The following is a 57,671-nucleotide window of genomic DNA, read 5'->3' as shown; positions in this document are numbered from 1 at the left end:
GGCATCCCGATGACGCCCTGGAAAGACTGGACGAGTACAGGCACGACAATCAGGCTGGATAACCCAAGATTCGTCAATGTCTCATTCGTGATCAGTAGCGCCACGACTCCGCCGGATACCGGCCCGACGCCACTTGCTGCGGTTTCAAAATCAAACACCAATGTAACGAGGCTCAATATCAGCACCAGGGCCCCGACCAGCCCTGAGAGGGCAATCACTACAGCGCGCCATTGCTTTTTCAAGATTGAAAAGCGCATCAGTGTGCCCATATGTACAATAAGTGGTCCGATGAGTATCGCACCTAAAGCCGGCAAAGTCGATAATTCCAATATGTTTTCTGGAAATACACCGATCCACGTCAAAATCAAAAATCCCAGCATCGCCGTCATCAACATCGGTATACGTGCCCGCGTCAAGACGGAGATCACTTCTCCTAAAGCAATTAAAGCAAACAACATGACAGTCGCAACTATCGGTTCTTCCATCATGACCTCTCACCCCTTACTCCTCTTTGAAAGTAGTATACGGGGTAACTTGGATAAATTAAACCCTGTTTTCAGAAAAAACAGCTAATTCTGACAATGAATACGTTTTCATAAATAAAGAGAGGGGGTCCCCTCCCAAAAGATCTACTCAAACGCTTCACGGGCGATGCCAAGCGACCGGAGCATGGCAGTTTTCTTATAATGATGGTCCTCGAACTTCTCCAGAATATCGGAGACGACCTCGACCCCTTCGACGATATAGTCGCCCTTATTCAGCATGATGCACTCGGCGCGCGAACCGGCGACCACATCCGACATTTCGGAACGGGTCGGGATCCCGGTCTTGACGAGGGATTCCACTACTTGGGTCGCCCATATGACGGGCACATGTGCCGCTTCGCAGATCCACAGGAGCTCCTCCTGGACCTCACTCAGCCGCTCGTAGCCGATTTCAACCGCAAGGTCCCCCGCGCGAGCATGACGCCGAACGGCCGGGCCCCTGCCGCTTTCTGTATGATCTCAGGCAGATTCCGTATGCCTTCCAGGGTCTCGATCTTCGCGACTGATGGCAGTTTGCAGCGCTCGCCTTCAAGTCTTGAATCCAAGGCTTCTTCTATCATTTCGATGTCTCTGGCGTCCTTGATGAATGAAAAGGCGACGGCATCTGCATGTTGAGCAGCGAAATCAAGATCTGTCTCATCCTTCTTCGTCAGGACCGGCAGCTTGAAATCAAGATCCGGCAGATTGATGCCTTTCTCCGTCTTGACTTTGACACCGCCTTCTTTGACCGTCCGCTCCACTTCACAGATGACCCCGTCATCCAGAATATCGGTTGCCACTGCCTCAATGTGCCCGTCATCGATCTTTATCTTCTGGCCCTGTTCGATTTTACTGATGGCTTCGGGGACGGAAGTATTGAGCGCAATCTCTATACTTTTAGGCAGCGTCATGGCAGTCTTGTCCGATAACAGGAAACGTTCGCCTTCCTTCAGTTTCGGATTTCGTTTTGAAGTCAGCAGATGCCTGGTGCGTATTTTTGGTCCGCCGATATCCATCAGGATGCGGCATTGTCTGCCGGTCTCCTCCTTGGCACGCTTGATATGTTCAATCATGCCGAGCCACACATCTTCTTCGTCGTGTGCACAGTTGATGCGCGCCATATCCATACCGGCTTCAACCAGGCTCAGTACAAGCCCATAATCATCTCCCGCCTGGGAGGGCATCGTCACAAGTATGCGGGTGTCCCGTTCCCCGCCTTCTCCGAACAGCTGAGCGGTATTTTCCTTCAGTGCCTGGTTGCGCTCCAAAAATGAGGACGACGTCCGGTAGTCGATGTCCCCGACATCTTGACCGGCAATGAATCCGAGTGTCCGTACGACCGCATTCAGCGTGCCCATCACATCCGCCTCCAACCTCCCCAGGGAAGAGACGCCCCATGGTATGAGGGAATGCTGGAGCGTGCGCCTGTCATGTTTCCTGAACGCCATATAATAGGCAAGGTTACGGGCACTCATCTCATATTCCGGCCGCATCGCTGCTGTACGCCATCTATCAAAAAGGGCCTCCCCTTCTTTTTTAACCTGTGTGCGGATCGCCATCACTTCTTCCAATAATGATTGTGCCTTGCTCCTGTCCATCCTCATCACCTCTCCATTATTGATCCATCGTTACCTGTATACCCATCAACGGATATAAAAATGCTTCCCCGGCAGATTCCGGAGGAAGCATTAAATACCACGTTTAAAAAACAGATGCAGGAGTTCAAAGAAGCCGATATGAAAAATGACCCATAACAAAAACCCGATATGTCCCTCCAAATTGATGGACTGGACTGCCGCCTGCGGCAATATGAAGTAGAGCACTACTGTAGAAGCCCAGGCTGTCACCATGGCCGGCATGTAGAGGGACGGCCGGTATATATGGAAACCTTTCAGAACGGTCGCGAGAACGATGGAGACAACGAGATGAATTGCGATCTCCACTAACAGATGCAGTTCACCATCATATACGAAATCAATGTTCAACAACAGTGTCATCAATTCTATCTCCGCACTGTACTCGACATAGGCGCATACAAGAAAAAGCAGAACGCCTGACGCGATGCCTGCAACCAAACCTGAAACAATAATTTTCTTCATGGTCAATGTCCTCTAATTTATAAAATTAAATCAATTCGACATCTCCATTGTAGCACAGCACACCTACGATTTTAAGACTGGCAATTGAAGCCGAACCGATATATGATGAATGTCGAGATAAAGGAGGGTTTTCTTGAAAAATCTATCATTTGAAGAAGAAGCGCACCACCTCACCTTCATCACCAGCTTCCTGAAGGTATTCCATGCCGACCTGAAAAGGAGACAGGATACGGTGTCACAAGGCATACTCGACACACGCCAGGACATCAACGAGAATATATCCAACGTTGTTGATTTCGCTGACGGCAACGTCATGGAATTCGTCCAGATGCTGCCTGAAATCAGAAGGACCGAGATGAACTTCAACTATATCCATACAATGCTTGAACGCACCAGACGGATGCTGCCGAAACCGTACTTCGGAAAAATCGTCGTCGATGGGGAGCCGCTCTACATCGGCACGGGCACCATCAAGGACCGCGATGACGACATATTGATATATGACTGGCGCACGCCTGTTGCAGGCCTGTTCTATGAAAATACGACCGGGGAACTCGACTATATCATCCCAGACGGAAGCCGGATCGATGCGACTGTCACGGAACGCCGCCAGTTCATCATAGAAGATGGTACGCTGGTCAACATGTTCGACAGCGATATGTATATTGGAGATGAAATACTGCAGCAGATGATCACTGATTCCTCGCAGTCCAAACTGAAGAATATCGTCTCCACCATCCAGCAGGAGCAAAATGATGTCATCCGCCTGCCGCTATCGCAGGACACCCTCGTCTATGGTCCCCCGGGAAGCGGCAAGACTTCCCTTGCGATGCAGCGGATCGCCTTTTTGCTCTATCAGCACAAGGACAAGCTCGACCCCGGCAACATCCTTCTCGTATCACCCAATGAAGTGTTCAATGATTACCTCTCCGATGTGTTGCCTGAACTGGGTGAGAATCATGTGAAGAACATGACGTTCTATCGCCTCATCAGCCGTTTCCCGTATTTTGGCGGCCGCCGTTTCGAGACGGTCTACGAGAACATCAGACGGTTAAGGGAGACCGATCAGGGTCATGACATCTATGCCTATAAAACTCCCTCCACTACTTTGAATCGCTGCACCGCTTCATGAACCGTCTTCATGAGACAGGCATGGAATTCCGTGAACTGAAGGGCGAAGACGGCATCTTCTTCACAAAAGAGCAGCTGCATCACCTTTTCTATAACGAGTTGGGGCATCATCCGATCAGCCGCCGCCTGTCGCTGATCCGTGAACGGCTTTTGAACCTCTACACGGAAAGAGTGGCAAGCCTGACGAACGAGCGGTTTGAGACATTGCTTTCTGACAACCAGTACATCGGTGAGCGCCACGAACTTAAGAACGAGGCACATCAACATGCCAAAGCCCAGCTTAAAACTGTGCATCGCCAAATTTCACTCTACCGCTTCGTCCACTTCGAGAAGCTGTACGTCAACTCCATCGAAGAAAAGGCATTCCGCAATCCGACGATCCAATCGATCAAGGAAAACCATTTCAAATATGAAGATATCGCACCACTGCTCTATATGTTCATCCGGTTGCTCGGCCGCGCCGATAAAAAGATTCAACATGTTCTCGTCGATGAAGTGCAGGATTATTCCAACATCCAGTACTATGTCCTTCGCCATTTCTATAGGAATGCCACATTCACGAGCCTCGGCGACCCGAACCAGCAGATCCATCCCGGACGAAAAGATGCACTCATCGCCAAGAATCACGCTAAAAAGACACTTGAACGGTCATATCGTTCGACCAATCAGATCAATGCCTTCTTGAACACTCTAATACCGGATGCCATTCAATCGGCCTCAATCGACGGCGATCCCGTCCACCATGTTGAGACGACGGATGAACTCGCAAGTGTTCGCAGCATCCTGCAGTCGGGATCACATCCTCAAGTCGCCATCATCACCCCTTCCAGGGAATCGGCGGATGCATGGTTCGAACAGTTGAAGGATGATTTCCCGGACCTTAAAAACCTCGGGGAGACGGATACCCTCTATAACCAGTCGTTCATCATCCTACCCTACTATCTATCAAAGGGATTCGAGTATAATACGGTGATTCTGACGGATGCTTCAAGCTATAAAGATTCAGTGCACATCCTCTATGTCCTCGCGTCACGGGCGACACGGCACTTATATCTGATGAATTCCGACTAACACAATAAGAATTTAGTAATTCCTACTTTACAAGTAGGAATTAATTGTTTATGATGATACTATTCATATCGAAAGGGGTTCCCTCAATTGAATCTATTATTGGTCATCATAAACCTTGTTGTATTCCTATCACTGATCGGCGCTTTGGTCATACTGAAGCAAAGAAAAGTGAAATTCTCCTATCGCGTGATGCTCGGCCTGTTGGTCGGCCTCGTATTCGGTGCTGCGCTGCAGCTCATCTATGGCACTGAGAATATAGTCATCACCCATACGATGGACTGGGTCGCGATTGTCGGCAGCGGGTTCGTCAGACTGCTCCAGATGATCGTCATGCCACTTGTATTCATCTCCATACTTGGTGCATTCGCCAAAATGGATATGAAGGAGAAATTCCTTAAATCAGGCGTCAAAATCATTGCGATACTGCTCGGTACAACAGCAATAGCTGCCACCATCGGCGTCTCTGCTGCGCTCATCTTCGATTTGGACGCATCCAACTTCAACCTTGGCGAAGAAGAGAATAACCGCTCCATCGCACTCGAATCGACTGCGTCCGAAATTGAAGGGCAGACGTTGCCAGAACAACTGTTGTCCCTGCTGCCTGCCAATCCTTTCCTTGATTTCACAGGAGAACGGGCGACTTCCACTATCGCAGTCGTGTTTTTTGCCGTATTCATGGGCGTCAGCCTCATCCGCCTTATGGACCGGGATCAGGAAAACGGTGAGAAGATACGCAGCGGCATCATCGCAGTCAATGGATGGGTCATGCAGCTCGTGAAAATCATCATCGCCTTGACGCCTTATGGTGTATTGGCATTGATGACCTCCACCGTCGCCACTTCAGACTTCGGCGCAATATACGATCTGGGAGTGTTCGTCGTCGCTTCCTATGCGGCACTCATTACAATGTACCTGGTCCACCTTGGCCTGATCGCCTTGACGGGACTCAACCCTGTACAATATTTGAAGAAGACGCTCGAAACTCTGATCTTCGCCTTCACTTCACGTTCAAGTGCAGGCACCTTGCCGCTTAATATACAGACCCAGCGGACACGCCTCGGCGTCCCGGCAAGCGTTGCGAACTTCTCCGGCAGCTTCGGCCTATCCATTGGGCAGAACGGCTGTGCCGGGGTATATCCGGCAATGCTTGGCATCATGATTGCACCGGCAGCTGGGGTTGAAATCAACGCGCAGTTCATCGTGACACTGATCGCCGTTACGGTAATCGCCTCACTCGGCATCGCTGGTGTCGGCGGCGGTGCGACATTTGCCGCCATCATTGTATTGTCGACGATGAACCTGCCGATCGCCCTCGCTGCGGTTCTGATTTCCATCGAGCCACTCATCGACATGGGTAGGACAGCACTCAACGTCAGCGGTTCCATGACAGCCGGCACCATCACCGCTCAGACTAACGGCTCATTGGATAAAGATGTCTTTGATGATCCGCACCTCGATGAATTGACTGCGGAGACTTAAGAAGCAACAGTCATCACGATGCTTCAACATCTAAAATAAGTCCGTAACTCCAAACAAATCCCCCCGACCGTGCCGGTCGGGGGGATTTGTGTTGCTTAAGGCTTTCGTGCAAGCCCTGATCAGTCTCGAGATCTGATCTTATATATACGCCATGATCAGCTCAAATGTATTCTTTATGGCATTCGTATGTGTACGTTCCATGCCATGACTACTTGAGACACCCGGTCCGATCAGTGCAGCTTTGATGTTTGCACCGGCGCGTAGGGCTGCAGATGCGTCACTGCCGTACATCGGATAAATATCAACGGCATAATTGAGCGCCTTATTTTCCGCATGATTAATCAGTTCTGTAGTCATGCCGTAATCGTACGGCCCTGAAGAGTCTTTCGCGCAGATGGACACATCGAACTCTGTACATTCAAGGTCCAGCCCAATACATCCCATATCGACTGCGAGAAGCTCTGTGATGTCTTCTGGTATCCATGCCGCCCCATGACCGACTTCCTCATAGGTGGAGAAGATGAATTTCAGATTTGTGGCAGGCACAATACCTTCTGTCTTCAGGGTCTTCAGTACACTGACCAGGATGGCTACGGATGCTTTATCGTCGAGGAACCTGGATTTTACAAACCCTGAATCGGTAACAACGACTTTCGGATCATAGGCAATGATGTCCCCGTTCTGAATACCCAATTCCTTTACATCTTCTTTACTGCTCACACGCTCATCCAGCTTTACAACAAGATTATCGATATCACGCTCTTTAGTCGCTGCATCTTTGTAGACATGGATCGATGGCGACTTGGATAGGATCGTCCCTGTAAACACTTTGTCATCACGTGTGATGATATCGCAGTATTCACCATCAAGTGTCGGTGTGAGCGGTCCGCCGATCTTGGTCAGGGACAGTGTACCGTCATCATTGATCGAACGCACCATCAGACCGAGTGTATCGATATGGGCACTGAGCCCGCGGGTGCGTTTTGTGTCCTGACCTGCCACACTGACGATCAGGTTGCCTTTCGGCGTTGTTTCCGTATCATAGCCCACTTCTTCAAGCGTCTCACGCACGTAGTCCACCGCATGCTTCGTATACCCCGACGGGCTGTTGATCGACAGCAGTTCTGTCAAAAAGGAAATTGTCTCTTCTTTTTTAAACATATGATCATGTATGAACAAAATTCAATTTGTCCATATCCTCCCCTCCATATTCTATAAAAACTTCAACAATTAGAATTCTACCATATTCCGAAGCACTGAGTCGGATGGATACAAAACATGAATCATCGGTCTATTGTAGACGCCTTGGTTTCATGCTGTCATCCACACCTGCTAATGTAATCTGCGGCCACTTTATAGATGGCATTCCATGTACACCATCAAGTCCTTTGATATAATGAAGTAAACTAAAGGAGAGTTTTCATGAAATCAATCGCTCCATTCCTCATGTTCCAGGGCAATGCTGAAGCGGCTATGCGCTACTACGAGGAAACATTCAAAGATGCACATATACGCATGCTGACCCACTACGGGGAGGATGCACCTGAAATGGCTGGTAAAGTGATGCAGGGTGCCATCCAGATACAAGGCCAACTGATCATGGTGATGGACAGCCAGACACCTGCAGAATTCACCTTCACCCCCAGCATGTCATTTTTCATCGAATGCATGTCTTCTGATGAAATCAACCTCTATTACAGAAAGCTCAAAAAGAAAGGCGCCATACACATGCCTTTGGATGAATACGGATTTTCGAGGCAATTCGCCTGGATACAGGATCAGTTTGGCGTCACATGGCAGCTCAATTTATCATAACGCACACAAAAAAGGCCGTCCCTCTTCTTATCAGGGACGGCCTTTTTTGTATTATTATGCAGTTCTTCTAGTCAAAAATCTAGTGAAGATTGATCTTTTAGTGCGTGGTTCCTTCTCTTCTTCCTTTTCGGCAAGGTGAGAATAGCTTTCAGCTATTTTTTTGTACTCTTCAAGGCGAAGTTCGGCAGTAATGCGATCAGTTGAGAACATTAATAATTCCTCCTGTAAATTTGTAATATAATTTATATATAAATATTTAATTATCTTTTGTTATGTATATAATATACCATTATACCAGTACTTTATCAAGTATATTGTGATGTTTTTACCAAAGTAAATCTATTGATAATTTTTAAACAATTCTAAAATAAATGAAATAATACGTAATATAATTTCATTAAAATGGAGATCATGAATAAATTATACATTTATTTGAATTATTATGTATATGCAATCGGTTTCTTAGCGGGTCACTGCATTTCCATAGTATTTTCTGAATATACATTATCTTAGTGACATTGGCGCAATATGAAAAAAAGATTTTTTTCTTCTTCGATGTCATGCTCTATTTCACACTATAATTACGTACCAAATTCACAAGTGGGCAAGATAATATGACTACGGCCCCTTACATATAAAAAATGGACCAGGCTTCATGCCTGATCCATTTGGTAAGTCATATCAATATGGGGGATACCGTCTTCCAAGTGCACTTCTGAAGTCGTCTTGAAGCCGAACTGCTGATAGAACTTTTCCAAGTGGGCCTGGCCATGTAGATAAACCATCTCACCTGGGTGCGTCTCTCCTACATATTGCATCGCCTGCTCCATCAATGCTTTGCCAAGTCCTTTTTTCCTATAATCTTTTCTGACAATGACTCGACCGATTGCAATCGGTTCTCCCAGCACAATCCTCAAGTAGGCTGTAATGCCCGAATCATCTTTCTTATAGATATGGGTACATTCAGGATCCCTGCCATCCACTTCCTGATAGGGGCATTCCTGTTCGACGACGAACACGGAAGTCCTTAAACGATATATTTCTTCTAGTGTGTCGACATCCAGTTCCTCAAACGATTTAACGTGCCACATGCCATTCCCTCCCTACTATCATCCGTAACACAAAAGCAATATCTTCATCAGCTATTTTTTATATTTTTATTTTTCAGTATGGCGACACTGAGTATATGGGGAATCTTGTGTGTCGTACCAGGGAAATATTCATCCAGATATGAGGCTACACGCGCCAATGTGTTCTTCCGTTGCTTCTCCTTCATTTCTGCCACCCAAGACACGGATGACAGTCTGCCGATCCACTCTTCATTGGTGAACTTTACATCATAATCGATCTTGAACAGTTCCATCAGATCAAAGCGTGCAGATTTCCATTCCTCAAACCACTCAACTGGAAAACTGTTGATCATCTGAGTCGCATTGTCTTTTGTGCCTGCTGGCCGAATCTGTCTGTCTGGCGAATAGTTCTGTATCGTCTTCATCGATTCTTTGACGATTTTTGATGCGGAGGTAAACCCTGAATCCATTATGATCAGATAGCCACCAGGCTTTAGGATCCGTTGCACTTCTTTAATGGTTGCTTCCCGGTCGAACCAATGCCAGGCGCGCATGACCGTAACGATATCATAGTTTTTGTCAATCAATCCCGTGTCTTCTGCATACCCTTCCCTGAAGACGACTTCCAGCTCATCTCCTATATGCTTTTGGCCAGCTTTAATCAGTTCAGAAGAAGGTTCCACAGCGTCGATGACAGCCCCTCTTGAGCTGAGCATTTTGCTGAGCAGACCGGGACCTGCTCCAAGATCTGCCACTTTACTGCCTGAAATGACGACTTCACGCATTTCCAAATCTGACACGAGGCGTTCTGGAATATCATTTCTATACTTAAGGTAATTGTCCGCCACATTGCCAAAGTCCACTTTCATTTTCCTACCCCCATACGAAGATATGATTGATAAATGGATTCATTTCAAACTCTAGTTTCCATTTAAGATTAAGTATAACATGATAAGGGTAAATCAAATAGAAAGGAGAGGATATCATTATGAGTAAATCAGTATTGATCATCGTGACCAACCATGGGACGATAAACAACGACGACAGCAGACCGACAGGACTATGGCTGAGCGAAGCGGCTGAACCGTACCATGTCTTCCAGGGAGCAGGCTATAGAGTGGATTTCGCATCTCCAAAAGGTGGCGCAGTACCGCTCGATCCAAATTCCCTGGAAGGTGAGCAGGACGAGAACGAGAAAGACATCATCAAGCTGCTTCAGGACACTAAACGTGTCAAGGACATGGTCTATGAAGGCTACGATGCAATCTTCTTCGCTGGAGGGCACGGCACGATGTACGACTTCCCTGGCCAGGCGGATATTCAAAATATCCTTGCGTTCTTCAAAGATGATGGCCGCACGATTGCAGCAGTCTGCCATGGCCCGGCAGCATTTGCAGATGCCAAGACGAAAGATGGCAAATATGTAGTCGATGGCGTCAAACTCACAGGTTTCACAAATGAAGAAGAAAAAGCCATGAAACTCTATGATGACATGCCTTTTGCCCTCCAATCCAAGTTGGAAGAAAACGGCACAGGATTCGTAGTTGGAGAAGCGATGGAGGAACATGTCGTAAAAGATGGCCAATTCATCACAGGACAAAACCCGGCTTCAGCTGAAGCTGCTGCCCAGGCAGTTATAGATAAACTCGGAAAATAATATTTGCACACCGGCCTTTTAAGGCCGGTTTTTTTATTGTAATGCGCCATCAAAAAAGGCCTCCCATCCTTATGGATGGGGGCCTTCAACATTTTAAGGGGATATTTTAGGATACTCCCCTATTGTCCAATACACGTTTCATCTCCTGCATTTTACCTACGTGCATCGCTTCATGGAGTGCGACAAATCCAACCTGTTCAAAACGCTTGGTCATGCCCATGAACTCGCGTGGAAGATCCTCCTGAAGCACTTCTTCTTCTACATCTTCGAGACGTGCCATGTGACCGCGCAGTAATGCTTCGATCTCTTTGGTATCTGGTGTATCATCGTCGAAGTCATCCGGACTTGTCCCACCTCCGAAATACTTTGCATACCTTTTATGCGTATCTGTATTTTTATCCGTGACAGCAGCCGTAACCATTTCCATCATCGTTGCGACATGTCCGAACTGCCAATGCAGGCTGTTGTTGAAGCCTTCAGGGATATGATGCATATCCTCTTCTTTCACTTCGTCAAATAGTTTGATCGTCCAATTGCGTACACTATTCAATTCAAAAAGTAATAGTTCTCTAGCCATTGGTGTCATACCTCCAATTTCTTTTCTTCCGTCTATACGTTATTTACCCGTTCAAAGTAGTTTTATTCATGCAAATCATTGTAAATCTTTAAGCCGTCATTTCTTCCGTCTATATTTGCGATGAATTGCATTTTCACCCCTATGGAGGGATAATGGACTTAAGCAAACACTCTCAACAACCGATTTCTAAGTCTGTTTCATGTGACGATGCCCGTTATGGAATAGCATCAAATCCTAATTATCGCTTAACGGGCAACGGGTTTTAGGCCTTTCTATCCTCTTTTCAAAACAGATTTGGGAGAGCATAAGCATGTAACGGCAATATCAGCAACATCGCCTCCCCCTTTGGAGAGGTTAAATCATTAGATATGAGAGGGAGATACCATGAGCCCACAAATCCGTAAAATGACGCGTTCAGATATTAAAGGTGTGCAGGAGACGGCAACCGACAGCTGGCATGCTACATATAAGGGGATCATCCCCCTTGAGATCCAGAATTGTTTTTTAGACATGGCCTACAGCGATGACATGATGCACCGTAAACTTGCCCAATCGCATATGTTCGTAGCAGAAGAGGATGGAAAAATGATTGGCTTTGCTGATTTCACCCAGCCTGACGCTCAAGGGAAAGTCGTGCTCAACGCCATCTACCTACGCCCGGCCTCCCAAAATAAAGGTGTGGGTACTCTATTGCTGACACATGGGATAGAACAGATTGAAGGCTTGGCCACCCTCTATGTTGAAGTAGAAAAAGAAAATAAGATCGGCAGACGATTTTATGACGCCAGAGGATTTAGAACCGTCAAAGAATATGATGATGATTTCGATGGCCACGTCCTAAAGACCGTACTGATGACCCTTCACGTTTAATGGAATTAGAATATGTAATGTGCCTTGCACCGTGTAGGCACATACAAAAATATCCGGGCGCCCCTATAAGAGGCGCCCGGATGTTTTTCGTCGTTAATTTCTCATTTTCTCCCTTAAGCGCTCATATTCTTCTTCTGAAATTTCACCTTTGGCGAGGCGTTTGTTCAGTATATCGAGCGCACGATTTTCCGTCACCTTTCATTATTGCCGCTATCCCCCTCATCACCCAGATTAGTATGAGGGACAGCGCAATGACGATGATCAGCCCGAAAAGACCAAACCCGAAAAATTCGTCCATGCCTTTTTGGAAGGATGAATGTTTGAAAATCTGCACATAAAATGCAAAATACGCGGGTAAGGTATATTAGATCAATCTATTCGGAGGGATTTACATGTTAAAACACAAAATTTCGTTGGGTTTCCTATCCATCTTTACCGCCCTTACGTTGACTGCTTGCGGTGAAGATGCTGATACAAGCAGCGACGAAGCACAGACGACTGAACCACAGTCTGAAGAAAGCAGCGGCATGGAGCACTCTGCAGATGAGATGTCCAGTTCGGGAGAAGTACCTGATGATTTAGAGGAAGCAGATGATCCAACATTTGAAGTGGGCAGCACTGCCATCATCCAAGCTGATCATATGTCAGGTATGGATGGAGCCGAGGCGACCATCTCCGGTGCTTTTGATACGACGGTCTATACGGTCTCCTATATCCCCACAAATGGTGGAGATAAGGTGGAAGACCATAAATGGGTAATCCATGAAGAATTGGAAGAACCGGGTGATGCGCCACTTGAACAAGGTGATGAGGTCGTCATGACTGCGCAGCATATGGTTGGTATGAAAGGTGCTGAAGCCACGATCGATTCAGCTGAACAGACGACTGTCTATATGGTCGACTTCAAAACCACAGACACCAATGAGGAAGTCAAGAACCATAAATGGGTGGTCGAAAGCGAGCTGACTTCACCCGAGTCCAAGTAAAGCGCCAATGATTGATAAAGCGTCCATCCTAAAAAGGATGGACGCTTTCTTTGTATACAATACGGTGCATCATTCCATTTCAAAGCGATGCAGGAGTTGGGCGTTGATTGCGACGATGATTGTACTCAAGCTCATTAGTATCGCACCGACAGCTGGGCTCAGTACAATGCCCCATGGCGCAAGCACCCCTGCTGCCAATGGAATCGCAAATACGTTGTAGCCCGTTGCCCATATCAGGTTCTGGACCATTTTATTGAACGTTTTCTTAGACAGGCTGAATATACCAAGAATATCTTTTGGATTACTCTCAACCAGTATGATGTCTGCACTATCCATTGCGATATCGGTACCTGCACCTACCGCAATGCCGACATCCGCCTCGGTCAATGCAGGTGCGTCATTGATGCCGTCCCCGTCATTGCGACGACCAATCCGCGCGCTTTGATTTCCGTTACCTTCTTGGCTTTTTCATCCGGCAGCACTTCTGCATAGACTTCATCAATGCCGATCTGCTGTGCAACATAATCCGCCACTTTTTGGTTATCTCCAGTGAGCATCATGGCTTTTATATTACGTTTGTGCAATTGGTCGATTGTTTCTTTTGCACTTTCCTTTATCTTGTCGGCTAGAGCGATGGCACCTGCCAACGATTCGTCGATAACCAGGAACACCACAGTCTTCCCTTGGCTTGACCAAGTATTGAAATTGCCATCATCAAATGCCATCTTCTGTTCCTTAATATATCCGGGGCTCACGACCTTCACATTTTTACCGTCGATTGTTCCTTCAATTCCTACACCTGTTATGGAATTGAAACCCTTCATTTCGTACAGGTCGAGTGCCCTCTTTGATGCTTCGTCGATTATGCCTCTGGCAATCGGGTGTTCAGAATCATTTTCCGCAGTTGCTGCGAAGCTCAGCATCGTATCTTCATCCATGTCGCCGAATGTCTGCACGTCCGTGACTCCGAATTCACCTTCGGTCAATGTACCCGTCTTATCGAATATTACAGCATCGATGTTACGCGCCTGTTCAAACTGGGGCCTGTTGCGTATAAGCAGCCCATGTTTAGCCGACAGGGCGGTGGATACTGAGATGACTAACGGTGCCGCGAGTCCCAAGGCGTGCGGACATGTGATGACCATCACAGTAACCATCCTTTGGATTGAAGTATCAATGCTTGCTCCGATACTGATCCATACGAAGAATGTAATGATGCCAGCTGCTAAAGCGATATAGAACAGCCACTTGGCGGCCCGGTTCGTAATATCCTGCGTCCTCGACTTCGTGGCCTGCGACGCCTTCACCATTTCAATCACTTGATTCAGGTAGGAGTCATCCATCAGCTTTTCCACTTCGATCGTAAGGGAGCCTTCTTTGTTGATGGATCCACCGATCACTTCATCATCAGTTGTTTTCTCAGTCGGTACGGACTCTCCTGTAAGCATTGACTCGTCCACTTGGGAAGATCCTTTAACAATTTTACCGTCCAGGGGTATCTTCTCGCCAGGTCTGACAAGCAACAGATCGCCAGTCTGCAGATCATCCACTGCGACTTCTTCCACCTCATCGTCAGCAGAGATGCGGTTTGCGGTATTCGGCATCAGCGAGGCCAACGATTCCAACGCCTTTGATGCGTTGCTGATGGAGCGCATTTCTATCCAATGGCCAAGCAGCATGATCAGCACGAGCGTCGCCAGCTCCCAGAATATCTGTTCCCCGTTGAACCCAAAGACGACTGCCATGCTGTAGAAGAATGCGATGGAAATCGCCATCCCGATCAATGTCATCATACCCGGTTTTTTTTCTTTAAGTTCGTCTATGGCGCCTTTGATGAATGGCCAACCTCCATAGAAATAGACGAATGTCGAAAGTGCAGCTACGATATACATGTCTCCTGGAAAGCGCCAGTCGACCCCCATGAACCCCTGTATCATCGGTGACAGCAGTACGATGGGAATCGTCACGACAAGTATTATGAAAAACTTCTTGCGGAATTCGGCCACCATATCTCCATGATCATGATTGCCATGATTATGGCCACCACCATGGTCGTGCCCACCCCCGTGATCATGCGCATGGTCAGCGTCCTGATGGTCATGGACTTCGTTATTATGATCCGCCATTCCAATCACTCCTTCTATTCAATCCAATATCAACTTCACCCCGATTATACCCTGCAGGGGTATTAATTACAAGTGATTACCCATTATAAATATAATGATTCAAACCAACAATCCGATATGCTGTCGTCTAGCAGTTGTAATGGCAAGGTGATTGAATTCATCTCTGTTTTCTATATAATCGATATTGTGGATCAGTTTCTGTATCCGCCCCTCAGCGTCATACTGCAATGATAAAGGGTTAATCCAAATAAACTTGAAGGAGACTCGTATAGTGACACGTTTTCTACTCAGCCTCATTCTGATGGGCATCGTTACATTGGCAATCTACTGGTTGCTCACCTCACTTGCACCATCGTTCGGCAGTTTCGCCATACCGGTTTCACTGTTGCTCGGTATTACAATCGGATTCTACATCTACATCACCATCGATAATCGATTATAGCCGAGTGGAATCCCTTGCTTATTTCGAAAATCGGAATATAATAGGACTATTGATTTTAGAGAAATAGAGGGATTCAATGGAACAAAATATACAGCAGAAACCGGATTATCGCCTTATTTTTATATTACTTTCCGGTGCCTTCGTCGCACTGCTTTCCAATACTTTTTTGAATGTCGCCTTGCCATCCATTAAAAATGACTTTGATATCACGACCTCCACTGTGCAGTGGGTCTCCACGGCCTATATGCTTGTCAGTGGTATAGTCATCCCGACCACTGCTTTCCTGATGCAGCGCTTCAGTTCCAAAACACTATTCTTAGCTGCCATGCTGCTTTTCCTGACAGGTACACTCGTGGCCGGACTATCGCCCGAATTCTATGTCCTGTTAATTGGCCGGATGATCCAGGCGTCAGGCTCAGCAATATTGATGCCGCTGCTGATGACTGTCATGATTACGAGCTTTCCGCCTGCCCGCCGCGGAACGGCCATGGGTCTATTCAGCCTGGTCATGTTTTTTGCACCGGCCATCGGCCCGACTCTATCGGGATTTATCGTCCAAAGCTATTCCTGGCATATGTTGTTTTTCATGATGGTTCCAGTGTTGCTTGTTGTTCTTACAATCGGATGGTTCAAACTCCCTAAAACAGAAACTAAAGATGCCATAAAGATCAATATTCCTTCAGTCATCCTATCAACGCTTGGTTTCGGCGGGATACTGTATGGCTTCAGTTCAGCGGGAAATGGTGGATGGACGCGTCCTGACGTCATCATCACGCTTGTTGTCGGGTTCATCAGTGTCTTCCTATATGTACGTAAGCAGACCCATATGGCACGGCCGATGCTCGATTTTTCAGTCTACAAGTTTCCGATGTTCACCTTGTCTTCCATCCTCATCGGCACAATGAATATGGCGCTGTTTTCAGGCATGATCCTCATGCCGATCTATCTTCAGGATATCCAGGGAATATCGCCAATTGATACTGGGCTCCTGTTATTGCCGGGCGCCCTGATCATGGGATTTATGAGCCCAGCCTCTGGTAAGCTCTTCGACATGTTCGGGCCGAAGCGGCTCGCAATCACCGGTCTCCTCCTGACCGTCGTAACCACCTACTTCTTCAGCCGGCTGACCTTCGACACCAGCTATGGCTTTCTGATCATGCTCTACTCGATCCGGGCATTCGGCATGACGCTCGTCATGACACCGGTGATGACCAACGGGATGAACCAGCTGACACCCAAACTGACACCGCACGGCTCTTCCATCAACAGCATGTTGAACCAGGTATCTGGTGCCATCGGTACAGCACTTTTGATCACCGTCATGCAGAACAGGATGAATGCAAAACTGCAAGGTGTTTCCTCAACTGACGACGCCGTCATCAATCAGGCCATGCTGGACGGCATAAATTTTGCCTTCCTGATCGCCACATTGATGCTTCTGGTGGCACTTGGCCTATCCTTTATGCTTAAGCGGGTCACCACGGATGAAATCCTGGAAGACGGCATAACAAAAGCACGTCCAATAGAAGAGGATTAAAAAAGGCCAGCCCCAATGGGGCTAGCCTTTTTCATCGTCATGCTTTTGGACTCTTCAACCTGAATGACAGAATCAGTCCGACTATTGAGAGGAACGTCGCGAACATGAACGCGTAGTTCACCCCTTGGATCATGCCCTGCATACCTTCAGATGGCACTTGCGTATTCGTCATGATGGATACAAGCAAGGCAGTCCCCACCGCACCCGCAATCTGGCGCATCGTGTTGTTCATGGCGGTGCCGTGTGGAATCAGTCTCGAAGAGAGCTGATTCAAGCCTGCCGTGGTGGAAGGCATCATCACCATCGAGACACCGAGCATCCTGAATGCGTTGACTGTCGTCAAGTAGAAGAATGATGTCTCCGGCCGGATGAAGGTGAATAGGAGCGATCCCAAGGTTACGAGCGATAAGCCGATGATCGCCAGCCAGCGGGCGCCGAATTTATCGAACAGCCTGCCGGTGACAGGACTCATCCCTCCCATGATCAAGGCACCCGGCAAGAGCATCAATCCGGATTCAAATGCTGTGAAGCCCATCATGTCCTGCATGAGTATCGGCAGAATGACCGCCCCACCAATCATTGACATGAAGACGATCATGCCAAGTGCTGTGGTCAGGGCAAAAATCTTATTCCTGAACACCCTGAATTCAAGGATCGGCTGCTCCAGCTTCTGCTGGCGTTTGATGAACAGATATAGGATTATGGCGCCAAAGCCGATTGACAGAAGTACCGGCGCACTCGTCCATCCCGCACCTCCAGCGATGCTGAAGCCGTAGAGCAAGCCGCCGAATCCGAATGTCGACAGGATGATCGACGGCACATCCAGTTTCGGATTTGTCCGTTCCGTAACGTTTTTAAGTATGAAATATGCCACAATCAAGTCGATTATGACGATCGGCAGGATGATGAAGAATAATCCGCGCCAAGGGTACTGTTCCACAAACCAGCCCGAAAGCGTCGGACCGATGGCCGGTGCAAAGCCGATTACAAGTCCGAATATGCCCATGGCCTGCCCTCTTTTTCCAGCGGATAGATCAGGAAGATGATGGTCTGCATCAATGGCATGATGATCCCGGCACCAGATGCCTGCAGCACGCGGCCCATCAGCAGCACTCCGAAGTTTGGGGAGAGGCCGGCAACCAGTGTACCGATACCGAACAGTCCCATCGCCGTAAAGAAAAGTGCCCGTGTCGTAAATTTATTGATCAGGAATGCTGTGACTGGAATCATGATACCGTTGACCAGCATGAATATGGACTGCAGCCACTGGGCCAGGCCGGCCTCTATGTTCAGGTCTTCCATAATCGGTGGGATAGCAGTGGCTAAAAGCGTCTGGTTCAATATCGCAGCAAAAGCACCTGAGACAAGGACAGCCATCAATGGCAGCCGCTTGATTGTTGAACTGGGGTGCTGTTCATTAGCCATTATTTATCCCTCTTTCATTTCTAAAACATAAAATAGTACTTCTGCCTGGCGGCAAAAGTACTTATCATTATCAAGACATTCTACAGCGCAACGTTACTTTTGTAAAGCGGCATTCCTGCTGATTTCGACGATCACAGACGCAGCTTTTACCATATTGTCAGTGGAGATATATTCGAATTTTCCATGGAAATTCTCGCCACCGGTGAATATATTCGGTGTGGGCAGACCTTTATACGAGAGTTGTGAACCGTCCGTCCCACCCCTTACTGGCTGGATGACCGGTTCGATATCCAACGATTCCATAGCTTCTCTGGCAAAGTCTACGATTTCCATACGCGGCTCGATCTTATCCCGCATATTATAGTATTGGTCCGCCATGTCCAAATGCACACGGTCCTCCCCGTACTGGGCCTGGAGCGCTTCTACATGGGATTTCATTTCCTTTTCCGTTCCTCAAACCGCGCTGCATCGAAATCCCGGATGATATAGGAGGCTGTTGTTTCTTCAACATCACCGGTGACATTGGTGAGATGGAAAAAGCCTTCGTAGCCTTCCGTATGTTCAGGCGTATCTTCTGGATCGAAGCGAGTGATGAATTCTGCTGCCATACGCCCCGCATTCACCATCTTGTCCTTCGCTGTACCAGGGTGTACACTGTTGCCGGTGAATGTAACGACGGCAGATGCTGCGTTGAAACTCTCATATTGCAGCTCGCCCAATGGACCGCCGTCCACTGTATAGGCGAAGTCTGCACCGAACCGCTCGACATCAAAATCGTGGGGGCCACGTCCGATTTCCTCATCCGGTGTAAATGCGACCCTTATGGTGCCATGTTCGATTTCAGGATGCTTGATGAGATGCTCCATGGCAGTCATGATTTCCGCAATTCCAGCCTTGTTGTCCGCACCAAGCAACGTTGTGCCATCAGTGGTCATCAGTTGATGCCCTATGTAATTTTCGAGCTCCGGAAACTCGGACACGGACAGGACGACACCCTTCGCTTCATTCAGGACGATGTCCCCACCTTGATAATCGACAAGTTGCGGATTGACATTCTGGCCGGTGAAGTCTGTCGCCGTATCCACATGGGCCAAAAAGCCGACTACAGGTGCACCTTCTACATTGGCCGGCAAAGTCGCCATCAGGTAGCCATTGTCATCCACCTCGACCTCGTGCATCCCCATCTCCTGCAATTCTGTCTCCAGCAGCCTGATCAGTTCCCACTGTTTAGCTGTAGAAGGCACACTTTTACTTGAAGCGTCCGACTGCGTATCGATTTTCGCATACCGCATCAATCTCTCTACCAATTGCTTCTTCACTTTTCCCATCCCCAATCCTGTTTTAATGTTGTGATTGATATTTATATACCATTCCGAGATTACGTCAGGTCCGTCTTCAATGCCTTTTCCCTTGAAGACCGTTCACGGGCCAGGCTGATCAGCTGATCCAGCAATTCCGGATAGGCAATGCCTGAAGCTTCAAGCAGCTTCGGATACATGCTGATGCTTGTGAAACCGGGCAGCGTGTTCACTTCGTTGACGATGACGGCGTCCTGGTCGGTCAGGAAGACATCGATACGCGCCATCCCTTCGCAATCCAATGCCCGGTATACATCAAGTGCTGTCCGCCTTATCGCATCAGATGTCTGGAGCGGCAGTTTTGCCGGTATTTCAAGGACTGCCCATCCTCATCCTCATACTTCGACTCGTATGAATAGAAGTCGGTGTTTGCAACAATTTCACCAGGCACCGACGCTGTCAGTTCCGCATTACCCAAAACGGACACCTCGATTTCCCGGCCGTTGACCGCACTTTCAGCCATCACTTTCGTATCGAATTGGAAAGCCAGGGCCACTGCTTTGTCGAATGATGCCTTATCTGTCACTTTCGACACCCCGACTGAAGATCCCTGGTTTACCGGTTTGACGAACATCGGCAGACCAAGCTGTTCTTTTGCGATGTCGAAATCGACCTCTTCTTTTTCATCATATCGATACACCACCCAGTCTGCAACTTGGATGCCTTCCAATTTCAGCAGGCGCTTCGTCATATCCTTATCCATGCATACCGCGGAACTCCTCACGTTGCACCCTGCATACGGTATCCCCATCATTTCAAGCACACCCTGCACAATTCCATCTTCCCCTGCAGTACCATGCAGTATCGGCAGCATGACATCAAAATGGCAGGCGCCTTTTTGTGAAGTGAACTGCTGTGACGGCAGGATGGATAACTGTACAGCATTCTCACCGTCCACCAGTGCTTCAATTTTCTCATTGTGGTCGGCGAGCAGCCACTCGCCTTCTTTCGTGATGTGGATCAGGCTGACATCGTACTTCGTTTTATCCAAGGCTTCCAGTACGCTCGCAGCAGAACGCATGGAGACCTCATGTTCCGTCGACTGTCCGCCATATAATATACCTATACTCATTTTTTCCATATGAACACTCCTCGTTACATTACACTCCATCATATTCTAGAATGACAATTTAATATTATCACAGAGTGCGTCTGACTTCTTCAATTTATATTTGATTTAAGTCGGATGATATCAATATTTTACTGAATATATTGACAATTCATAAACCGGTTGGTAACATGGATGCATTATTGATGAAGCGAGTGTGTCCTATGGAAATGTACACATCAGATCAATCGAATGTTTTCTTTTTCAGCCATTTTAGATAGCGTCCATATGCCATCACGGATGTGGACGCCCTGAATCCAAGGTGGCTATTTGAAGTGGACATTTCCATATTCGGCCATCGGGCAATCCGTATGGCTGGGTGCATCATACCAAAACCATCCGGATTTCCTGGCACAGGAGATTAGGATGGTTTTTTATTATCATATTAGGAGTGGATTATTATGCTGATTGGATATCAAGGTACAGAAGGGTCCTACAGTGCCCTTGCATGCAAGGCATTCATGGGCGAAGCGCCCTATACGACTAAAGGATATGCAACGTTCAAATCACTTGTCGACGACATGATGCGGGGTGTGGTCGATTACATTGCCCTGCCCGTTGAGAATTCCACCAGCGGCCCGATTACGCGGACGATCGACCTTATGAAATATCTCGAGGTTAGTGCTGTGGATGAAATATACGTTAAGATCGACCATGCCCTCATCTCCAAGATGCCGATGAATATAGGGCAAGTCCAGCATGTCTACTCGCATCCCGAGGCGTTGGAGCAGTGCCATGGCTACTTAAATGACCATCCGAAAATAAAGTCCCATCAATACTCTGATACGGCAGAAGCGGTACAGATGGTGAAGAATGACGGGGACGACACTATGGCTGCCATAGCTGGAGCCCATGCCGCTGCACTCTATAATATGCATATCATCAGCGAAAACATCAGCGACAATCCGCTAAACACAACCCGCTTCCTGATTTTCAGGAAAGGACGGATTACGGACGCCGGCGGGGATAAGACTTCCCTCTATATCGAAACGGACCATAGTGCCGGCTCTCTAAATGAGATTCTGGACATATTCAGCACACACGGCATCAACCTGTTGAACCTCACTTCCAGGCCCATCCAGCATAAACCGTTCTCCTACGGCTTCTTCATCGATGTCGAGACCAGTACGGGTGATGTACTAAATCGTGCCCTCAATGATGTAGGTGAAGCCGGCAGATACATCAACATCCTTGGGACCTACCGTAAAGGTGCGGTGCCCTGTTATAGAGACGTTCAGTGCTAATCGAACCATATTTGTAGTATAATGGGAGGGAATATAAGAAAGAAGGACTACATATGAAACAAAATAATGCAGAACGCCTCATCATCATATCGATTGTTAGCGCCATCGCTTTTGCCGTACTCGGTATCGTGTGGGGTATCATCGCACAGAGCCAGATGATACAGTTCGACGGGTACTACTCGTTCATCAGTGTCATCTTGTCATTCATCTCCATGATTGCACTGCGGTTCATCAAAAAAGAAGACCCAGAGCGGTTTCCCTTCGGCAAGGAAAGCTTCATCCCATTGACGATCGTCATCAAATACTTCGGCATTCTTGTGCTGATCGTCATTTCTCTTGTCCAGGCACTCGCCACTTTGTTTACAGGTGGAAATGAAGTCGCCATGTCCTCAGGGGTTATCTATGCATTCATTTCTACGGTCGGGTGTTTCATTGCCTATTTCTATTTCAGGAAGCATGGCAAGGATAGTGAATTGATCGCGGCAGAAATGAACCAATGGCATATGGATGCACTGCTCAGCCTCGGTGTCTTCGTCGGCTTCATCATAGGGTGGGGCCTTGCATTTACACCACTTGATTTCATCGTACCGTTTGTGGACCCACTGATGGTGCTGTTGGTGGCTGGCTATTTCATAAAGGTACCGCTGTCGGAGATGTATGGTGCACTGAAGGAATTGCTTGAGATGGCGCCTGAACATGTCATTTCACAAGAAGTGGCTGGCCATGTGTCTGAACTCGGCAACATTTATTCTTTTGATTCCTATGATATGCGGCTCCAAAAATGGGAAGTAAGCTATATATAGAAGTCGATTATGTCGTCCCCGGGGCAACCCAATCGACATCAGAACTATGGATCATATACGCCATCAGCTCAAAGAACGACTTCAAGAGTTGCCTTTGAACCTTTGGACTACAATCGTTTTCACGCACGAGAAACGCGGATGAAAAGCCAAAACGCCGGATGACTGAGAGTCATCCGGCGTTTTTTCAACCTTTCCTATAACGCACCTTGTAGTACAGGTAATATAGGCTTGGTGTGGCAATCAATGACAGCACAGTGGAGAACGCAATGCCTGCAATGACGGTTACAGCCAGCGGTACAAACAGTACATCGCCTGAGAGTGCGACCGGGGTCAGGGCGATGATGCTTGTAAGCGTCGTCAGCGCAATCGGTTTGAATCGTGCCCGCCCGCTGTCATAGATCGCATCTTCTATAACGAAAGCGCCACTCCTACGCCTTGCTTCTATGAAATCAAGCAATACGACAGAGTTCCTGACGACGATGCCGGATAGTGACACCATCCCCATTACACCGAGGAAACTGATTGGTGTCTGTGTGACAAATAGACCGATGATGCCGCCGCTGATGGCCAGGAATATACTGAACACTATAATCAGGGGCATGACGATCGAGTTGAATTCAATGGCGATAACCAGATACACCAGTACCAGTATGACCGCAAATAATATTCCGATCTCCACGAAGAAGTCGGTCTGGTCGGATGTCTCACCGCCGACTATGAGCTCACTTGAATCGGGAAGTTGCTCACCGAAGGAGTTGATCGCGTCTTCTGCGGCCGCTTCATCATCGGCATAGACCTTCAATTCGACTGTCCGGTCCCCATCTTGATGATGGATGTACTTATAGTCTTCCGTCTCCTCGACTTCTACGAAATCGGTCAGCGGGAATGTTTCAGGTTGCTCCCCCGTCATCTTGATGATATCCACATCTTCTATTTCAGAGGCATCCGAATATTTCAATGTTGTCCTCCGCTTTTCACCTTCTACGATGATGTCTTGGATCGGGATGCCTTGGGAAAGCATATTCAGTTCGTTCTTGACTTGTGATACGGATATTCCGTCTTCTTCAAGTGCTTCATAGTCGATGTTGTAGTTGATCGTCGGTACAGATTCACCGAGGTTCGTTGTGACAAGAGCACCCTCTTCTTCAAGTGTTGCCTTCAAGTCAGTGGCTTGCTCGGCCAAAAGCGCCAGATCCTCTTCGTAGATTTCAACTGTAACCGGTGCACCGGCTGGTGGGCCTTGAACGATGGTATCCATAAATATTGTCGCTTCCGGAAACGCCTCGCGCAGCTGGCTTTCATATTTGTTGATCGTTTCCGAGGCACTGATCTGTTCTTTGTTTATTTCCAGCGCCACCTGGGCTGTATTCGCACCGGACTGGTCAAGGGAAGCACCGAAAAGGTTCGGCAGGCCTGTGCCGGTGAACAGCGACACCGCTTCTATGTGCGGCATTTCCGCAGTCATATAGTCCACGACTTCATTTGCATCATCATGTGTCTGATCAATCGTCTGTTCCTCATCAAATATCAAGTCGACCGTCACTTCGGAGCGGTCTGCTTCAGGAAAGAATTCGAACGGTGTGAAACGCACAAGGCCAATCGATAGTATGCCGATGACAAGCACTGCGAAAAACGTGATCAATGGACGCTTGATGATTGCGGGAGGATCTTATCGGCGTACAGGTCCCCACCCTTTGCAAACAACCGGCCCAAAAGTCCCGGGTGAGCGGGTGCTTTTTTACGGTTAAGGAGATAGCGTACAGCCGGCACGAAAGTCAGTGCCAAAACTGTGGACATGATCATTGTGGTGATCAATATGCTGGGGAGCGCTTTGATGAAATCGCCATTTGCCCAGACAACAGCAGAAGCGGTGTAAATGTGAAGACGATGGCAAGTGTGGATGAGATAACGGATGGTGCCACTTCCCTGACGCCGTTATAGACACCATCCAATCGATCATCCCCCAAGGTGAATCGGCGCTCGATGTTATCGTTCACTACAATCGAATCGTCGACCAGTATACCAAGCGCAATGATCAGCCCGATGATGGATATCTGGTTCAGATCCACACCGAACCATGGCACCGGGATGATGCCGATGATCACCGACAGTAGTACGGTAGCCATCACAGTGGTTGAGCCGATCAGTGACAATCCTAAAGATGTGCTCAAAATGACTGCGACCAGGGCGATGCCAAGGGACAAGTAGAGGCCGACGAATATGTCCTCTACATTTTCGCGTTCTGAAGACAATGTCGTCACATCAACCGTGTCCGGTAATTCAGAGACCCGTTCGTCGACAACCGCCTCCACATCCTTTGATACAGAAGGCACATCCTGACCCTTCGACAAAAAGACAGTAAAGGATACGGCCCTGTCACCTTCATATTCCACTATGTCCTCCGGATCACCCATAGTTTCTTCTATATTGGCGATTTCGGTCAGCGGCGTGTTTTCTGTGCCGATTCTGACCTGTCTGAGCACTTCAAGCGGTGTACCATCTTCGAAGGATAGACGGATGATGTTGCCGTCATCCTCCTCCTGACCGGGAATGACCGGATTGAGTGAAGCATTGATTTCGCTCAATATCTGATTTGGGTTCACTTCGGCTGCCGCCATCGCTTCCCGATCCAAATCGATTTCAAATTCCTTATCCGTGTACCCTTTGACGGTCACACCATCGATGCCATCCATCTGGGCCACTTCGCGCTTCAATTTTTCTATATCGCCTCTTACATCGTAGAGATTCGCCATATCCTCGCTATGGAATTGATAGCTGAGCAATGGGAAGGCATTGCTGATGGATTCAACTTCGGGTTCGGCTGCATTCTCCGGGAAACTACCAGCCAGGGTTCCCATAAGGTTGTTCACTTCATTCAATGCGGATTCGGCATCTGCCGAGTCGGACAGCTGTAGGTTAAGGACTGATATATCATCCTGCGAAACGGAGGAGACATCCTCCACACCCGCCACACTGAATATCCGTGATTCGATGACCTCGGTGATGTTGTTTTCGACATCCTGCTTATCGGCCCCCGGCCATGCAGTAGTAATATTGATGATATTAACCTCAGTCTCCGGTATTTCCCGCTGTTCAACGGTCAAAAAAGTGTAGATGCCGAAGATCGAAATGGTGATTATCAAAATAATGAATAACAGGCTTCGTTCCAGGACCATTTCATAAATACGCTTCATATTTCTGCCTCATCTCTTTTTAGGGTTATATGATCATCATCCAAGAGATCGCCGTCAAACATCACTGGTCGGAGTCGATCCATGTCGTCTTTTCTTCGTACGGTGTACGGGTTGCCTTCTTCTTCTCCACTTCAGGCTCCCCTAAAAAGATGCCCCCAAGTATCTCCTCATCTTCCCTCAAGTTGAAGTATTCTTTGACGCCAGGGGTGTTGTAGATCGGACCGCTGCGCCATATTGCACCGAGTTCCAGGCTATGGGCCGCAAGCAGCATATTTTGTGAAGCAGCGGCAACAGCACAGACGTCTTCTATATATATCGCTTTTTCTTTGCCGCTTGGAGACAGCGCTACCACAATGACGGTCGGTGCTGCGAACGGTTTTCTGCTGATTTTTTCGATACGCTTTTGACCGCTCTCGGATTCAGGATCGTCGACACGCCCTTTCGCTACTTCCTTGAGGACACGGGAGAACGGTCTTCTGCCTTCCCCGCTGAGCACAAAAAACTTCCAGGGCTCCGTCATATGATGGTTCGGTGCCCAACCGCAGCCTCCAATATCTTTTCGATCTTTTTTGGATCCACCGGCGCCTCTTTCAACTTCGGTGTACTGCGCCTGTTTTTGATTGCACTCAAAACATCCATTTTTTTAGCTCCTTTAATATGTATTTACTATAAAATTACAACTTGTTGGCTCAAGACTACCAGATTTCCCCGAATCTTTACATATTTATGATATCATTTGGCAATGACTTTTTGAAAAGGGGGACTTGCTTTGGTCCTGTTGCTGATCCTTGGCATATTAGCCGGTATGCTCATTCCTGTGCAGACTTCTGTAAACAATCGCCTGTCACACTTTACACACTCCCTTATAATGGCTTCGTTCTATTCATTTTTGACAGGTACAGTGCTGTTGATCGGCCTCAATGCCGTCATGAATCCTGGGAAGCTCTCATTCGCTTTCCTATCGTCACATGACTTCTCATACATATGGTTCCTCGGCGGCCTGATGGGTGTCGTCTACCTGACTGGTAATATGATCCTATTGCCGAGGATCGGAGCGGCACTTACAGTGATCATGACGGTTGCAGGACAAATGATCATCAGCCTCTTAATCGATACATTCGGCTGGTTCGATGCGCCGCTTCAGCCACTCGACATCAGGCGCATTGCGGGCATCGCCATCATGATTATGGGCATCATCTTCATGAACTATAAAAGGAAATCGGCGAGACATGACGACAGCCCTTCCAATATATGGCTCTTCTTTGGATTGATGACGGGCTCGATCCCTCCGGTGCAGACGGCGGTCAACAGCCTGCTGAGGTATGAAGTCGGTTCCTTCTATATGGCGTCATTAATCTCATTCGCCATAGGCACTTTGGCCCTTCTCCTGCTGTCCCTCCTCAGTGCCGGACATCTTAAAGTGGCCCTTACGAATCAGGAAGGTGCGCGGTTGCGTGCCTGGCACTTCATCGGAGGAGCACTCGGTGCCGTGTATATTACGACCAATATCATCCTCATGCCCCACCTTGGTACGACTTTGACCTTGATGAGCGTCATTTTTGGTCAGATGCTGACCGGCCTCCTCATCGATCATTTCGGATTGTTCGGCATACCGCCCCATGCGCTAGATAAGAGGCGTATTGCAGGTGCCCTCATGATCCTTACCGGCATCATTCTTCTACAAATATAAAAACCCCTTCAAAGCTTCTGCTCTGAAGGGGGTTGATGCTATTCCGTGCCTTTTCCTGACCCATCATTATTCAATTTGTATACGAAATAACCGAATCCCCCTACTGTAACCAATGCCATCATCTGTATCATGAAATCTACCAAATTTGCTTCCATCTGCGTAACCCCTCGTCCTTTATTTTAGGAAATTATACCACATGGTTGGCAAGTGTAAATAGATTATTTGAATTTTATTTAACTTTTTTAACACCTCCTGTAAACCGCTTCCAAAAAGCTGTGGAGGAGCAGCTTATACCTTCTATATTCCCCTCACTTCCCCCTGTTCACAGCCATCGAATTTACAATGCCGACGCAACAGGCGTATAATGATGGAAATCACACAGTAAAGGAGCAACACCATGAAGAGAATCATAATGGGCACCGTCTTTTTGGCAGCAGGCATCATCCACTTCTTGAAGCCCGGAAAATTTGCCGGAATCGTCCCTTCTGTCGTACCCTTCAAAACCTTCATCGCTTATTTTACAGGCCTCCTCGAAATCATCTTTGGCATACTATTGCTGGCAGGCAAAGTTCGAAATAGACAATTGACCGCCATGCAGGCATTTTTATGGGCGGTCTTTCCGGCGAACGTCTATATGTATACCCATCAAAGGCAACTCGGATTGTCCCATCTCCCGAAATGGGCGTTGCTCGGTAGACTGCCATTACAGAAATTGATGGTGGATATGCTTGGTGACATCAAAAAGTAGGACTCGGTCCTACTTTTCTACATTCCGGAGTATCTCCTTCATCTCTTTTGGGTAGTCCGTCACCAGCGTACCCAATCCATGCCCAATAAGGTCTGCCGCCGTTTCCCAATCGTTGACCGTCCACGCCCTTATCCTCTCCCCGATGCCACTGATCTGTTCTGGTTGTTCAAGTATCGCCTTCCAACTGATATGGAGGGCTTCGAGTGAATGCTCGGCCATATAATGCTCCGCCCGTTCCGGCACCTCTTTCGTCAACCACGCGAGACGCGCCTCTGGATGAACCATTTTCATGCGTGCAAGACTCGGCAAATTAAATGATGAATAGATCACCTTCTCATGACACCCATATGCTCCGACGATATCAAACACCCTTCTTTCAATCCCTTCATATTGTATGACATCCGTCTTCAATTCGATATTCAGTTCGACATTGTACGCTTCAGACAACGCGAGCACTTCATTTAAAGTAGGAATCTTTTCCCTTTTCCATACCTCTGGGTCATAGTGCTTGTAGTCGGAGAACGTGACGCCGGCACTCACTTTCCTGAGTGCCTCCAATGTCATGTCCCGGACTGCCCCTCCCCATCGGTTGTACGCTTTATATCTTCGTCATGTATGACGACAACTTCCCCATCCCTACTCAGGTGAACATCGATTTCCAGACCATCACTACCTGCGTCCAGTGCCTTTTTAAAGGCAAGCAATGTATTTTCTGGATAGTCGCCCATCGCACCTCTGTGCGCAAAAACTTTCGTCCGCATCAAATCTCTCCTTTCCGCATGCTTCCATAAATTCATTTCTCATATACAGTAAACACCTTACTCCATCGTTTCCACTTTTGCATGCCCGAAAATCCAACGGCCAATGGGAGCGATAATGTTTGACTAGATACCATTTATGATACAGAATTATGATGTATAGTGAAATACGTTATACACTTCCCGTTTTCGGGAATAGTATAAAGAACACGAAAAATAAAAGGAGTGGAATTCATGAATCAACAACAGCTCGAAAAAGTAAGAAATGGAAAAGGCTTCATCGCAGCACTCGACCAGAGTGGCGGTAGTACACCAAAAGCACTGCTCGCATATGGCGTACAAGAGGATGCTTATTCCAATGAAGCTGAAATGTTCGACCTTGTACATGAAATGCGTACGCGCATCATCACTTCCCCTTCCTTCAATTCTGATCAGATTCTAGGGGCCATCCTGTTCGAGCAGACTATGGACCGGGAAATTGAAGGCAAGTATACAGCTGATTACCTTGCAGAGAAAGGCATCGTCCCATTCCTCAAAGTCGACAAAGGCCTGGCTGACGAAAAAGATGGCGTCCAGCTCATGAAGCCGATGCCGGAATTGGATGACTTGCTGAAACGTGCCAACGAACGCAACGTCTTCGGCACAAAGATGCGCTCAAATATACTCGAGCCGAATGCACAAGGCATCAAAGAAGTCGTCGAGCAGCAGTTTGAGGTCGCCCACAAGATCCTCAATGCCGGCCTGATGCCGATCATCGAACCGGAAGTGAACGTCTACAGCGACAACAAGGAACAATCTGAAGAAATATTGAGGAAAGAGATTGAAAAGCACCTTGATCAGCTCTCAGATGATCAGGAAGTGATGCTCAAACTTTCCATTCCTACAAAAGCCAACGCATACAAATCACTCATCGACCACGACAAGGTAGTTCGTGTCGTCGCGTTGTCAGGTGGGTATTCAAGGGATGAGGCCAATGAAAAGCTCCGTGAAAACGACGGCTTGATCGCAAGCTTCTCCCGCGCATTGGCAGCAGACCTCAACGTCAACCAATCTGACGAAGAGTTCGATAAAAAACTGAAGGATGCTGTAGATACAATCTATGATGCTTCAGTAAACAAGAAGTAAGGTTCCAGACCCTCCTAATTAGGAGGGTCAAATCTTTTTCAAAATAAATAGCCCTTTCCTATAGACAAGATCCCTTTTATGATGTATAGTTACTTTAATAAGTCTTATAAGTACAACTCAGTATCTAATTCACATATTACAAATAGTAATCGTGATCTTAGCCGGTACTCTTTGTAATGTGTGAATTTTTTTATGTTTTCGCACTTAAGATATTATTAAATTTTTATTTGGAGGTCATTTATATGACACAAGGTACAGTTAAATGGTTCAATGCAGACAAAGGTTTCGGTTTCATCGAAGTTGAAGGCGGAGACGACGTATTCGCTCACTTCTCCAACATCGAAGGCGAAGGCTACAAAACACTTGACGAAGGTCAAGCAGTAGAATTCAGCGTTGAAGAAGGTCAGCGTGGACCACAAGCTGTTAACATCGTTAAACTTTAATAATATTTTAAGTAATATTTTAGTAGTTTATGTTAGTTAATGGAAACCCCCTCTCATATGAGAGGGGGTTTTTTTATGCTTCTTATGAAAACAAGCCTTCTTTAATTCCGGAATTGGGGTTAAAGAAGGCTCTTATAGTACACTTTATCTACTGTCCTCTCAATTCATCATATATTTCAGCAAATTTTTTCGCCGTATATTCACTCATGCCCCTATCTTCCACTTCTTCTACATATAAGCTGAGCATCATGTCCTTCTCATTCTGATCGTAGCCGATAAACCAGCCAGTCTCCTCTCCCCTTGCATCCTGAGATGTTTTATTTTCACTCGTGCCAGTCTTACCGGCAAATTGGGCATAATCACGTTCTGCATCATCAGGGTGGTTCAACTTGACCACATCACGCATCGCTGATTCCAGATAGTCAAGGTCCTCCTGTGGCGCAATATCTTCAGCAAGTATCTCTGTCTCGGAGTCTGCCAAAACATGCGGTATGTGAATATCTCCTCCGTTGATCACTCCTGCATAGATTGTTGCAATCTGGATTGGGGAAATCAGCAGTTCCCCCTGCCCGTAGCTTGTATCTGCAAGAAGAATATCACTGTCAATCGTACCATCATTGGAGACTTGACTTGTATAGATTGGATAATCTGTATCATATTCGTGGCCGATGCCGAGATCTTTCATGCCTTCAATGAAGCGGTCCGAGCCGATTTCAAGTGCAGTGCGTGCCATATAGATGTTGTCGGAGTACGTCAGGGCCTTCTTCAGATTGAAGGATTCGTTCATTACATGATAGCGGTTCACTTCATAACCGCCCCATGAGGCATCTTTCTGCCAACCCTTCCCATTGATTTCCATGCTGTCGTCTGGATTGAACCCCTCTGTGTTCATGGCAATCAGTGCAGTAAGCAGCTTCTGGGTCGATCCAGGAGACGCTGCCCGGTTGAACTTATTGAGCAACGGCTGGTCTTCACCCGTCTCGAGCTTCTCATAATCTGAAGCAGATATACCGAACATGAAATCATAAGGACTCGGAGCCGGGTAGCTTACTGCAGATAAAATATCACCATTCTCGGGGTCCACTGCAACACTCGCACCAGAATCTGAAGATAGTTTGCTATATACTGTCGACTGCAGGGTTTCATCTATGGTGAGTGTGATATCTTCTCCATCTTTCGCCTTTTCGTCGAATAACATCTCAACTGCATTGCCTGAATCATCGACTATTGAAATGGTGTAGCCCCTTTTTGGCTTGAGCTGTTCTTCGTAAAGCTGCTCGACTCCCCTTTTGCCTATCATGTCGCCCGTTCTATAGCCTTCATTCTCTTCAAGATCTTCTGCTGTTACAGGCCCCACATACCCGATGAGATGGAATGCCGCTTCATCCAACGCATATTCCCTCGAAGGATACTCCCGGATGGATAACCCGTAGGAAGCGAATTCTTCTTTCTCTTCTTTATTGAAGCGGTGTGCATCTTTAATCGGAACAAATTGGCCTTCTTCTATCCATCCCTGCTCCGTGACATCCGTCAACGCTGTCTCGTCCATGTCGAGGACATCCGACGCTTCCATTATCTTCTCCTTGTCCGTCCGACCGGCAATATAGCCGACCGTCTCCTTTATGCCATTTGACGCAAGGGGTGTGCCGGAACTGGCCAATATTTCACCGCGTTCTCCAGCTGTGAACTCCATCGCCACTTCACCATCATCAAGCCCTGGAATGATCATGTTTGGAGACCAGTCTATAAACCAATCATTTTCATCCTGATTGTAGGCCAAGGGGATATCAAACTCGCGTTCCAAGTTTCCATATGTACTTTCAAGTACGAGCGTCCCCACATGTGACTTGACGCCCTCCTTTTCAGTATCCTTAGCTTCAAGCGCCTTCAATTTCACATTTTCGACTTTCAGGGATTCATAGATATCAGTTGTTCTGCCGCTGACTTCCTTTTTTTCATAATCGTCTTTGGCCTCTTTTGTCAGAAGCGGATAAATGGCCTCATAATCACCGCTCTCAAACGCTTCCGTGAAACGCTCCACAGTCTCCTCCTCAGACTTTTGGAATACGCCGGAAGCGATAAGCAGATAGGCTCCTACCGCTATGGCGAGTAGCACCGCTGGCACCAGCCACACTGATTTCTTCATGCAAACTCTCCTTATTTCCATTTCCCTCATTATATCAATCATCATATGCACCGCAACAGCATGTTAAGATAAACATATAGTATTGAGTTTAAGGAGTGATTACATGTGTCTGATACTGTTCCAAAAGAATCAACATCCCGGATATAAACTTGTAATCGGTGCAAACCGTGACGAATCATATGCCCGACCGACCGCTCCCGCTCACTTTTGGGAAGACCACCCTGATATTCTGGCCGGCCGTGATCTTTCAAAAGGCGGAACGTGGCTTGGCATTACAAAGTCCAGCCGAATAGCTGCCGTCACCAACATCAGATCTAAAGCACAACAAGGAGAGAAAAAATCGAGGGGAGACCTCATCCGCAACTTCCTCGTCCAGGATGCTTCTCCAAAATCCTATTTGGAAGCACTGGAACGTGATAAGCATGCTTATGCTGGATTTAACCTTCTGGTTGGAAACCCAGATGAATTGTTCTATCTCAATAATGATGATAGTCCCATTGTACGGGTAGCGGATGGTGTACATGGGTTGAGCAACCATCATCTTGATACGCCCTGGCCGAAAGTTATAAATGGCAGGGACCGCTTGAAATCCCATCTGGATGCAACACACCAAGCTGACCCTGAGGTTATTTTCGAACTGCTTGCGAATGAGGATGAAGCAGTGGATAATCTGCCGGATACGGGGTTTCCCGAGGATTTGGAGCGTCGTCTATCGCCCGCCTTCATAGATATAGAAGATTACGGGACGCGTTCATCAACAGTACTCCTCATTGATCATGACAACAAGGTGACTTTCATTGAGCGCACTTTTAAAAACAAAAAGCAGCTTGAGGAATCCCGCTTCCAATTTGATATCAGACAATAGTCGGATAATTGGACTCTTAATTGACCTCCCCTATTTTTTGCCGTATTATTGAAATATAGATTGGGCAGCCAACATGATCACAGTTAGACATTGATTTTTATATTTTGAATCTTGATCCATATTTTTACGCTATGCAGCGAGCGAATCTTATATAGAGTAAGGAGGGATACCAATGGCTTATGTAATCCTTCAACCATGTATGGAAGAGAAGTCCGGAGAGTGTGTAGATGTCTGTCCAGTCGATTGCATCGAGGAAGGTGAGGATCAGTTCTATATTGATCCGGATATCTGCATCGACTGCGGAGCATGTGTAGCAGTCTGCCCGGTCGACGCGATCGTAGAGGAATACGAAATGACTCCTGAAGAGGAACCATTCCTTGAAAAGGCAGAGAAATTCTTTGCAAGCAAATAATGACACAATGTTTTGGAATGCTCCAAAACCAAAAAGATTCCTTTGAAGTTTTTCAAAGGAATCTTTTTTAACGAAAATTTTTATATAAATATTTTAACCTTTCACTACTTCCTGCCCACGAACATTCCAGGTGACTGCAAACAGGATGATTGCAAGTATGCATGAGCTTGTCAGTAGGAGGAAGCCCGCATCCCAGCCAAAACCTTGTACGACATATCCCATAATTGCGTTAGCCGATACCGCGCCACCTATATAACCGAAGAACCCGGTCAGACCTGCTGCTGTTCCAGCAGCTTTCTTAGGTACAAAATCCAAGGCCTGCAAGCCTATCAGCATAACCAGCCCATATATCAGGAAGCCTATTGCTATAAGTGCAAAGTTATCAATCAATGGATTTCCTGCTGGATTAAACCAATACACCAGTACGGCGATAAGCACTCCGACCATGAAGACCACACCTGCTGGCCCACGTCGTCCCTTAAAGACTTTATCTGAGATGTATCCACACAACAATGTGCCTGGGATACCAGCCCATTCATAAAGGAAATATGCAATACCTGATTCGTTCATGCTGAAGCCTTTCTCTTCACTCAAATAAGTCGGTGCCCAATCAAGGACTCCATAGCGGACAAAGTAGACAAAGATATTGGCAATCGCAATCGCCCATACCCACTTGTTGTTCAAAACGTATTTAAATAAAATTTCTTTTGTCGTCAGTTCTGTCTCAAATGTCTTCTTCGATTTGTTTGGGTAGTCATCCCGATGCTCTTCAATCGGTGGCAATCCCATGGATTGCGGAGTGTCCCGAATTAATGCAAATGCCGCAACCGCTATGACAATTGCGACAAGGGCAGGCAAGATGAAGACGCCTTCGTACCCTGCATAGGTCGCGCCAAAATAAGTTGAGACAATGGCTACTCCGCCAATCGCAAGTGGTGCCATTAACCCGCCACCCACATTGTGTGCAACGTTCCAGATAGCGGTCTTACCGCCTCTTTCACTCACACTGAACCAGTGGACAAGCACTCGACCTGATGGTGGCCATCCCATTCCTTGGACCCACCCATTCAGGAACAAAAGAATGAACATGATGGTGACTGTTGAAGTGAAAAATGGTACAAACCCCATCAATAAGTTTATAATCGCTGATAATATTAATCCTGTAGCCAGGAAGACTCGGGCGTTACTTCGATCGGATATGGTCGCCATTACGAACTTACTTATTCCATAAGCGATGGAAATAGCGGAAAGTGCCAATCCAAGTTCTCCCTTTGTAAATCCTTCCTCAGTCAAATACGGAATAGCCAGCGAAAAGTTTTTACGTATCAGATAATAAGCTGCATAACCTATGAATATCCCCATAAAAACTTGAAATCTCAGCTTTTTATAATCTGAATTGACCTGATCTTCAGGAAGCCGCTCTTTAGCTTTAGGCGGTTTGAAGAAATTCCTCATATTTACTCCTCTTTTCTGAATATGATTTAAAAAATACAATCAAAGCATTAAAAAAGCACACTAAAATCCATATTCGTCTTCTAAAAGACGAATAATGGTATAGCGTGGTCTCTAATTCCGCTTCTTTTAACTTGTAAAGCAATATTAATCCAAATATTCGATTATGTCAACGCTCTCATAGATACTTTTTTCATATTAATTTAATATTTAAAAACCATAATAAAACTGTTATTCATCACTTGTCATTTCTCAGGCTGCAGAATGGTCGGCTGCAATATGCCGGGCCCGATGGAAACATTACGCTCCACTAAAGTATAGCGGTTGCCATCCACCATAAATACGGCGCCTCCTTGGTAACTGGCTTCTCGTCCCTCTTTTCTGAGTTCTGAAAGTATAGCTTTTACATACGCATCATGATCCGTATAGCGGTCTTCAAAATCGAATACTCTGTTTTCCTTTTTGTAGCCCATCAGTCTATTGAAACCAAAAAGCCCCAGGGCAAAAACTGCCACAACCATCAAAACCTGCATAAAACCCCATCCTTTGTCGTCTTCTAAAATCAATCATATCAAAGCGGTGATTCTAATTGAATGATTATAATCTGATTATTCGCCAATTAACTAGAGTTGAAATGATGGACATAAAGAAACCTGCCGATTGGCAGGTTTTAACTTTACATAGCTTCCTTGATTCCCCTTTTGACCAGCCACCAGTTGACCGGATAACTTGTCAGGAATCCTAGGATCATGGCAATCTGCATCATGAACCAATACGCCCCTTCATTAGGTGCCGGAGGGGTTGCAAAGATAACCAGGTTGACGAGCGCCATCCAGCCGAACATGCCGACTTCAAAGGCGATCAACGATAATGTGTCTGCTTTGATGGCAGAGATGAAGGCATTCTTCACTCCGGCCTTCTTGTTCATCGGGTAGATGGCATAAAACTGGAAAAGTATACCGAAAATATAAGCTAGGATGAACTGGGCGGTAAAGTGGGCATATAATGTCGATCCAGCTATAGTCAATGCCCCCAGTGTAACGATGGGCACGCCCAAAGCGTCCCCGAGTGTACATCCTGCCGAACAATGGCTTGTAGATACGAATACTTTTGCACCGTTGCCCCTGCTATCCTCGAGCTCCAGATTTTTGGCGTTTATGCGTCCCCATCTGAAATATGTCCATAGGGCTATAGGGCCGAAGAACCACCCGTTGATCGGCCAAACGATATTCATGATTGTCATGTGCTGAGGATGCCTGAAGACATCCACTATAATGATTATTGAAGAGATTGCTCCGATGCCGAGGGCAATCCATGATATGGTGCTGAGCATTTAAACCACCTCATATACTAAATGGAAAAAGTAATTTATATCAGTATAGTCCTATATTCAGGCGATCATATAAGGTACCTTAAGTAGACGATTAGGATGATGAAAATCCATACCAGATCGACGAAGTGCCAATAATAGGAAAATATCTTGAATTTCTCGTAGTAGAGTGTTTTCGGGAACTGGGGAAGAAACCTTTGTATAAACAAAACACTCATCCAGAAACAACCGAACAACACATGCGCGGCATGCAGCCCGACCAGTACATAATATGAGCTCAAGAAAGAGCTCGTTGATGTCGTGTACCCTTCTGAAACGAAATGGCTGAACTCAGATATCTCAAATACCATAAAGATGACCGCGAATAGGAATGTGACGCCCAACCAGACTAGCATACTCTTCTTTTTATCTGAAGATAACGCCTTCTCGGAAAAATAGAGCGTGCCACTGCTTGAGAGCAGGAATATGGATGACAAGGTCACTGTCATCGCATCGAATATCTCGGATGGGTGGGGACCTTCGGAAGAAGGCGTGAAAATGAAGTATGTCACAAAAAGTGTCAGGAACATCAACGCTTCAACACCTAAGTATATGAAGAAGCCAATCTGCTTATCGCGGAACAGTTCCGCTTCCTTAGCATTCATCTCCATCAGGAAGCCTCCCCTTTCCGTAGTGCTCCTTTTTCTCATCTGTAAATGAACGGACGATGAAGAGCGCAAACAACCCTACCGCAAAAATTGCCGAGGCGATGAACCATTGATAGATCATACAGAAAGTGAGTGCGGCTAATGAAAGGGCCATCAGCACAGGTAGAATCGAATCCCTGGCGATGGGTGTACTTCTGTGGTCTGTAGTGGTCCTCATCTCCCGCCCCTCCTTTTTCACGATCCATAACGGGTCCATTCCTTCAACGACAGGCATCGGGTCGAATGTCTCTTCCGGCGATGGGGATGGGACGGTCCATTCCAATGTCCTGCCATTCCATGGATCGTCTGATACCGGCTCATTTTCACGGTGTGTCTTGAAAATGTTCCAGAAGAAGAATAATATGCCAGCCCCCATCAGGAAGGCCCCTATTGTGCTCATGAAGTTCGTTACAGTCAGGCCATCTCCGGGATCATAAGTGAACACCCTTCTCGGCATGCCGTTCAAACCGGTGATATGCATCGGGAAGAAGGTGAGATGATAGCCAATCAGAAATAGCCAGAAATGCCATTTGCCTAAAGTTTCATCCAGTCTCAGCCCCATCATTTTAGGGTAGTAGTAATAGATTCCGGCAAATATCCCAAGTATCGTCGACGCGAGGATGACGTAGTGGAAATGTGCCACGACGAACTGTGAATCGTGGAACTGGAAATCTGCAGCAGATACCGACAGCATGACGCCTGTAACGCCGCCCATCACAAACGATGGGATGAACCCCAAGGAGAAAAGCATCGGCACAGTGAACCGGATGAGCCCTCCCTGCAATGTAAACAGCCAGTTGAATATCTTGATGCCGGTCGGTACGGCAATCGTCATCGTCGTAATCGCAAAGAAAGTGTTAAGTAGCGGTCCAAGCCCCACCGTCAGCATATGGTCGGCCCGACGGTAAAGGACAGGAAGCCGATCAGGACGATGGAGAATACCATGGCTGAATAGCCGAAGATCCTTTTTCCTGAGAATGTAGGGATGATATCTGAAAATATACCGAAAGCCGGCAGGGCAAGGATGTATACTTCAGGGTGACCGAAAATCCAGAACAGATGCTGCCAATAGACTGGGTCGCCATCTGGTCCAGAGAAGAATTTCGTGCCGAACATACGGTCGAACATCAGCAGGTAAAGGGCGATTGCCAATACGGTAAACGCCAACAGGATCATGATCGCGGTCACAAATGTCGCCCAGGTAAAGAGCGGCATCCTGAACCACTTCATGCCCGGCGCCCGGTGTCTGATGATCGTCACTATCAAGTTCAGCGCCGTAAATATTGTGCCGAGACCTGACACCTGGACCCCGAATACATAGTAGTCACTATTGACGTCAGGCGTAAATATGGAGGTGGAGAGTGGCGCATAACCGGTCCAACCGATTCCTGGCGCACTATTCAGGAAGAAAGAAAAGTTGAATATCAAGGCACCTGCAAAGAACAGCCAGAAGCCTACAGCATTCAGAAAAGGAAATGCAAGATCCCTTGCCCCGATCTGAAGGGGCACGACGATATTCATCAACCCGAGCAGCATCGGCATAGCCGCAAAGAATATCATCATTGTACCGTGGGTGGTGAACAGCTGGTCATATTTTTCGAACTGGAACAACCAGAACTCGTTGTTCGGCACAGCGAGCTGCAGCCTTATCAAGAGTGCATCCAAGCCAGCACGTGAAAAGAACAAAAACCCGAATAATATGTAGAGTGTCCCGATTTTACGATGGTTGGTCGTTCGGAGATAACTCCATATGAGGGGGAATTTATTGGTCTTGACTACATAGAATGTTATGATGCCGCCCATTATCACAGTGGATATCCAGGCTGCAATGACATCGGATGGTGCCGATATGGAAAATCCGAAGATAGATATCTCCATGATCCTATTCCTCCTCTATTTGAGATCGTTTATATACGCTTTATAATCTTCTTTACCTATCACTTTTACGGAAAAAGTCATATTCGTATGCTGGACACCGCAGAACTCGGCGCACTTCCCCTCATATTCCCCGCGTTCCACATCCCGGATGACGTAATTCAGTTCTTTATTTGGAAAAACATCCACTTTCCCTGCCAATTCCGGTATCCAGAATGAGTGGATGAGATCCTCGGAATGCAGATTGAACTCGATATCTTCATCCTCAGGCAGGACAAGCTCGTCCTTCACCGAAGCACCATTCTCATGTTTAAATTCCCACTCGAATTGCCTTCCGGTCACTTCAATTTTAGTGGTGCCATCTTCCGGCTTCTGGGAGGCTGAAGTATCGGGTGATTGCTCCATTGTGATCCTGACGGTCGGCACCGCGAGGATGATCAGCAGGATGACGGGGATGATCGTATAGGTCAATTCGAGTTTACGGTTGCCTTCCACATCCACCGGCTCATAGTCCTTCCGCGCTTCGGAATAACGATATTTATAGACAAAATATGCAAAAAGGATGAATACCACAATCAGTACCAGGGCCATGATGCCTAAGCTGAGCCAAATCAAGTAAGCCTGCGTCCTCCCGGTGGAACTCTTCGGGTCCAAAACATTTATCCCGCTGCAGCCGCTCAACATCAGAGTAAAGCCCGATAAAATAAGTAAGCCAAGCTTCTTCATGGTCGGACTCCTTTCCAACATGGTTTTATACTTACTATCCCACTCGCCCCTCCCCTTTAAACATGATTCATGATTTTTCCATGTTTTAAATGTTTGATGCTGCATGGAATCGCTCATTTGCAGCTGCCTTAAATGACACACCTTGCGCTAATCCATCATCCGGGCATCGTTATATACTTTTAATGTTCTTGTAACAGTAAATGCTGCGTCTTCGTGATAGAATACCGCTCAACAGATATTAAGGGAAACGCCATTTTCACCCGGTTACCGCTTTATTTTCATGGTATCACCATACGTCACCAATACTTTAGGCCAGCCAAAGGATGATGGAAAACGGCCTATGGCTTAAGGGGATAAAGCCCTGATGGATATTCGATAAAGAGAGGTAGAGAACCAGTGGAGCGTAATTATACGATTGATTATGTCAAAGGGTTTGCGATATTTTTCGTTGTGGCCATCCACTCGAAGACTGTTCAAGGTACGCATATCGGAATGATCGACGGTGATGATGCGAATTTCGTCATCAATATGTTCGCACGGTTTGCAGTGCCCTTCTTCTTTGTGGCATCAGGGTATCTGTTTGTACAGAAGCTAAACAGGATCCATCAGGAAAATGAAGAGGGAAGCCGACGCGCCCAGTTTCGTTATTTCAAGAAGTATCTTGGTAAACTGGTCAAACTTTATGTGGCGTGGCTTGTTTTCTATTTCGTTTTCGAACTGGGTGTAAAATTTATCGAAAGGGAAAATAATAGTGAGACACTCTTCGAGATGTTCACAAGTTCCATCAGCCATCTCAACCTATGGAGTCTCATATACTTTGGGGAAGGCTGGCCTGGCTATCACCTATGGTTCCTGCCGGCACTCATATACGCCGTGCTCCTGTTGTTCTTATTTTCTCAAATGCGGTTGGTTGGGGTTTTATTCGTGATTAGTGCAGGGTTACATCTTTTCGGCCTGTTCGGCCAAGCCTACTCCTTCCTTTATGATGTGCCTTTCAATACAAGGGACGGTGTCTTTTTGCCCTATTCTATGTAGCATTTGGCGGGATTGCAGCCAAATACGGTTCATTCTTCAACGCATTGCTTTTAAGGATACCGACCTGGTCTATCATTGTTTCGCTTGTTTTCCTGTCCCTCATGCAAATCTTGGAAGGTTTCCTCACATTACAGATATACGATGGGAAGGAAGAGAATTATTTTTTCTTCACTATGCCATTGGTCATGACACTATTCATGCTGGCCTTAAAACACCATCAGATGGGGAAAAATTCTATTTTCACTAAAATTGGTGCGAATGCAGTGGGTATTTATGTATCCCATGTATTTATCATGGAGTGCATGCACATCCTCTTATACCGAATGGAATTGACCGCAGTGGAAGATTCCATCCTTTGGAAAGTGATGTTGACGCCCCTGGTACTTGTCATTGCCCTTGTCTTCTATCACCAATTGCAGAATGGGAAGAAGGCTTTAAAGTCCATCTATCGATAGAGGAATCAAGACAATATATAAAGGATAGCTGTAAGTCTACAACAACTGCAAATCACGACCTCACTTTGATCTCTATATCCATATGAAAACACCTTCGGAATGATGCGCGTTGCAACCTTCCGAAGGTGTCTTTGATTGAGGGTCATTTACGTAATTTGTTTAATTCGCTACGGGTTTTTTCTGATAAAGATGCCCCGATATCCATCAATTCAATCATATCCTTAAATGCCTGTTCAGGAATTGCGAGATCTTCTATTTTATCCTCGGTGAATTCCAGAATCGATATCATCTTCACGTCCGTCTGCTATCTTAGTGACAAATTCAGGTTCAGTGACAAATGGTGTGGACGCGCCTACCATATCAGCATACTCTATTCCTTCAAGTGCCTTATCAGGAGAATTGATACCACCAGTCGCCATGACAGCTGTCCGCCCGGCAATATGGTCATAGACCACTTTATTCATCAATTCCCCTTTATGTTTCCCTTGTCGAATTGTCTGCTTATAGATGTTTTTACCCCAACTTGCCGTAGTCAGATAATGGATGTCGGCCGCTTCCATTGCCCGGTCTATAAAATACAGGAACTCCTCGACACTATACCCCACTTCACTTCCACGTGTTTCTTCAGGAGTGCAGCGATATCCCAGAATAAATCCTTCAGGGGCTTCCGCTTCAATCACTCGCTGGACAGCCTCGAGCACTTCAATTCCAAAACGTATCCGGTTATCGAGGGTGTCTGCACCATATTCATCTTCACGCTTATTGGAGAACGTGGAGAGGAATGTCTGGATCAGCAAGCGTTGGGCCCCTGAAATTTCAACCCCGTCAAAACCAGCTTTGATCGCCCGTCTTGTGGCATCAGCGTATTGTGTGATCACATGATTGATCTTCCGCTTGCTCATCGCGATCACGGTGTGTTCTACTGGACTATTCAATTTCATCTCACTCGGACCATAGACGACCCCGAAGTCTTTGAGTGATATCTTCGAGAAGCGGCCTGCATGTGTCAGTTGAATGATTGCTTTTGCCCCATCTTTTTTCATAGCTTCTGCGACTTGCTTCAATCCTTCTATGCTGCGATCATCGTCAATGCTGAAGCCGTATTCGAACAGTTGGGCGTATTCCTCTATGTAGGCTGCGCCAGTGATCGCCATTGGGCAGAAGCGGCGCGCCTTTTCGCATAGGCGATGTCTTCTTCTGTCACATACCCTTCTTTAGTTGATGAATTTGTGATTATTGGTGATAAGACAAAACGGTTGTTCAATACGATTCCGTTAGACAATCTAACTGGCTCAAATAGCGGTCTATACTTTTTAGTCATAGTCATGGAATGGTTCCTCAATTTCATAAATTTAAGTTAATGGAGTTCCTGTTAAATTATCACCTGGTACAAATATTGTCAATTTGATAAATACTCGAATATTGATATAATGAAATCGGCATTTGAATCGCTTTAAAAACGCTTTATATCATTGTACATCGATACAGAAAGAGGGAAGAGTAATGAAGAAACGCAGCGAATTTTTATTTATCGAAAAGAGGATCAGACGTATACATTAAGTATGACGCCCGAATTGCAGGATGACATTGGTACGGTTGGTTTCGTGGAGTTTACAATGGGGGACGAACTTAAAAAAGATGACACGATATTGAGCCTTGAAGCCTCCAAGACAGTACTCGAATTGGAATCACCGATTGCGGGTAAAGTGGTGGCGCATAACGAGGCGGCAATCAGTGAACCGGCGCTCCTGAATTCCTCGAAATCCGAAGAGAATTGGATCGTTAAATTAACAGATATAGATGAAGATGTATTCAATCAACTCGAAGAAGCTTAAGGAAACCATGTGCAATAGGCAGAAGACTGGTTCATTCATATAGATGCCCTATTGTAACGCATCCACACTAAGGAGAAATATATGGATCAGAAAGTGCGACTTGATTATTTGATCGATTATTTGATGCGTGAAAATGGCAATACAAGCACAGATATTGAGGCAATTAAAAAAGATTCGTTCGAAGAAAAGCTTCACCTCTTCCAAGGGTTATGTAACATCAGGGAGCCAAAACCGGTGGATAATGCGTTCATTGAAGTTCAAGACGCTTTTTTGACCCAGTGGAATCATGAGCGGCCATTGACCACAATAAACGACCTTACAGCTGTCAGGCCGCAACTTTACATTTGGCAAGGGGATATTACCAGTTTAAAGGTAGACGCCATCGTCAATGCAGCCAACAGCAGATTGATCGGCTGTACCCGCGCGAATCATACATGTATTGACAACATCATCCATACACGGGCTGGTGCCCAACTGCGCCTTGCCTGTGCGGATATAATCAAATCCCAAGGGCGAAAAGAACCAGCAGGCAAAGCAAAAATAACTAAAGGGTACAATCTGCCGGCGGATTTCGTCATCCACACGGTAGGCCCCTTCATTGATGAGCGCGGTGTTTCTCCACTAAAAGAACGGCTATTGGCTTCATCTTACCGATCATCTCTTACCTTGGCAGATGAGCATCAGCTCTCGACAATTGCGTTTTGCTGCATTTCGACAGGTGAATTTAATTTCCCGAATCAACGTGCTGCTGAAATTGCTGTACACACCGTCAAATCTTATTTAGCAGAAACAGGAAGTGAGCTTGACGTTATCTTTAATGTTTTTAAAGATGAAGATTTCCGTATTTATCAATCGCTCTTTGAGCAGTCAGAATAGGTGATCATAATGCAACAAGTAGAAAATTACTGGAACACGTTATCAAATAGATCAGACATGTCCCAAGCGGACATGTTACATAATTTGATTGAAGAGTCTGAAGCAATCGTAATCGGTATCGGTGCAGGAATGTCTGCAGCGACTGGGTTTACATATGTTGGAGAGCGTTTTACAGACGCTTTTCCAGACTTCATCCAAAAGTACCGCCTCTTCGATATGCTTCAGGCAAGTCTATTCGAATTTGAAGATGTGCAGGAATATTGGGCGTTCCAGAGCCGCTTTTCATTGCTGAACTTCTTTGATCAGCCGACTGGAAAAGCGTATGTCGACTTAAAGGAAATTGTTGCCGAGAAAAACTATCACATCATTACAACAAACGCGGATAATGCTTTTTATGCAGCCGACTACGACATGGATAAAGTCTTTCGCATCCAAGGGGAATATGGTTTATGGCAATGCACCAGACATTGTCATCAACAAACCTATCAAAACGAAGCCCTTATCCGTCAGATGGTTGAAGAACAGAGTGATATGAAAGTGCCAGAAAGTCTCATCCCCTATTGCCCAGAGTGCGGCGCCCCCCTTGAAGTGAATAAACGCACTGAAGAAAAGGGTATGGTGGAAGATGCACACTTCCACGAACAAAAGCGGCGCTATGAACAGTTTTTGGCGCAAATCGAAGGCAGACGCACTTTATTCCTGGAGATTGGCGTCGGAAATACAACTCCACAATTCATTAAACATCCATTTCAGCGGATGACAGAAGAGAATCCAAAAGCACTTTTTGTCACGATGAACCAAAAAGATTATTTCATCCCGCATGCAGTTCGCCCTAGGACCATACGGATTGATGAAGATATTGAAGACGTCTTTCACGCTATAGCTGAAAGTAACGAATTGGGGGGGCGCTGATGTATTTAGTCATGCCTGAACGTGATGGCGAGTGGGTCTATGACCCAAGCGTCTCGATGGCCATCCAAGTATACGTAAAAGATCACTTGTTCCTGGACGACGATGTACTGTTTCCTTATATGATGGATCCTGTCGTCCAAATAGGAAAGTTTCAGAATGCCTATGAAGAAGTGAACCAGCCCTATATGGACGAACACAATATCCAGATGCTCCGCCGTGATACGGGTGGTGGCGCCGTTTATCTGGATGATCGGAATATGAGCTTTTGTTTCCTCTTCAATGGCGACAACAACATCTACAACAATTACGGTAAGTTATATGAACCGGCCATCAAGGCTTTAGAGAAATTGGGCGTTGAAAACCTAGAACAGCAGGGCCGAAATGATTTGACGGTGGACGGAAAGAAAATATCCGGTGCCGCCATGACACTCGAGAACGGGCGCATCTACGCAGGCTATTCCTTATTGCTTGACCCGAATTACGAAGCAATGGTCGCTGCACTGAATCCGAACCAGAAAAAAATTCAGTCCCATGGCATCAAGTCCGTCAGAAGCCGGGTCGATGCCATCCGCCCTCATCTTGCACCGGAATATCAATCCATGACAGTTTGGGAGTTCACCGATTACATGATATGTGAATTGCTTGGTATTGATCATATCGACCAGGCAAAGCGTTATGTATTAACGGAAGATGATTGGGGGCACATTGACCGTCTGGCTGCTGAAAAATACAGCAATTGGGACTGGACTTATGGAAGGTTCCAGCATTTTGAGTACGAAGTATCAGAGCGTTTTCCAATTGGTACGATCAATTTTGGCTTAAGCGTCGACCATGGCCGGATAACCGACATCCAGATTACGGGGGATTTCTTCGGCAAAAAGGATGTTAAAGAGATTGAGGAGGCACTTGTTGGCGTCCGCTTACGGAAAGACGATCTATTGCAGGCTCTGCAAGTATTTCATATCTCAGACTACTTTGGTGACATGACACCTGAGGATTTGGTGCGTGTCATCTTAAGCATCCCTGTGAAGTAAACAACATCAACAACCGGAAAGAAGGGTCCAATTGGTTAAGATAGGCGTTCTCGATTACGCACAAATTGACGAAGGTAAGAATGCCGCTGAAGCTCTACAGGAGACCGTCATCCTCGCGCGGCTGGCTGAATCGCTCGGATACGAACGATTTTGGGTAGCGGAACACCATAATGTCCCCGCTTTCGCCAACAGTTCGCCAGAAGTGCTTATGATGCGGCTGGCAGATGCCACAAGTACTATCCGCATTGGTTCCGGGGGTGTCATGTTGCCGCATTACAGCCCTTATAAAGTCGCTGAAAACTTTCGCATATTGGAAGCTTTCCATCCCAACCGAATCGATCTGGGGTTCGGCAACACGATCGGCACCCCGCTCGTCAATCGGACATTGAATGAAAATAAATCGCGCAAACTCCCATATGAACAAAGCGTTGCCGACCTGGTTCATTATTTAAGCGGGACAGTGGACGAAGCACACCGCTTCCATGGCATCACCGCCAATCCAGCCATTGAGACCGTACCGCAGATGTGGGCGTTATCGACCAGCATCAAAAGTGCTGAAATCGCCGCGGCATATGGCGCGGGATATACATTTGGTCTCTTCCCCTTCATCGGACCTGAAAAATTAAAAGCTGGGATTGAAGCTGCAAACATTTATCGGAAGACATTCAAACCTTCCCGGTTCATGACGAAATCAAAGGTCTCCATCGCACCGTTCGTCGCCATCGCTGAAACTGAAGAAGAAGCAGAGGCTTACGGTAAAGCGCTCGATCTCTGGCTGCTTGGCAAGGATGACTTTGGTGAACTGAAGGCCTTCCCTTCCGTAGACACAGCCCTGAACTACCCCTATTCAGCGAGGGATGAAGCAGTAGTCAAAGCAAACCGAAAGCGTATCATCGTCGGGAATAAGGAAAGTGTGCAGGAGGCGTTAAGTGAATTGATCGCTCAATTTGGCGCCGATGAAGTATTGCTGATTCCTTTGATCCCCGGCCTGGAGGCACGCAAAAATGCCTATCGGTTGCTTGCAGATATGGGCGAACATATATAAGAAAACGCCCTTATCTTCAAAACAGACTAAGCATGAAGCCAACTGATACGCATCTGTATATCAAAGCTGAAAATAAATGATTGATCCATATCAAATATAGTTTTAGATGGAGTCTTATATGTTCAACACTAATGAAAAAATAGTTTTAGGTCTTATCATTCTAATTTATTTTATCGCTTTATTTGTATTATCTTTGTATATGAAACGAAAAACCAAAACATATGAAGATTATAATGTCGCTGGACGATCCGTTTCCATTTTTCCATTGATACTGACGTTTGTGGGAACGGGTATTGGCGGCGCAACACTATTGGGATATATGGAAAATGGCTATAGTCTAGGAATGGGAGAACAATGGATACATATCACGATGTTCTTTGCCGTTATAATATTATCGTTATTTCTTCTTAAGCCAATCAGGCAGTTGGGCGAGAAGCATAACATGATCACAGTTGGAGACTATACTGCTTTAAGGTATGGAGAAAAAGCGCGTATTCCTACTGTCATCAGTTTTCTGTTTTCCTACTGTGCCATGACAGGGATGCAATTTGCTGCGATTGCCTCCATATTGAATCTGACCATCGGGTTGAACATGACTGTAGGCATCCTTATTGGATGGGCATTACTGACCGTAAAGACATATGTGGGCGGACTAAAAGCTGTCATTTGGCAGGACGTCATCCAAGGTACCATTTTGACATTGGGTATCATCCTGCTATTTATCATGGTTCTTAGATATTCCGGCGGGTGGCAAAATATTTCGGATAGTGCCAGTAAGGCAAATCAAAGTGAAATGTTGAATCCGCTTAACATTACCCCTGGTGAAATCATGATCTACCTTTTGACTTTGGCATTCTACCAATTCATCAGGCAAGATGTCTGGCAGCGCATTTGGGCCGCGAAAAGCATTAAAACAGCAAGAAGCGGCTATTGGATTTCGATGATCATTGCAGTAGCACTCGGATCCATTGTAATGACAATCGGGATATTCAGCCGTTTTGGTTTAAATCTCGGTACGATTGATCCCACGCTCGTCTACTATAATGTCATTGAAAATGTATTTCCTTTTTCCATTGTAGTCATTATGATCATTGCACTGCTTGCAGCGGTTATATCAAGTGCGGACTCTTTCTTTATTGCAGGATCGTCCTCCATTGTAAATGATCTTATCCGACCAAATGTGAAACATCCGACGGATAAGAAGATGTTGGCTTACAGTAGATTTTCCGTACTCATAGTGTCGGCTATTGCGCTTGTATTGACCTTAACCATTCCAGGACTCGTCAATCTGATGGTGACAGGTACTGCAATGTCGGTTTCCGGTTTATTGGCACCCGTCATATTTGGCCTATTCTGAAAAAGCCAACAGGAATCGCCGGCCTATCCGCTATGTGGACAGGTCTTGGTTCCGCAGTCATTTGGCAAGTTCTAGGCCATCCTTTTGGTATCCATCCTATTATGATCGGTTTACCACTATCAACTGCAGTACTATTGGTTATGACGGTGTTAACGAAAGATACGGAAAATGAAAGCTTATTGATGAAAGCCAAATAACCTGATTCAACGCTTAAAGAGGCGCTTACAATAAATGTGGCGATCTTGAAAAGTCTAGATTATAGAGTAGAGAAATCTACTCTTTTTTATGCGCTTTTCTACAATGTTTTTTGTAATAAAAAAAGCCCATACGAACGGGCTCTTTATATTGTTCTTATAACAAACTCTTTTAAAGTTTCACTATATATAATTGTCTTTGCGCGAAAATAACGTCTAATGGTTTAATGTTGAAAAAGTAAAATTCAGATCTTTAGCGAGCTACGAAAACCCCTTGCAGCATAATAGGAGTCCGCCCCATTATGGTATACAAATACGGTCTCGTAGCGGTAGTCACAAAAAATGGCCCCGCCAAGCTTCCTAATACTATCAGGTGTTTTCACCCAACTCGATGTTTTCGCATCGAAGTTTCCAAGTTCTTGCAACTGCCTATATTCTTTTTCCGTTAGAAGCTCAATTCCCATAGCATCAGCCATATCAACAGCATTATTTTCTGGTTTATGTTTCTTCCTTGACTCCAATGCCTCGCGATCGTAACAAACACTTCTGCGACCTTTAGGACTTTCCGCTGAACAGTCGTTAAAAATGTATTCACCCGTGTCGTTGTCAAAACCAACAACATCCGGTTCACCGCCTGTTCTTTCCATCTCATTGAGAGACCACAGTTTATTGGTACTGGCTAGCAACCTCTCTTGGACGTTGGCCCATTCTAATCCTTTATGGCGGTCCATGTTTTTCTCAAATCGGTCTTGCAGTACTCTGAATAACTCTTCCCGCTGCTCCAGTGACAACTCTTTTCCATTATTTATTTTATTATCCTTTGACATTATTAGCCCCCTATTGTACTTACTTGAAATGGTTTAATTGCAGTGTTGCCATGTTTTAAACGGTATTATTTCCGCAAGATTTTTTCCATCGCTTTTCCCCTTGCCAACTCATCGATCAACTTATCCAAGTAGCGAATTTCCTGCATTGTTGTTTCCTCAATATCTTCAACTCGGACGCCACAAATCATACCTTTAATTAAAGTCCGCGAAGGATTCATTTGGGGGCTTCTTCAAAGAAAGACTCAAAGTCTATCTGTTCTTCCAGTTGCACTTCCAACTCTTCTTGGCTATATCCCGTCAACCAACGGAGGATTTCATCAACTTCAGCTTTTGTACGTCCTTTTTTCTCTGCCTTCGTCACATACAGGGGATAGACTTTTGCGACACTCATTGTATAAATCTTATGTTTGGTCATATTACACCCCTTCTTTTATGTCACGTCTATTATATCCTAGATAGCCTATTATCATCAAAAGGATGCTAACCACAGTTATTGTAATGAAAACTGTTGCATCAAAATCCTCCATTGGCATTCTTGGAAGCCAACTTTGGATGGCTGTTTTTGATAAGCCTTCTGGTAAATCCAGGATACCGCCAAAATAATTCAGCATAAAGGAATAGATGAGATAAATATACACGGCTTTACCGAATTTCGGCACCCATCCTAGGACTAGAGCGGCTAGACCAATAAAGAATAGTACGGACGGCAGGAAATTGTAGCCCGCAACAAGGAAATCAATTAAATCCATCGTCCCATCGTCTCCCATGGCATTAATTGCTGTGCCACCAAGACCACCTGAGGCTAGTAAAATACCTACTATACCTGAAATAACAGCTAAACCAATGCTAGTCCAATATAATCGGCTGCGGGTCATTTTTGTTGCATAAAGCTGACTCAAGCGTAATCGACTCTCTTCAGAAAAAAGTTTATTGACTATAGCAATCGGTAGAATGGCGACCAAACTAATCAGAACCATCATAATCGTACTGGTGAATGATTCCTCAATAGAAATGCCTGAATGTGTAAACATTTGTTTTACCACTTCGCTGCTTTCCAGGAAAGTTTGCATGTCTCCATAGATCGAGCCATAAGCCGCGCCCATAACAACAAAGGTGACGAACCAACTAATGATAGTGCCTTTGTTGAGCTTGATGAACAACCCACGAACAGACAACAATGACTTTTTGGCATTTGCTCGCCCCTCTCTTTCAGGTAAATAACCAGCGCCCATATCACGAGCTCCTTCAAGTGCAAAAGCAATGATTGCAATGATTACGCTAAATATCAAAGCAAAAACTAGCGGCAGCCAATTATTTTCTGTAAAGGGATAAGTTAAATAAGTCCATCCAAGCGGATTAATCATCGATAAATTCGTATTCGATATATCTGTGGCAGCACGAACAATATAGAGCAAACCAATCAATCCTAAGGACGAACCTGTCGTTGCTGATGAAGTTGGCATAATCTGTGCCATCAAAAGAGCAATACCGGCACCGATCATTCCCGCCATTCCAATCGATGCGCCGAATAAAAAGGATCCTTGAGCATTAATCGTATCAGCGCCAAAGCTTATCATAATAATGGCAATAAAAAGCGCCAATAAAAAATTTATGAAGATTGTTTCTGTCATCGTAGCGAAAGAATTTGCTTGACGACCGACCTCAAATGACCGCACGAGTTCTGTGAGACCAAGATCTTCTTCTTTTCGTGTATGGCTTACCACATGCAAGACTGAGATGATCATCGCAAATAAGCTACAAAACAATAACATATTTTGAGCGTAAAATGCCCCTAATGTGTAACCAGCAGCTGCTTCTATAGGTGTAGGGCCAACCATGGATATCATGGCAGGATTTTTTAATGTTTCGTACATTCCGATTAAACCTTGCCCCTTGGTGATTTCTTCAAAGGCTGGTACATATGCAGCTGAAAACAAACCAAGCCCTGCTATCCATATAATCATTTTTTTCCAATCACGTTTTAGATATTGTAAAAACAATATGTTCCAACGTGCTAATTTTTGTATCATCATCTCATCCCCCTTCAAGCTACCTAGCCTTCATAATGACGCATGAACAAATCTTCAAGTGTTGGTGGTATAGATTCAAACTTTTTGACGCCTAACTTGCTTGCTTTCATTAGGATATCATCGAAGTATTGGTTGTCCGCCGAAAATGTCGCCTGATTATCTTTTTGTTCGAAATTAAAGACACCTTCTAGATTGGCTATTTCAGACACGTCACCGCCTGTTTCTAAAGTTATTGTAGAACGGGTCAAATGACGCAATTCATCAAGGGTCCCCGCTTCTACAATTTCACCTTGGCGGATAATGACAACTTTATCCGCCAAGCGTTCTACCTCACTCAAAATATGAGAGGATAACAGAATAGCTTTACCTGATTCTTTAATCTTTTCGACTTCTTCCTGGAAAATTTGCTCCATCAAAGGATCAAGTCCAGAAGTTGGCTCATCAAAAATATACAAATCTGAATCGACAGATAAAGCCGCTATCAAACCAACCTTTTGGCGGTTTCCCTTAGAGTATGTTTTGGCTTTTTTCTTGGGATCCAATTCAAAGCGGTCAATTAAATAATCACGCTTTTTCTTGTTTCCGCTGCCATGCAACTTCATAAACAGATCCATAATTTCACCACCTGTCAGATTGCCCCATAGCGAGACATCCCCAGGGACATATGATATCCGTTTGTGAATCTCAATACTCTCTTTCCAAACATCCTTACCGAATATTTCTGCAATACCGGCATCTCGCTTGATAATACCCAATAAAATACGAACGGTTGTTGATTTGCCAGACCCATTAGGGCCAATAAAACCGACAACTTCACCGGCAGAGACCTGGAAGGTCACATCACTCAATGCCTGAAATTTACCAAACTTCTTTTGTAAGCCTTGTACTTTCACAATTTCAGTCATAATTTTTATACTCCCCTTTTGTTGTTTTTAATGTTTTAAAAACGGCCTTTTTAAAAATAGGTGATTTTAATTTCTTATTGGGTACCGTTTAAAAAACATCGATGGACTTCCTTAAGTTTATAGTCTTTCTTGTTTGGTTGAATATATGGTTCCAAATATCCTTGGATCTCCTTCCTATTTATAAAAACTATGCTTCAATATCTCAGAATAACTTTTCCATTCTTTGAGATATTGTTCTCCAAATTCACTGATGTTTTCAAATGTGTCTACTTGACTTAAGCCTTTCTCCCCAAATCCAAACATTGTCCAATTCAGGATTTCTATCGCCTTCCCAATATCAATATCTTCACGAAACATGGAATAATCAATGTTTTCATACATCCTCTTAGTGCTTTCATCATAAACGGGGTCAATCTTTTCTTTAATGATGTCCCTTACTTCAGCCGATTCCTCTTGTTTGGCGGAAATGAGAAAATCAAATACTTGTGGAAATTTTTGTTGAATACAAAGTTTTTTTATCCCTATATTTTCTATTCTTTTAAATATATCCGCTTCATTCAAATCGATTTGCTCAATGATCCCTTCAATGATCTGCACACAGTACTCTATCAAATATATATACAGAACCTTCTTGCTGTTAAAATAGTTAAACAGTGAACCTTTGGAAATTTCGGCTTTCTTTACGATTTCATTTGTAGATGCTCTTTCAAAACCGCTTTGGACAAATTCCCTCATTGCCGCATTGATTATGTCTTCTTGCTTATTTGGTTTTAAGTTCATGAACTTGGAATAGATGATGGTGATCTCCTTTCACCCAAATTTATAATGACCACTGCGGTCAATATTAGTATAACCTGAATGACCGAAATGGTCAATCAGTAATGCAAATCACGATTCCAACTCCTTATCATGCAAATTAAAAGAGCCTATTTTAATTTACAGCAATCAAAATAGACTCTTTTTCCACAGTATTAAATTTCACCCATCATCTACTCTAAAAAATTCATTCCCATAAAAAAAAACGGGGTCTGCTCATCAGCAAACCCCGTTCTATTACGCATTATTTACTTCGGCTTACATCATGCCCGGCATGCCGCCGCCCATGCCGCCCATGTCTCCGCTGCCATTCTCTTCTGGAATATCGGCAACTACTGCTTCTGTAGTCAGGAACATAGCAGCGACTGAACCGGCGTTCTGTAGTGCGGAACGTGTTACTTTTGTCGGATCGACGATACCTGCATCGATCATGTTGACCCACTCGTCGGTTGCCGCATTGAATCCGATTCCGACTTCCTGGGATTTGAGGCGTTCAACGATGACTGAACCTTCAAGGCCAGCGTTTTCGACGATCTGGCGAATCGGTGCCTCAAGTGCCTTCAATACGATTTTGACGCCTGTTTCCACATCGCCTTCGGCTTTGATTTCAGATACTTTATTGTAGATGTTGACCAGTGCTGTACCGCCACCGGCTACAATGCCTTCTTCGACTGCAGCGCGTGTGGAGTTGAGGGCATCTTCGATGCGCAGTTTACGTTCTTTCATTTCCGTTTCAGTGGCAGCACCTACTTTGACTACTGCTACACCACCGGATAGTTTGGCAAGACGCTCTTGGAGCTTCTCTTTATCAAAGCTTGACGTTGTATCTTCAATCTGTGACTTGATCTGGCCGATGCGCGCTTCGATATTATCTTTCTCACCGGCACCTTCTACGATTGTCGTGTTATCTTTGGTCACGTTGACTTTAGATGCTGTACCGAGCATATCAACCGTTGCTTCCTTCAAGTCAGAACCGAGATCTTCTGTGATGACTTGCGCGCCTGTCAGTACGGCGATGTCTTCAAGCATTGCTTTACGACGGTCTCCGAAACCAGGTGCTTTGACTGCGATTGCAGTGAATGTACCGCGCAGCTTGTTGAGTACCATATTCGCCATGGCGTCGCCTTCTACATCATCAGCGATGATGAGAATCGGACGGGACTGCTGGACAATCTGTTCAAGCAATGGCAGAACATCCTGGAAGTTGGAGATCTTCTTGTCTGTCACAAGGATATAAGGGTTATCCAAGTCTGCAATCATCTTCTCGGAATCCGTCACCATGTATGGAGATGTATAACCGCGGTCGAACTGCATCCCTTCAACGACTTCAAGTTCTGTTTTGAACCCACGGGACTCTTCGATTGTGATGACCCCATCATTACCGACTTTTTCCATTGCTTCTGAGATGTACTCGCCGATTTCCGGGTCATCTGCAGAAATTGCGCCGACTTGTGCAATGGATTCTTTATCCTGCACTGGACGGGAAATGTTCTTCAGCTCTTCTACCGCCACTTCGACCGCTTGGGAAATACCAGCACGGATACCGACCGGGTTGGCACCGCTCGTTACGTTCTTCAGGCCTTCCTGGATCATCGCCTGAGCCAGGACAGTTGCAGTTGTCGTACCGTCACCAGCGATTTCATTCGTCTGGTTGGCCACTTCAGCGACTAGTTTTGCACCCATATTTTCATAAGTGTCTTCAAGTTCTATTTCTTTTGCGATTGTTACACCATCATTTGTGATGAGTGGGGATGTGAATGATTTGTCCAGAACGACGTTTCGTCCTTTTGGCCCCAATGTCACTTTTACAGCATTCGCCAATTTATCGACACCGGCGAGCATGGACTGTCTTGCATCTTCAGAGAATTTCAGTTCTTTAGCCATTACTTTTCATTCCTCCTGCGTAGTTTCTTTATATGGATATTTCTTTAGTTCATTTCATTTTGATTAGTTGATGACAGCAAGGATATCGGATTCGGAAAGGATCAGATAATCTTTGCCTTCATGTTTCACTTCAGTACCTGCAAACTTGGAATACATCACACGGTCGCCTTCTTTTACTTCAGGCTCGACACGGTTGCCGTTATCCAGAACCAGACCAGGTCCAGCTGCTACGACTGTGCCCTCCTGTGGTTTCTCTTTGGCGGATTCCGTCAGAATGATGCCGCTTTTTGTAGTTTCTTCCTTTTGGGTCAAATCAACGATGACTCTGTTGCCTAATGGTTTTAACACGTAAAAGCCCTCCTTTGAAATAGTACAGATGTTTTTAGCACTCGAGCATTCAAAGTGCCAACAATTAAATAATAATCAAAATTGGTCAATAATGCAAGTGTTTTCTCTTTGCTTTAACCACATTCTTTTTTATTGTAGAATAGCAGTATTGAAAAATGGAGGGCTTATCTTGAGAAAGCTATATAGTGCGTTAATCATCGTCATATTCCTCGCCGTGCAATTTGCGGTTGTACCCGTATCAATCATCATGGCGTTCATCAATCCATCAATTACAGAAGAAGAGCTGCTTAGCGGCGTACTCCCTTATCAGGTCGGTGCATTCGCCTTGGGAGTTGTGGCTGTCATTATTGTCGGAAGACTCCACAGCAATAAAAACCGGATAGAGCGCGGGCCCCAATCAGATATGCCTGTGACTTTCGCCTGGATCGTCGGAGGCGTGTTCTTGGCATACGCCACTCAGATAATCGCCGGCCTCATCAACACCAATATCCTCGGCAATCCAATGGAAAGTGAAAATACGATGGGCATCGTGGATATGATAGAAAATGCCCCCTACATGATCCTTGTCGTTGCGCTGTTCGGCCCCATCCTGGAAGAATACGTCTTCAGACGGGCCATATTCGCTGAAATCTACGAGGTGATCCCAGGACCGAGAATCGTCGGTTTTCTTGTAGCCGGGCTGCTCAGTGGTTTTGTATTCGCCATCGCCCATTGGGATTTCACCCATATACTGATCTATGTCGTCATGGCATACACATTCAGTTTTCTATATGTCATCAGCGGCAGATTACTGGTCCCGATCATGGTCCATATGATCATGAACGGTATCGTCGTCATATTACAGCTGACGTTCAAGGATTATATAGAGCAGATTGAAGAAATGCGGAATGGTCTCAACATCATTTTCCCGCTTCTATTCTGAGAATGACGCCCGGACCATTACAGTCCGGGGCGTTCGTATATTCCGGGGCATATGCCATTCACCCCCATGCCTTTAAGTTTTCAAATGTTTTTTTTCAACCACCCGACCCCGCACTGACTCCGAGTCTTGCCTCACATGTTTCAATCACTTTTTTCAATGCAGTGATCCTCGCATATTTCTTATTGTTTCCGGGGATCACATGCCACGGGGCAAAAGCGGTATGTGTCTTTCTGATCATATCTTCCGACGCCTCGACGTACAACTCCCATTTCTCCCTATTCCGCCAATCTTCATCGGTCAGCTTCCATTGCTTGTCCGGGTCCTCTTCACGGCTCTCAAAACGTTCAAGCTGTTCATCCTTATCCAAGGACAGGAAGAATTTGATGATGATCGCCCCTGAATTGTACAGCGATTTCTCGAAGGC

General features: G+C 45.9%; 52 protein-coding genes and 10 pseudogenes (2 of these 62 only partly in view). 26 read left to right on the top strand and 36 right to left on the bottom strand.

The genetic code is table 11. The features are described from left to right. The 3 genes and pseudogenes from ACYF68_RS04350 to ACYF68_RS04340 all read right to left on the bottom strand — a co-directional run. Positions 1-488: the start of a hypothetical protein gene (locus ACYF68_RS04350; RefSeq protein WP_461045505.1), read on the bottom strand. 664 nt of this gene lie to the left of the window's left edge; only the first 488 of its 1,152 coding nucleotides appear in the window; the start codon lies at positions 486-488; its stop codon lies off the left edge, out of view. Between the two features lie 141 nt (positions 489-629). Continuing rightward, a pseudogene (locus tag ACYF68_RS04345) lies at positions 630-1,708 on the bottom strand (pyruvate kinase). Between the two features lie 504 nt (positions 1,709-2,212). Further along, positions 2,213-2,623, bottom strand: a complete 411-nt coding sequence (locus ACYF68_RS04340; RefSeq protein ID WP_461045504.1) for a hypothetical protein — start codon at positions 2,621-2,623, stop codon at positions 2,213-2,215. 133 nt (positions 2,624-2,756) lie between these two features. On the opposite strand from ACYF68_RS04340, the gene ACYF68_RS04335 reads away from it, so the two are divergent. The 3 genes from ACYF68_RS04335 to ACYF68_RS04325 all read left to right on the top strand — a co-directional run bounded on the left by ACYF68_RS04335 (position 2,757) and on the right by ACYF68_RS04325 (position 6,304). Beyond that, positions 2,757-3,755 carry a helicase domain-containing protein gene (locus ACYF68_RS04335; RefSeq protein ID WP_461045503.1) on the top strand — a complete coding sequence of 333 codons (999 nt, stop codon included), beginning with the start codon at positions 2,757-2,759 and terminating at the stop codon, positions 3,753-3,755. Then, positions 3,752-4,825, top strand: a complete 1,074-nt coding sequence (locus tag ACYF68_RS04330; protein WP_461045502.1) for a UvrD-helicase domain-containing protein — start codon at positions 3,752-3,754, stop codon at positions 4,823-4,825. Before ACYF68_RS04335 ends, ACYF68_RS04330 begins: the two co-directional genes overlap by 4 nt. Before the next feature lie 87 nt (positions 4,826-4,912). Beyond that, positions 4,913-6,304: an L-cystine transporter gene (locus ACYF68_RS04325; RefSeq protein ID WP_461045501.1), complete on the top strand. Its 1,392-nt coding sequence runs from the start codon at positions 4,913-4,915 to the stop codon at positions 6,302-6,304. A gap of 138 nt (positions 6,305-6,442) precedes the next feature. Here ACYF68_RS04325 and ACYF68_RS04320 read toward each other — a convergent pair whose 3' ends face one another. Next, positions 6,443-7,465 carry a M42 family metallopeptidase gene (locus ACYF68_RS04320; protein WP_461047486.1) on the bottom strand — a complete coding sequence of 341 codons (1,023 nt, stop codon included), beginning with the start codon at positions 7,463-7,465 and terminating at the stop codon, positions 6,443-6,445. 261 nt (positions 7,466-7,726) lie between these two features. On the opposite strand from ACYF68_RS04320, the gene ACYF68_RS04315 reads away from it, so the two are divergent. Further along, a complete protein-coding gene (locus ACYF68_RS04315; RefSeq protein ID WP_461045500.1) occupies positions 7,727-8,119 on the top strand; it encodes a VOC family protein in 393 nt (130 codons plus the stop codon). Between the two features lie 54 nt (positions 8,120-8,173). On the opposite strand, the gene ACYF68_RS04310 is transcribed toward ACYF68_RS04315, so the two are convergent. From ACYF68_RS04310 to ACYF68_RS04300, 3 genes are all read right to left on the bottom strand, one after another. Then, positions 8,174-8,329, bottom strand: coding sequence for a hypothetical protein (locus ACYF68_RS04310; protein WP_344703968.1), 156 nt, complete (start codon positions 8,327-8,329; stop codon positions 8,174-8,176). A 443-nt stretch (positions 8,330-8,772) separates the two neighbouring features. Continuing rightward, the gene (locus ACYF68_RS04305; RefSeq protein WP_461045499.1) at positions 8,773-9,210 is read right to left on the bottom strand and encodes a GNAT family N-acetyltransferase; all 438 of its coding nucleotides are present in this window, start codon (positions 9,208-9,210) and stop codon (positions 8,773-8,775) included. A 47-nt stretch (positions 9,211-9,257) separates the two neighbouring features. Next, on the bottom strand, positions 9,258-10,058 hold the full coding sequence (locus ACYF68_RS04300) for a class I SAM-dependent methyltransferase (RefSeq protein ID WP_461045498.1): 801 nt from the start codon (positions 10,056-10,058) through the stop codon (positions 9,258-9,260). A 119-nt stretch (positions 10,059-10,177) separates the two neighbouring features. Here ACYF68_RS04300 and ACYF68_RS04295 point away from each other — a divergent pair, with 119 nt between their 5' ends. Continuing rightward, the gene (locus ACYF68_RS04295; protein ID WP_461045497.1) at positions 10,178-10,846 is read left to right on the top strand and encodes a type 1 glutamine amidotransferase domain-containing protein; all 669 of its coding nucleotides are present in this window, start codon (positions 10,178-10,180) and stop codon (positions 10,844-10,846) included. Positions 10,847-10,952: 106 nt separating this feature from the next. On the opposite strand, the gene ACYF68_RS04290 is transcribed toward ACYF68_RS04295, so the two are convergent. Then, positions 10,953-11,423: a DinB family protein gene (locus tag ACYF68_RS04290; protein WP_461045496.1), complete on the bottom strand. Its 471-nt coding sequence runs from the start codon at positions 11,421-11,423 to the stop codon at positions 10,953-10,955. A gap of 384 nt (positions 11,424-11,807) precedes the next feature. Between ACYF68_RS04290 and ACYF68_RS04285 the strand changes: the two genes are divergently transcribed. Continuing rightward, entirely contained in the window at positions 11,808-12,293 is a 486-nt protein-coding gene (locus ACYF68_RS04285) for a GNAT family N-acetyltransferase (RefSeq protein ID WP_461045495.1), read from the top strand. Positions 12,294-12,386: 93 nt separating this feature from the next. Here ACYF68_RS04285 and ACYF68_RS04280 read toward each other — a convergent pair whose 3' ends face one another. After that, positions 12,387-12,488: an SHOCT domain-containing protein gene (locus ACYF68_RS04280; RefSeq protein ID WP_461045494.1), complete on the bottom strand. Its 102-nt coding sequence runs from the start codon at positions 12,486-12,488 to the stop codon at positions 12,387-12,389. Between the two features lie 197 nt (positions 12,489-12,685). Between ACYF68_RS04280 and ACYF68_RS04275 the strand changes: the two genes are divergently transcribed. Continuing rightward, positions 12,686-13,279 (top strand): YdhK family protein, encoded by a 594-nt coding sequence (locus ACYF68_RS04275; RefSeq protein ID WP_461045493.1) that lies wholly within the window; start codon positions 12,686-12,688, stop codon positions 13,277-13,279. Positions 13,280-13,348: 69 nt separating this feature from the next. On the opposite strand, the pseudogene ACYF68_RS04270 reads toward ACYF68_RS04275, so the two are convergent. Continuing rightward, positions 13,349-15,405 (bottom strand): annotated as a pseudogene (locus ACYF68_RS04270) (copper-translocating P-type ATPase). Positions 15,406-15,676: 271 nt separating this feature from the next. Between ACYF68_RS04270 and ACYF68_RS04265 the strand changes: the two are divergent. Continuing rightward, on the top strand, positions 15,677-15,847 hold the full coding sequence (locus tag ACYF68_RS04265) for a hypothetical protein (RefSeq protein ID WP_344703996.1): 171 nt from the start codon (positions 15,677-15,679) through the stop codon (positions 15,845-15,847). Between the two features lie 76 nt (positions 15,848-15,923). Next, positions 15,924-17,384, top strand: a complete 1,461-nt coding sequence (locus ACYF68_RS04260; RefSeq protein ID WP_461045492.1) for a DHA2 family efflux MFS transporter permease subunit — start codon at positions 15,924-15,926, stop codon at positions 17,382-17,384. 37 nt (positions 17,385-17,421) lie between these two features. Here the strand turns inward: ACYF68_RS04260 and ACYF68_RS04255 are convergent. The 4 genes and pseudogenes from ACYF68_RS04255 to ACYF68_RS04240 form a co-directional block, all read right to left on the bottom strand. After that, positions 17,422-18,809: pseudogene (locus ACYF68_RS04255) on the bottom strand (MDR family MFS transporter). Between the two features lie 93 nt (positions 18,810-18,902). Beyond that, positions 18,903-20,128, bottom strand: a pseudogene (gene pepT / locus ACYF68_RS04250) (peptidase T). 59 nt (positions 20,129-20,187) lie between these two features. Next, positions 20,188-21,188: pseudogene (locus tag ACYF68_RS04245) on the bottom strand (D-alanine--D-alanine ligase family protein). Between the two features lie 271 nt (positions 21,189-21,459). Beyond that, positions 21,460-21,603: a hypothetical protein gene (locus tag ACYF68_RS04240; RefSeq protein WP_461045491.1), complete on the bottom strand. Its 144-nt coding sequence runs from the start codon at positions 21,601-21,603 to the stop codon at positions 21,460-21,462. 73 nt (positions 21,604-21,676) lie between these two features. On the opposite strand from ACYF68_RS04240, the gene ACYF68_RS04235 reads away from it, so the two are divergent. Further along, positions 21,677-22,519 (top strand): prephenate dehydratase, encoded by an 843-nt coding sequence (locus ACYF68_RS04235; protein WP_461045490.1) that lies wholly within the window; start codon positions 21,677-21,679, stop codon positions 22,517-22,519. Between the two features lie 53 nt (positions 22,520-22,572). Further along, the gene (locus ACYF68_RS04230; protein ID WP_461045489.1) at positions 22,573-23,322 is read left to right on the top strand and encodes a cation transporter; all 750 of its coding nucleotides are present in this window, start codon (positions 22,573-22,575) and stop codon (positions 23,320-23,322) included. A 184-nt stretch (positions 23,323-23,506) separates the two neighbouring features. Here ACYF68_RS04230 and ACYF68_RS04225 read toward each other — a convergent pair whose 3' ends face one another. The 5 genes from ACYF68_RS04225 to ACYF68_RS04205 all read right to left on the bottom strand — a co-directional run bounded on the left by ACYF68_RS04225 (position 23,507) and on the right by ACYF68_RS04205 (position 27,155). Continuing rightward, entirely contained in the window at positions 23,507-24,964 is a 1,458-nt protein-coding gene (locus ACYF68_RS04225; protein ID WP_461045488.1) for an efflux RND transporter permease subunit, read from the bottom strand. After that, entirely contained in the window at positions 24,961-25,137 is a 177-nt protein-coding gene (locus ACYF68_RS04220; RefSeq protein WP_461045487.1) for a hypothetical protein, read from the bottom strand. Before ACYF68_RS04220 ends, ACYF68_RS04225 begins: the two co-directional genes overlap by 4 nt. Continuing rightward, on the bottom strand, positions 25,134-26,516 hold the full coding sequence (locus ACYF68_RS04215) for an efflux RND transporter permease subunit (RefSeq protein WP_461045486.1): 1,383 nt from the start codon (positions 26,514-26,516) through the stop codon (positions 25,134-25,136). Before ACYF68_RS04215 ends, ACYF68_RS04220 begins: the two co-directional genes overlap by 4 nt. 61 nt (positions 26,517-26,577) lie before the next feature. Next, the gene (locus ACYF68_RS04210) at positions 26,578-27,012 is read right to left on the bottom strand and encodes a nitroreductase family protein (protein WP_461045485.1); all 435 of its coding nucleotides are present in this window, start codon (positions 27,010-27,012) and stop codon (positions 26,578-26,580) included. Between the two features lie 20 nt (positions 27,013-27,032). Further along, positions 27,033-27,155 (bottom strand): hypothetical protein, encoded by a 123-nt coding sequence (locus ACYF68_RS04205; protein WP_461045484.1) that lies wholly within the window; start codon positions 27,153-27,155, stop codon positions 27,033-27,035. 130 nt (positions 27,156-27,285) lie between these two features. Between ACYF68_RS04205 and ACYF68_RS04200 the strand changes: the two genes are divergently transcribed. Beyond that, a complete protein-coding gene (locus ACYF68_RS04200; RefSeq protein ID WP_461045483.1) occupies positions 27,286-28,206 on the top strand; it encodes a DMT family transporter in 921 nt (306 codons plus the stop codon). A 397-nt stretch (positions 28,207-28,603) separates the two neighbouring features. Further along, the gene (locus ACYF68_RS04195) at positions 28,604-28,954 is read left to right on the top strand and encodes a DoxX family protein (protein ID WP_461045482.1); all 351 of its coding nucleotides are present in this window, start codon (positions 28,604-28,606) and stop codon (positions 28,952-28,954) included. Between the two features lie 9 nt (positions 28,955-28,963). Here ACYF68_RS04195 and ACYF68_RS04190 read toward each other — a convergent pair. Then, positions 28,964-29,682, bottom strand: a pseudogene (locus tag ACYF68_RS04190) (glycerophosphodiester phosphodiesterase family protein). A 264-nt stretch (positions 29,683-29,946) separates the two neighbouring features. Between ACYF68_RS04190 and ACYF68_RS04185 the strand changes: the two are divergent. Together ACYF68_RS04185 and ACYF68_RS04180 are read left to right on the top strand one after the other, a co-directional pair. Continuing rightward, entirely contained in the window at positions 29,947-30,837 is an 891-nt protein-coding gene (locus ACYF68_RS04185; RefSeq protein ID WP_461045481.1) for a fructose bisphosphate aldolase, read from the top strand. Between the two features lie 242 nt (positions 30,838-31,079). Beyond that, positions 31,080-31,280 carry a cold-shock protein gene (locus ACYF68_RS04180; protein ID WP_031546097.1) on the top strand — a complete coding sequence of 67 codons (201 nt, stop codon included), beginning with the start codon at positions 31,080-31,082 and terminating at the stop codon, positions 31,278-31,280. 148 nt (positions 31,281-31,428) lie between these two features. Here ACYF68_RS04180 and ACYF68_RS04175 read toward each other — a convergent pair whose 3' ends face one another. After that, complete coding sequence (locus ACYF68_RS04175) at positions 31,429-33,426, bottom strand: penicillin-binding transpeptidase domain-containing protein (protein ID WP_461045480.1); 1,998 nt, start codon at positions 33,424-33,426, stop codon at positions 31,429-31,431. A gap of 103 nt (positions 33,427-33,529) precedes the next feature. Here ACYF68_RS04175 and ACYF68_RS04170 point away from each other — a divergent pair, with 103 nt between their 5' ends. Beyond that, a complete protein-coding gene (locus ACYF68_RS04170; protein ID WP_461045479.1) occupies positions 33,530-34,291 on the top strand; it encodes an NRDE family protein in 762 nt (253 codons plus the stop codon). 172 nt (positions 34,292-34,463) lie between these two features. Further along, positions 34,464-34,703, top strand: coding sequence for an indolepyruvate ferredoxin oxidoreductase subunit alpha (locus ACYF68_RS04165; RefSeq protein ID WP_344704028.1), 240 nt, complete (start codon positions 34,464-34,466; stop codon positions 34,701-34,703). Between the two features lie 93 nt (positions 34,704-34,796). Here the strand turns inward: ACYF68_RS04165 and glpT are convergent, their stop codons facing one another. The 6 genes and pseudogenes from glpT to coxB all read right to left on the bottom strand — a co-directional run bounded on the left by glpT (position 34,797) and on the right by coxB (position 40,772). After that, the gene (gene glpT, locus ACYF68_RS04160; RefSeq protein ID WP_461045478.1) at positions 34,797-36,158 is read right to left on the bottom strand and encodes a glycerol-3-phosphate transporter; all 1,362 of its coding nucleotides are present in this window, start codon (positions 36,156-36,158) and stop codon (positions 34,797-34,799) included. Between the two features lie 242 nt (positions 36,159-36,400). After that, positions 36,401-36,688, bottom strand: a complete 288-nt coding sequence (locus ACYF68_RS04155; RefSeq protein WP_461045477.1) for a hypothetical protein — start codon at positions 36,686-36,688, stop codon at positions 36,401-36,403. A gap of 143 nt (positions 36,689-36,831) precedes the next feature. Then, the gene (locus ACYF68_RS04150) at positions 36,832-37,488 is read right to left on the bottom strand and encodes a DUF4396 domain-containing protein (RefSeq protein ID WP_461045476.1); all 657 of its coding nucleotides are present in this window, start codon (positions 37,486-37,488) and stop codon (positions 36,832-36,834) included. A gap of 65 nt (positions 37,489-37,553) precedes the next feature. Further along, on the bottom strand, positions 37,554-38,135 hold the full coding sequence (locus ACYF68_RS04145) for a cytochrome c oxidase subunit 3 (RefSeq protein WP_461045475.1): 582 nt from the start codon (positions 38,133-38,135) through the stop codon (positions 37,554-37,556). After that, a pseudogene (locus ACYF68_RS04140) lies at positions 38,119-39,974 on the bottom strand (cytochrome c oxidase subunit I). The gene ACYF68_RS04145 and the pseudogene ACYF68_RS04140 overlap by 17 nt, the downstream one beginning before the upstream one ends. Positions 39,975-40,064: 90 nt before the next feature. Further along, the gene (coxB, locus tag ACYF68_RS04135) at positions 40,065-40,772 is read right to left on the bottom strand and encodes a cytochrome c oxidase subunit II (RefSeq protein ID WP_461045474.1); all 708 of its coding nucleotides are present in this window, start codon (positions 40,770-40,772) and stop codon (positions 40,065-40,067) included. Positions 40,773-41,168: 396 nt separating this feature from the next. Here coxB and ACYF68_RS04130 point away from each other — a divergent pair, with 396 nt between their 5' ends. Together ACYF68_RS04130 and ACYF68_RS04125 are read left to right on the top strand one after the other, a co-directional pair. Beyond that, complete coding sequence (locus ACYF68_RS04130) at positions 41,169-41,807, top strand: acyltransferase family protein (RefSeq protein WP_461045473.1); 639 nt, start codon at positions 41,169-41,171, stop codon at positions 41,805-41,807. An 11-nt stretch (positions 41,808-41,818) separates the two neighbouring features. After that, positions 41,819-42,262 carry an acyltransferase family protein gene (locus ACYF68_RS04125; RefSeq protein WP_461047484.1) on the top strand — a complete coding sequence of 148 codons (444 nt, stop codon included), beginning with the start codon at positions 41,819-41,821 and terminating at the stop codon, positions 42,260-42,262. Positions 42,263-42,404: 142 nt separating this feature from the next. On the opposite strand, the pseudogene ACYF68_RS04120 reads toward ACYF68_RS04125, so the two are convergent. Next, positions 42,405-43,583, bottom strand: a pseudogene (locus tag ACYF68_RS04120) (NADH-dependent flavin oxidoreductase). 182 nt (positions 43,584-43,765) lie between these two features. Between ACYF68_RS04120 and ACYF68_RS04115 the strand changes: the two are divergent. The 6 genes and pseudogenes from ACYF68_RS04115 to ACYF68_RS04090 all read left to right on the top strand — a co-directional run bounded on the left by ACYF68_RS04115 (position 43,766) and on the right by ACYF68_RS04090 (position 49,321). Next, a pseudogene (locus ACYF68_RS04115) lies at positions 43,766-44,097 on the top strand (glycine cleavage system H family protein). Positions 44,098-44,178: 81 nt separating this feature from the next. After that, positions 44,179-44,973 (top strand): protein-ADP-ribose hydrolase, encoded by a 795-nt coding sequence (locus tag ACYF68_RS04110; protein ID WP_461045472.1) that lies wholly within the window; start codon positions 44,179-44,181, stop codon positions 44,971-44,973. A gap of 9 nt (positions 44,974-44,982) precedes the next feature. Then, a complete protein-coding gene (locus tag ACYF68_RS04105) occupies positions 44,983-45,885 on the top strand; it encodes an SIR2 family NAD-dependent protein deacylase (protein WP_461045471.1) in 903 nt (300 codons plus the stop codon). Continuing rightward, positions 45,885-46,919, top strand: coding sequence for a lipoate--protein ligase (locus tag ACYF68_RS04100; RefSeq protein ID WP_461045470.1), 1,035 nt, complete (start codon positions 45,885-45,887; stop codon positions 46,917-46,919). The genes ACYF68_RS04105 and ACYF68_RS04100 overlap by 1 nt, the downstream gene beginning before the upstream one ends. Positions 46,920-46,950: 31 nt before the next feature. Beyond that, positions 46,951-47,964: an LLM class flavin-dependent oxidoreductase gene (locus ACYF68_RS04095; protein WP_461045469.1), complete on the top strand. Its 1,014-nt coding sequence runs from the start codon at positions 46,951-46,953 to the stop codon at positions 47,962-47,964. Positions 47,965-48,070: 106 nt separating this feature from the next. Beyond that, positions 48,071-49,321 (top strand): sodium:solute symporter family protein, encoded by a 1,251-nt coding sequence (locus ACYF68_RS04090; RefSeq protein ID WP_461045468.1) that lies wholly within the window; start codon positions 48,071-48,073, stop codon positions 49,319-49,321. 439 nt (positions 49,322-49,760) lie between these two features. On the opposite strand, the gene ACYF68_RS04085 is transcribed toward ACYF68_RS04090, so the two are convergent. The 7 genes and pseudogenes from ACYF68_RS04085 to groES form a co-directional block, all read right to left on the bottom strand. Next, complete coding sequence (locus tag ACYF68_RS04085; RefSeq protein WP_461045467.1) at positions 49,761-50,342, bottom strand: DUF4256 domain-containing protein; 582 nt, start codon at positions 50,340-50,342, stop codon at positions 49,761-49,763. Between the two features lie 65 nt (positions 50,343-50,407). Beyond that, positions 50,408-50,757, bottom strand: a pseudogene (locus ACYF68_RS04080) (DUF2200 domain-containing protein). A gap of 1 nt (position 50,758) precedes the next feature. Beyond that, positions 50,759-52,375, bottom strand: a complete 1,617-nt coding sequence (locus ACYF68_RS04075) for an ABC transporter permease (RefSeq protein WP_461045466.1) — start codon at positions 52,373-52,375, stop codon at positions 50,759-50,761. Positions 52,376-52,395: 20 nt separating this feature from the next. Continuing rightward, on the bottom strand, positions 52,396-53,277 hold the full coding sequence (locus ACYF68_RS04070; RefSeq protein WP_461045465.1) for an ABC transporter ATP-binding protein: 882 nt from the start codon (positions 53,275-53,277) through the stop codon (positions 52,396-52,398). A 174-nt stretch (positions 53,278-53,451) separates the two neighbouring features. Then, a complete protein-coding gene (locus ACYF68_RS04065) occupies positions 53,452-54,057 on the bottom strand; it encodes a TetR/AcrR family transcriptional regulator (RefSeq protein ID WP_461045464.1) in 606 nt (201 codons plus the stop codon). Between the two features lie 294 nt (positions 54,058-54,351). Further along, positions 54,352-55,977: a chaperonin GroEL gene (gene groL, locus ACYF68_RS04060; protein WP_461045463.1), complete on the bottom strand. Its 1,626-nt coding sequence runs from the start codon at positions 55,975-55,977 to the stop codon at positions 54,352-54,354. Positions 55,978-56,040: 63 nt separating this feature from the next. Continuing rightward, positions 56,041-56,325 (bottom strand): co-chaperone GroES, encoded by a 285-nt coding sequence (gene groES, locus ACYF68_RS04055; RefSeq protein ID WP_344704083.1) that lies wholly within the window; start codon positions 56,323-56,325, stop codon positions 56,041-56,043. Positions 56,326-56,494: 169 nt separating this feature from the next. Between groES and ACYF68_RS04050 the strand changes: the two genes are divergently transcribed. Then, on the top strand, positions 56,495-57,247 hold the full coding sequence (locus ACYF68_RS04050; RefSeq protein ID WP_461045462.1) for a lysostaphin resistance A-like protein: 753 nt from the start codon (positions 56,495-56,497) through the stop codon (positions 57,245-57,247). 94 nt (positions 57,248-57,341) lie between these two features. On the opposite strand, the gene ACYF68_RS04045 is transcribed toward ACYF68_RS04050, so the two are convergent. After that, positions 57,342-57,671, bottom strand: partial view of a phosphate--AMP phosphotransferase gene (locus ACYF68_RS04045; RefSeq protein WP_461047482.1) — the end only. 1,038 nt of this gene lie beyond the right edge of the window; 330 of the gene's 1,368 nt are visible here — the last part of the coding sequence; the start codon falls outside the window, past its right edge; it ends in the stop codon at positions 57,342-57,344.

The organism is Salinicoccus sp. CNSTN-B1, assembly GCF_054792835.1.
Note: the sequence above shows the minus strand (reverse complement) of the source record. Positions and strands in the feature narration are given on the sequence as shown.

What these genes read in the sequence shown, in the direction of transcription:
- ACYF68_RS04340 (WP_461045504.1), bottom strand. Translation starts at nt 2,623, where the DNA reads ATGAAGAAAATTATTGTTTCAGGTTTGGTTGCAGGCATCGCGTCAGGC.
- ACYF68_RS04330 (WP_461045502.1), top strand. Translation starts at nt 3,752, where the DNA reads ATGAACCGTCTTCATGAGACAGGCATGGAATTCCGTGAACTGAAGGGC.
- ACYF68_RS04320 (WP_461047486.1), bottom strand. Translation starts at nt 7,465, where the DNA reads ATGTTTAAAAAAGAAGAGACAATTTCCTTTTTGACAGAACTGCTGTCG.
- ACYF68_RS04315 (WP_461045500.1), top strand. Translation starts at nt 7,727, where the DNA reads ATGAAATCAATCGCTCCATTCCTCATGTTCCAGGGCAATGCTGAAGCG.
- ACYF68_RS04310 (WP_344703968.1), bottom strand. Translation starts at nt 8,329, where the DNA reads ATGTTCTCAACTGATCGCATTACTGCCGAACTTCGCCTTGAAGAGTAC.
- ACYF68_RS04305 (WP_461045499.1), bottom strand. Translation starts at nt 9,210, where the DNA reads ATGTGGCACGTTAAATCGTTTGAGGAACTGGATGTCGACACACTAGAA.
- ACYF68_RS04300 (WP_461045498.1), bottom strand. Translation starts at nt 10,058, where the DNA reads ATGAAAGTGGACTTTGGCAATGTGGCGGACAATTACCTTAAGTATAGA.
- ACYF68_RS04295 (WP_461045497.1), top strand. Translation starts at nt 10,178, where the DNA reads ATGAGTAAATCAGTATTGATCATCGTGACCAACCATGGGACGATAAAC.
- ACYF68_RS04290 (WP_461045496.1), bottom strand. Translation starts at nt 11,423, where the DNA reads ATGGCTAGAGAACTATTACTTTTTGAATTGAATAGTGTACGCAATTGG.
- ACYF68_RS04285 (WP_461045495.1), top strand. Translation starts at nt 11,808, where the DNA reads ATGAGCCCACAAATCCGTAAAATGACGCGTTCAGATATTAAAGGTGTG.
- ACYF68_RS04275 (WP_461045493.1), top strand. Translation starts at nt 12,686, where the DNA reads ATGTTAAAACACAAAATTTCGTTGGGTTTCCTATCCATCTTTACCGCC.
- ACYF68_RS04260 (WP_461045492.1), top strand. Translation starts at nt 15,924, where the DNA reads ATGGAACAAAATATACAGCAGAAACCGGATTATCGCCTTATTTTTATA.
- ACYF68_RS04240 (WP_461045491.1), bottom strand. Translation starts at nt 21,603, where the DNA reads ATGATGCACCCAGCCATACGGATTGCCCGATGGCCGAATATGGAAATG.
- ACYF68_RS04235 (WP_461045490.1), top strand. Translation starts at nt 21,677, where the DNA reads ATGCTGATTGGATATCAAGGTACAGAAGGGTCCTACAGTGCCCTTGCA.
- ACYF68_RS04230 (WP_461045489.1), top strand. Translation starts at nt 22,573, where the DNA reads ATGAAACAAAATAATGCAGAACGCCTCATCATCATATCGATTGTTAGC.
- ACYF68_RS04215 (WP_461045486.1), bottom strand. Translation starts at nt 26,516, where the DNA reads ATGAAGCGTATTTATGAAATGGTCCTGGAACGAAGCCTGTTATTCATT.
- ACYF68_RS04205 (WP_461045484.1), bottom strand. Translation starts at nt 27,155, where the DNA reads ATGGATGTTTTGAGTGCAATCAAAAACAGGCGCAGTACACCGAAGTTG.
- ACYF68_RS04195 (WP_461045482.1), top strand. Translation starts at nt 28,604, where the DNA reads ATGAAGAGAATCATAATGGGCACCGTCTTTTTGGCAGCAGGCATCATC.
- ACYF68_RS04185 (WP_461045481.1), top strand. Translation starts at nt 29,947, where the DNA reads ATGAATCAACAACAGCTCGAAAAAGTAAGAAATGGAAAAGGCTTCATC.
- ACYF68_RS04180 (WP_031546097.1), top strand. Translation starts at nt 31,080, where the DNA reads ATGACACAAGGTACAGTTAAATGGTTCAATGCAGACAAAGGTTTCGGT.
- ACYF68_RS04175 (WP_461045480.1), bottom strand. Translation starts at nt 33,426, where the DNA reads ATGAAGAAATCAGTGTGGCTGGTGCCAGCGGTGCTACTCGCCATAGCG.
- ACYF68_RS04170 (WP_461045479.1), top strand. Translation starts at nt 33,530, where the DNA reads ATGTGTCTGATACTGTTCCAAAAGAATCAACATCCCGGATATAAACTT.
- ACYF68_RS04165 (WP_344704028.1), top strand. Translation starts at nt 34,464, where the DNA reads ATGGCTTATGTAATCCTTCAACCATGTATGGAAGAGAAGTCCGGAGAG.
- glpT (WP_461045478.1), bottom strand. Translation starts at nt 36,158, where the DNA reads ATGAGGAATTTCTTCAAACCGCCTAAAGCTAAAGAGCGGCTTCCTGAA.
- ACYF68_RS04155 (WP_461045477.1), bottom strand. Translation starts at nt 36,688, where the DNA reads ATGCAGGTTTTGATGGTTGTGGCAGTTTTTGCCCTGGGGCTTTTTGGT.
- ACYF68_RS04150 (WP_461045476.1), bottom strand. Translation starts at nt 37,488, where the DNA reads ATGCTCAGCACCATATCATGGATTGCCCTCGGCATCGGAGCAATCTCT.
- ACYF68_RS04145 (WP_461045475.1), bottom strand. Translation starts at nt 38,135, where the DNA reads ATGGAGATGAATGCTAAGGAAGCGGAACTGTTCCGCGATAAGCAGATT.
- coxB (WP_461045474.1), bottom strand. Translation starts at nt 40,772, where the DNA reads ATGAAGAAGCTTGGCTTACTTATTTTATCGGGCTTTACTCTGATGTTG.
- ACYF68_RS04110 (WP_461045472.1), top strand. Translation starts at nt 44,179, where the DNA reads ATGGATCAGAAAGTGCGACTTGATTATTTGATCGATTATTTGATGCGT.
- ACYF68_RS04105 (WP_461045471.1), top strand. Translation starts at nt 44,983, where the DNA reads ATGCAACAAGTAGAAAATTACTGGAACACGTTATCAAATAGATCAGAC.
- ACYF68_RS04100 (WP_461045470.1), top strand. Translation starts at nt 45,885, where the DNA reads ATGTATTTAGTCATGCCTGAACGTGATGGCGAGTGGGTCTATGACCCA.
- ACYF68_RS04090 (WP_461045468.1), top strand. Translation starts at nt 48,071, where the DNA reads ATGGAGTCTTATATGTTCAACACTAATGAAAAAATAGTTTTAGGTCTT.
- ACYF68_RS04085 (WP_461045467.1), bottom strand. Translation starts at nt 50,342, where the DNA reads ATGTCAAAGGATAATAAAATAAATAATGGAAAAGAGTTGTCACTGGAG.
- ACYF68_RS04075 (WP_461045466.1), bottom strand. Translation starts at nt 52,375, where the DNA reads ATGATGATACAAAAATTAGCACGTTGGAACATATTGTTTTTACAATAT.
- ACYF68_RS04070 (WP_461045465.1), bottom strand. Translation starts at nt 53,277, where the DNA reads ATGACTGAAATTGTGAAAGTACAAGGCTTACAAAAGAAGTTTGGTAAA.
- ACYF68_RS04065 (WP_461045464.1), bottom strand. Translation starts at nt 54,057, where the DNA reads ATGAACTTAAAACCAAATAAGCAAGAAGACATAATCAATGCGGCAATG.
- groL (WP_461045463.1), bottom strand. Translation starts at nt 55,977, where the DNA reads ATGGCTAAAGAACTGAAATTCTCTGAAGATGCAAGACAGTCCATGCTC.